Raw genomic sequence first — 57,671 nt, forward strand, 5'->3', positions numbered from 1 at the left:
AAAGCCAGCGCGCTGCTTGTAGCCCTTTGAAAGGTTGCGTATGAGCTTGCCCTCAACGTCCTTGACCTTGAGAAGCTTCATAACGCGCTCTATCTCGTCCTTTCTCTCGCCTCTGGGGACCTGTTTCAGACCTGCGCAGAAGGAGAGGTACTCCTTTACCTTCATATCGGGATACACGGGAGGTATCTCGGGGAGGTAGCCGATGTTCTTTTTGGCTTTAAGGGGCTCTTTGGTTATGTCAGCGCCGTAGATGCTGACAGTTCCGTCGGACATGGGCAGATAGCCTGCTATCATGTTCATGGTTGTCGATTTGCCCGCTCCGTTGGGACCGAGGAAACCGAGGATCTCATTATCGTTTATTGTAAAGCTTATATGATTTACAGCACGGTTGCTGCCGTAATACTTGGTAAGATTTTCAATAGTGATCATGAGGCGCTCCTTTCTGATCTTAAAAATCAAATGTTTAATATAAAATAGTATACTATAGTGCAGTATAGCATACTGCTTTATTATTGCAGAATAATATTAACGTGAGATTAACAGAATATGAATAAAATGTTAATTCCGGTGACATTGGTCAAAGACTTTGCATGGTGCGGACACATAACCGCAAGTATATATTATAGCCGAAGTGTGTGGATTTTGTGAGAGATTATTGAGTTTGAGATGAATGTTTTGACTTTAAGTTTGTGTGCGGAATTTGTTCATAAAGTGTTAATAAATCAGGAAAAGCTTGGATTTTTCGGGTGGACAAAATGTACAAAAATGGATTTGCTATTGTGTGCATTGCAACAAAAATGACTTGGGCAGATTGGTAAAACAACCTAAACTGTTGACACAAAGTTAAAGGTGGGCTATAATTATCTTGAAAATAGTTTGAGAATTGTGTGTAGTCTGCGTGAAAATACACACAGTGTACGAAGTATTTTCGTATGCGCTCCCCGAAACATAGCTTTCAGGGGGCAATTAACCATTTTTTAAACCTATACTACAGAGAGGGGTAAAAAACAATGATAAGCAAAAAGAATAAGGCTCTCGCAGCAGGCATTCTTGCTGCTGCAATGTCTGCTTCAGCAGTAATGCCCGCTATGGCATCAGCTGCTCCTACAGCAGAGGCTGCAAAGTCTAACGGCTCTTACAAAGAGATGTTCTCATCACTTTATGATGACGTTATTACAAACGGTGTTCAGAACGGATATCTCAGCTCACAGACTAACGGTTCGGGCTTCGGAATCCCTTACCATTCAGTAGAGACCTTCATCGTTGAGGCTCCTGACTACGGTCACGAGACAACTTCTGAGGCTATGTCTTACATCGTTTGGATGGCAGCTATGCATGATGTTCTCGAAGGATCAGGCACAGCAAGCGATATCAAGAAGGCTTGGAACACAATGGAGGCTATGATCCCTGGCTGGTCAAAGGCTTCAGGCAGAACAGATGTTAAGTACGATACAATCTGGAAGCAGTCAAGACTCAAGGCTGATACAGCTGAAGAGTGCGACCTCCCAAGTGAGTATCCTTCAAAGCAGCCAGGCGTTGACGCTATCAACCCAATGTTCGATACATTCAAGTCTGCATACGGCAGCGATAACGGTTACTATCTCATGAACTGGCTCGCTGACGTTGATGACTGGTATGGTTTCGGCGGAAGCGGTAAGTTCACATTTATCAACACCTTCCAGAGAGGTGAGCAGGAGTCTTGTTTCGAGACTGTTCCGGCTCCTTGCCTTGAGGAACTCAAGTACGGTATGGACAGCCCGAGCGAGAGTGCCGGCAACGGTATCAAGGCTATCTTCAACGGTATCGGCAAGGTACCAAAGCAGTACTCATTCACAAACGCTCCTGACGCTGAGGATCGTGCTATCCAGGCTATCTACTTCGCTAACCAGAACGGCGTAGACTGCGGCGAGATCTCAGGTCTTGCAGGTAAGATGGGTGACCAGTGCCGTAACGATATGTTCGATAAGTACTACAAGGCTATCGCTAAGGATACAAAGCTCACATCTGAGTCAGCAGGCATGGATTCCAAGCACTATCTCATGGCTTGGTACACAGCTTGGGGCGGAGCTCTCGGCAACTATGACTGGGCTTGGCAGATCGGCTGCTCACACTCACATCAGTTCTATCAGAATCCTCTCGCTGCTTACGCTCTTCTCTATGATGAGGGCATCAACAGCGGTATGAAGGCTAAGGATGCTGACACAGACTATAAGGAGTCTCTCAAGCGTCAGATCGAAATGTATCAGTGGCTCCAGTCTAAGGACGGTCCTTTCGCTGGTGGTTGTACAAACAGCTGGAGAGGTCGTTATGAGACATATCCTTCAGGCCACGCTACATTCTATGAGATGGCTTACGTTCCACATCCTGTATACGCAGATCCTGGTTCAAACCACTGGATCGGTAACCAGGTATGGTCAACACAGCGTCTCTGCGAGCTCTATTACTATGTAACCAAGAATGGTGACAAGAGCGGTCAGACATACGGCGGCCTCAAGCTCGACGAGGCTCTTGACAAGCTCCTTGAGAGATGGATCAATTGGTTCGAGGAAAATACTCACTTCGACTATGTAGATGCAGAGGGCAATAAGTACAGCTATTGTATCCCTTCAACTCTTGACTGGGGTTCAAGCGATACAGACTATACTTGCACACCTGATACATGGACAGGTACATACAGCGAGAGTGCTAACCAGAAGCTCACCTGCAAGATCGGCGGCTATGGTCAGGGAGACGTTGGATGCGTATCCTCACTCTGTAATACACTTATCTACTACGCAAAGGCTAAGGGCGTAGATCCTAAGTACGCTTCTGAGGAAGGCACATCTGTTGCTGAAAAGGGTCTCTACCTTGCTAACAGACTCCTCTCTGCTCAGTATAATCAGGGTCGTGACGATATCGGTCTCACATTTACAGACAGCAACCCAAGCCTCAAGAGAGTATTCCACGAGGAAGTTTATATTCCTTCAGGATACAGCGGAACAATGCCTGACGGTTCTAAGCTCGAGAGCAACGCAACATTCTCATCTATCCGTAAGAACTACGAGAAGGATGAGATGTGGCAGAAGGCTCAGAAGTACGACAAGGGCGAAGGCGAGGATAACAACGGCGACGGAACAGTTGATATCAAGGACTTCCAGTTCCAGTATCACAGATTCTGGCACGCTGGTGACGCTATCGTTGCTTACGGTACAATGGCACTTCTCTATCCTGAGGTTAAGCCACTTCCTGATTCTGATGACGTTACAACAACTACAACAACTACAACAACAAGCACAACAACTACAAGCGTAACAACAACTACAACAGTAAGCAGCCCTGACGTTCAGGCTGAGCTCTGGGGCGATGCTAACTGCGACAGCGATGTTGATATGTCAGACGTAGTTCTCATCATGCAGAACCTTGCTAACCCGAACAAGTACGGTCTCAACGGTTCTGATGACAAGCACATCACAGCTAAGGGCCTTGCTAATGCAGACGTTGCTTCACATGGTGACGGCGTAACTGCTAACGATGCTCTCCGCATTCAGGAGTACCTCCTCAAGAAGGTTTCAACTCTTGATCCTACTAAGTAATTAGTATATTGTAATATTAAAGCTGCACGGCGAAAGCTGTGCAGCTTTTTTATGTCCGCAGGGGCTGAAATGGGCAATATTTTCAGAAAAACGCTTGCATTTTAACGGGAATAATGTTATAATATTAGAATAGCATATCTATGCGAAAAAATATATACAATGAAAGCAGGCGATAAGGTGCTTAGAAGTATGACAGGCTACGGAAGAGCGCAGCAGATACTTAACGGACGGGATATTCTCGTGGAGATTCGCTCCGTGAACCATAGATATTATGAGTATTCGTCAAGAGTTCCAAGAACTTACAGTTATATAGATGAAAAGCTGAAGGCTTTGCTGAAAACGGGTATCTCCCGCGGCAAGGTCGAGGTGGCGGTCACTATCAACAACATCGAGGGTAAGGACGCTGAGATAGCTATCAACAAGGGCGCTGCTCAGGGCTATGTGGACGCTCTCAGAGGTATTGCCGACGAGCTGGGCGTTGAGGACGATATCACGCTTTCAAAGCTCATGAAGCTCCCCGATATATTCAATATACAGAAAACTCCCGACGACGAGGAACAGGTCTGGGAGGACGTTTCCGCAGTTGCTTCCGAAGCTATACAGCGCTTCGTTGAAATGAGACAGGTCGAGGGTGAACGCCTGAAAGCCGACGTCACCGAAAAGGCTGAGGGTATCCTCAATATGGTTTCCAAGGTGGAGGAGCTTTCTCCAAAGACCGTTGAAAACTACAGAAACCGCCTTTACAAGAAGCTCAGCGAAGTCCTCGAGGGCAAGGACATAGACGACCAGAGAGTCCTCACGGAAGCCGCTGTTTTCGCTGAGAAGATAGCCGTGGACGAGGAGACTGTCCGCCTGAGGAGCCATATCGCACAGCTTGAATCAATGCTGGCAAGCGACGAGGCTGTAGGCAGAAAGCTGGACTTCATCGTTCAGGAGATGAACCGCGAGGTAAACACTATCGGTTCAAAGGCTCAGGACCTCAATATCACAAAGGTAGTCGTTGATATGAAGGCTGAGATAGAGAAGATACGCGAGCAGATACAGAATATAGAGTAAGCTATGAAACTGATAAATATTGGCTACGGAAATATGGTGTCGGCAGACAGGATAGTTACTATCGTAAGTCCCGAGTCTGCTCCCATAAAGCGCCTCGTTCAGGAGGCTCGCGACGACGGCAGAGCCGTTGACGCAACTTACGGACGCAAAACAAGAGCCGTTATGATAATGGACAGCGGTCATATTATCCTGTCCTCCCTCATTACGGATACTCTTGCGGCAAGAATAAACGGTTCGGGAGGTTCGGACGAAGATGAATAAAGGCAGACTTATAGTTTTTTCTGCGCCGTCAGGCTGCGGAAAGGGCACTATGCTGGAGGAGATACTCAAGGACAAGAGCTTTGCGATATCTGTTTCGGCTACTACAAGAGCTCCCCGTGAGGGCGAAAAGGACGGTGTGAATTATCACTTCCTTACCCGTGAGGACTTCGAGCAGAGAATTGCCGACGGCAAGTTCATCGAACACGCCGAGTACTGCCAGAACCTCTACGGCACTCTTTCCAGCGAGGTGGACGGCAGACTGGAGCAGGGACTCAACGTTATCCTCGAAATAGAGCCGCAGGGCGCTATGAAGATACGCGAAAAGCGTCCCGACGCGGTATTTATATTCGTTGTTCCGCCGTCGATAAACGAGCTCCGCCGCAGACTCAAAAAGCGCGGCACCGAGACCGACGAGGTCATCGAGGAGCGCGTTTCCAAGGCAGCTTGGGAGATATCTCAGGCTGAAAAGTATGATTACGTTATCGTCAATGACGCCCTTGAGGACGCTGTAAGCGACTTCTTCGCAGTTATCCGCGGAGAACAGCTGAAAGTGGACTACTCGGGAGATATTATAAATGAGGTGTTGAAAAATGCTTAGACCAGCAGTAAACCAGATAATCACAAAGAATGAGAGCTGTTATTCTCTCGTTATCGCAGTTGCAAAGCGTGCAAGACAGATCTCTGAGGAGCTCTATGAAAAGGGCGAGACTCTTGAGGAAAAGCCTGTTAAGACAGCTGTTGAGGAGCTTGCAAGCGGCAAGTGCAAGATAGTGAACACAGCTCCGACTATCAGCGAATAATGCCCCTTACAGCGGAGGTAGCAGTCAGCGGAACAGCCTATTCATTTGATATGCTGTTCAGCTATGCTGTACCCGAAAGGCTTGCGGCAAAAACTGCCTGCGGCTGTCGGGTGCTGGTACCCTTCGGAAAAGGAAATAAGCGCAGGATAGGCGTGGTGATGAAGCTCACCGAGGGCGATACAGCCCGTCTGAAGCCCCTTGTATCCCTTGTGGACGAGGAGCCTGTTGTCTCCGAGGAGCTTCTGCGGCTCGCTTTCTATCTCAGAGAGCAGACCTTCTGTACCTACTATGACGCGGTAAAGACCATGCTCCCACCTGCGATGAGCGTAAGCACTAAGGAAACGTTCAGGCTTGTTAAGAATTTCACGGGCGCTGGATCGCTGAGTCCTGCGGCGGCGGAATTGCTTGACAGACTTGCCTGTATTACGGACAATAAGGAACTGAACGCTGTTATTGAAGAGCATATTATCGAAAACGGCAGGCGGCTCCCCGACGAGCTCTGCGACGCAGGTGCCATGGACTCGGACAATGTGTTCAGACAGGCGGTCGGCGACGCGGCAGTGAGAATGGTGCGGCTTTCCGACAAGTACATGAGCGCTCCCGAGAGCTTTGACCTTACTCCGAAGCAGAAGCAGGTAGCGGAATTTCTCAGCGAGTACGGCTCTGCGGCGGTGCGTGAGGCGGCGTATATGTGCGGCGTTACGGAGTCCGTGGTGAAGCGGCTCTGCGCAGGCGGAGCGGCTGAGGAGTACGAAGCAGAGGTGCTGAGACGAGTTGAGGGTGACGCTGAGGAGAAGAGACGTCCCGAGGACATTGTTCTTTCTCCCGAGCAGCAGAGAGCTCACGACGCGGTGCTGGCACAGCTTCATGAGCGCAAGCCTGCGGTATTCCTGCTCCACGGCGTTACGGGAAGCGGCAAGACCTCGGTCTTTGAGAAGCTCATAGATGACACGGTGAAAATGGGACGGCAGGCAATGCTGCTCATTCCCGAGATAGGTCTTACGCCCCAGATACTCAAGCGTTTCCGCTCGCTTTTCGGCGAAAGAGTTGCCGTTATCCACAGCGGTCTCTCTCTCGGTCAGAGGCTTGACGAGTACAAGCGCATAAAGCGCGGCGACGCGGACATAGTAATAGGTACGCGAAGCGCTGTTTTTGCTCCGCTCAGTAATATCGGCATTATCATAATCGACGAGGAGGGTGAGCGTTCCTACAAATCGGACAGCTCCCCAAGATATACCACCCATGACATAGCCAAGCAGCGCTGTGCTTATCATAACTGCGCACTTCTGCTGGCTTCGGCAACTCCTTCTATCGAGAGCTACTACCTTGCCGAAAGGGGAGCGTACAGACTTCTCGAAATGAAGGAAAGGTACGGCAATGCGCCCCTTCCTGAGGTGAGTATCATTGATATGAACCTTGAGCGCGAGGCAGGCAACCGCACGGAATTCAGCCGCAAACTGGCTGAGGAGATAAGCGCAAACCTTAAAAACGGCGAGCAGTCCATACTGCTGCTGAACAGGCGCGGCTATCATACCATTATAAGCTGCTGCGACTGCTATCAGCCCGTGTACTGCCCGAATTGCTCGGTACCGCTGACATACCACAAGAAAAACGACAAGCTGATGTGCCACTACTGCGGCTACGTCAGTCCGCCTGTAGACACCTGCCCGTCCTGCGGCTCGAAACACCTGAAAAATATGGGCTTCGGCACGCAGAAGCTGGAGGAGGAGCTCTCAACGTTCTTTCCGTCCGCGCGTATCCTGCGCATGGACGCGGATACTACGTTCTCGCGGTATTCCTACGAGAAGAGCTTCACGGACTTCCGCGACGGCAGATACGACATAATGATAGGCACTCAGATGATAGGCAAGGGACTGGATTTTCCCAACGTTACGCTGGTTGGAGTCCTCTCAGTCGACAAGGCTCTGTATGCGGGAGATTTCCGAAGCTATGAGCGAACCTTTTCCCTTATCACTCAGGTGGTGGGGCGAGGCGGACGCGGTGAGCGCCGCGGACGCGCTATACTACAGACATTTATCCCCGAGCACTACATCATGAACCTTGCAGCCGCTCAGGACTACAAGGGCTTCTATAAAGAGGAAATAGCTATCCGCCGCGCGATGATATTTCCGCCCCTCTGCGATATGTGCATTTTCTGCTTTTCGGGAAATGAGGACATATCAGTAAGACTGGGCGCGGAGGCGGTGCTGCGGCTGATGAACGGGAAATTAAGGGAATTGCAGCCTAAAACTCCCGTGAGAGTCCTCGGACCTGTCCGCTGCTCATACGGCAGGATAAACGGCAAGTACCGCTACAGGATAATAATGAAATGCAAGAACAGCGCCGAAATGAGAGGCTTCATAAGAGAAGTTCTTACAGAGTCGGCAAAGCTGAAGGAAATGAAAGGCGTCGCCCTTTACGCCGATATTAACGGCGATGTGGGCGTATAATAGAAAAGGATAGATAATATGGCACTTAGAAGGATTTTAACAGATAAGGACGAAATGCTCCACAAGGTTTGCAAGCCTGTGGATAAGTTTGACGAGAAGCTTGCACAGCTTCTTGACGATATGCACGAGACACTCAACAAGGCTGAGGGCGTAGGTCTTGCGGCTCCCCAGATAGGCATATGCCGCAGGATATTCATCATGCACCTTGACGAGAACGACAGCATCGAGGCTATAAACCCCGAGGTAACAAAGAAAGAGGGCAAGCAGAGAGTGCAGGAGGGCTGCCTTTCCTGCCCGAATGTATGGGGCTATGTAACAAGACCTATGAGCTGTCACTTAAAGGCTCAGGACAGGAACGGCAACTGGTTCGAGCGCGATTTCACAGAGCTTGGCGCACAGTGCACCTGCCATGAGAACGACCACCTTGACGGTCATGTTTTCACAGAGATAGTTGAAGAATTCTTCGTACCCGAGGAGACTAAGCAATGAAAATAGTATTTATGGGAACTCCCGATTTTGCCGTGCCATGCCTGCGTACTCTCGCAGAGAGCAGCCATGAGACAGCGGCAGTGTTCACACAGCCCGACAAGCCAAAGGGCAGAGGATACAAGCTTATCCCCACACCTGTAAAGGCTGCGGCTGAGGAATACGGGATACCCGTTTATCAGCCACTTTCACTGAGAAAGGGCGAGGACGCAGAGGAGTCCATGAGGATACTCCGCGGGATAGCTCCCGACCTCATAGTCGTAACGGCTTACGGACAGATACTCCCCAAGGAGATACTGGAGCTGCCGAAATACGGCTGTATCAATATCCACGCTTCGCTCCTGCCTAAGTACAGGGGAGCGGCTCCCATAAACTGGGTGCTCCTCAACGGCGAAAAGGAGACAGGCGTTACCTCTATGCAGATGAGCGAGGGACTTGACACAGGCGATATGCTCATAAAGAGAGCTACGGAAATAGGCGAGAATGAGACCTATGAGGAGCTCTATGCAAGGCTTTCCGCTATGGGCGGCGAAGTTCTTGCGGAGACTATAGAAGCTATCGGAAAGGGCTTGTTAAAGCCCGAGGTGCAGGACGACAGTCTGAGCTGTTATTCTCCTATGATACGCAAGGAGATGAGCGCTCTTGACTTCTCGAAGCCCGCGGCGGAGGTCCACAACACTATCCGCGGCGTTACGGGCTTTGCAATGCTGGAGGGCAAGCGCCTGAAAGTGTTCAGGTCGGAGATAGCACAGGGCAGCTTCGACGGTGCCGAAAACGGCGCAATTGTCGATACTGCAAGCTTTGCGGTCAAGTGCGGCGACGGAAAAGCCGTTATCTTCCGCGAGGTACAGCCCGAGGGCAAAAAGCGTATGAAAACAGAGGACTTTCTCAGAGGAAAGAAGCTCGTAAAGGGCGATATCCTCGGATAAGGAGGAATAGTTATGTATATCATGAATATGTTTATGGCACTGTCAAGATATTATCACTACTACGGAACAGGCTACGGCACACGCAGTACAAGCGACCATATCGGAATATATATCATTCTCTACGTTGCTATACTGGTAATACCGCTCATTGCGCAGATAAATGTATCTTCCACATTCAAGAAGTACAGCAAGATAGTCAATTCAAGAGGGCTTACCGCAGATCAGGTTGCAAGAATGATACTTGACGCAAACGGACTTCAGTATGTTCAGATACAGCACATCAAGGGCAAGCTCAGCGACCACTTTGATCCTAAGGCAAACGTGGTAAGACTTTCCGATTCAACATTCGGACAGCGCTCTGTAGCAGCTATCGGCGTTGCGGCTCACGAGTGCGGTCATGCCTGTCAGCACGCTGAGAGCTACGGTCCTATACTTCTCAGAAGCAAGCTGGTACCTGTTACCAATATCTGCTCACACCTCTGGTACATCGTTCTCCTGATAGGTGTCGCACTGAGCAGTCTCACTATCGGTACAGGTCTTATTTACCTTTCTATCGCTATGTTTGCGGCAGTTGTCATCTTCCAGACAGTTACTCTCCCTGTAGAGTTCGACGCAAGCAACAGAGCAATAAAGACTCTTGCAAACGACGGTATCCTTGAACCAAGCGAAGTTCCGCACGCAAGCAAGGTGCTCAAGGCAGCAGCTCTCACATATGTTGCAGGACTTCTTTCTTCGATACTCCAGCTGCTCAGACTTCTCCTTTCAGTCAGAAGAAGATAATGACAGATCCGCGATATCTTGCAGTAAAGCTTCTCGACAAGACCTTTTCAAGCGGCAGCTATTCAAACTTGCAGCTTGACAGCGGTCTCAAAGGCTCGGACCTTGACGACCGCGGCAGAAAGCTCTGCTCCGCGCTGTACTACGGAGTCATCGAGCGCAGGCTCACTCTTGACCATATGATCGGCGGTCTCAGCTCCCGCCCCATAGAGAAGCTTGACGGCATAATACTGAATATACTGCGCTGCGGCGTGTACCAGATAATGTACATGGACAGCGTTCCCGACAATGCGGCGGTAAACGAGAGCGTGGCTCTTGCAAAGAAGTTCCGCAAGACCAGCGCTTCGGGCATGGTCAATGCGGTACTCAGGAATTTTATCCGCGGCGGCAGGGAGCTGAAGCTCCCAAAGGACGGCGTAAAGGCTTTATCCGTGAAGTATTCTGCTCCTGTTGAGCTGGTAAAGAGCCTTGCGGACGACTACGGCAGAGAGGCGGCGGAGAATTTCCTTGCGGCTTCTCTTGAAAAAAATGTCACATATCTGCGTCTCAATCCGATTAGATGTACAGAGGAAGAATTTCTTTCTGCACTGGGCGGTATCAGAGCCGAAAAGCTCATGGACAACTGTTTCATGGCGGAGAGCGGCGACCTTACGGCAACAGAAGCCTTCAAAAAGGGCTGGTTCCACGTTCAGGGGCTTGCTTCGCAGCTGTGCTGCATGAGCCTTGCTCCCACGGAGCAGGACAGAGTCCTCGATATATGCGCTGCCCCCGGTGGAAAGACCTTCACTATGGCTGAGCTCATGGGCGGCAATGGCGAGATATACGCCTTTGACCTGCACGAAAAACGTGCGGAGCTCATACGCAAGGGTGCTGAGAGACTTGGTCTCACCAATATAAAGGCGGCGGCAGGGGACGCAACGAAGTTCAACCCCGAGCTGCCGAAATTCACGAAGATACTCTGTGATGTCCCGTGCTCGGGACTGGGAGTCATCGGCAGCAAGCCCGAGATAAAGTACAAGAACATCTCGGATTTTGCGGGACTCCCCGACATACAATATAAAATAGTGTGCAATGCGCTGAATTACCTTGGATCGGGCGGAACTTTAGTCTATTCCACCTGCACGGTGAGGAAAGCTGAGAACGAAGCGGTCTGCGAGAGACTTCTGCGCGACCATTCGGAGCTTGAAGCTGTGGAGCTACCCGAGCTCATGGGTGAAAAATTCGGCACTATGGCTACACTTATGCCGCCGAAATTCGGAAGCGGCTTCTTTATAGCAAAATTCAGAAAAAAGTAAGGTGATAAATTGGAAAAAGTAGATATTCTCAGTCTTGATCTGGACGAACTTACGGAAGCTCTCGTTGCTCTGGGAGAGAAGAAATTCCGCGCAAAGCAGATATTTCAGTGGCTTCACGTCAAAAGAGTCCTTGATTTCGACAAAATGTCTGATATATCTATCCAATTGCGCAGTACTTTGAAAGAAAAATTTTGTATAAATGGACTATTTATACAGAAAAAGCTTGAATCTGCTATAGATAATACGGTAAAATATCTTTATAGGCTTTCTGACGGCAATTTTGTGGAGACCGTCCTGATGGAGTACAGCTACGGATACAGTATCTGTGTGTCCACTCAGGTGGGGTGCAAAATGGGCTGTCGTTTTTGCGCGTCTGCGATAGCAGGCTACGTGAGAAGCCTTGCTCCCTCGGAGATACTCATGCAGATATATGAGGCTGAGAGGGACTCGGGCAAAAAGGTCTCGGGTGTGGTGCTCATGGGCATCGGCGAGCCCCTTGACAATTTCGACAACGTTATGAAGTTCCTCGCGCTGCTCTCCCATAAGGACGGCAACGATATGAGCCTTCGTCACGTATCGCTCTCTACCTGCGGTATAGTACCGCGTATATACGAGCTGGCTGATAAGAAGCTTCAGCTCACGCTCTGTATTTCGCTGCACTGTGCAGACAACGAGGGCAGAAGCGAGATAATGCCCGTAAATAAAAAATACAAGCTGTCAAGTCTTATGGAGGCTTGCAGATACTACATCGGCCAAACGGGACGCCGCGTCACCTTTGAGTACGCCGTCATCGACGATGTGAATAATTCCGCGGCGGACGCCGATAAGCTGGCAAAGCTGCTGCGGGGCATGAACTGCCATGTGAACCTTATTCCCGTTAATAAGGTAAGGGAACGAAATTATCGTACAGCCCGCTCGGGTGTTGCGGAATTCGCAAAGCAGCTGGGCAGGCGGGGGATAAACGCTACCGTGAGAAGAACTCTCGGCAGCGATATAGAAGCGGCGTGCGGTCAATTGCGGCGTGACGCTGCTGAGCAAAGTCAACAGAATGGGGGTGCGGATACTTGAGGTTTCGCTACGGCACGGATATCGGTCTGAAGCGCGAGGAAAACCAGGACGCGGTCAGATGCGAATACTTCGGCCATAATGTGCTCGCCGTCGTGTGCGACGGTATGGGCGGCGAACGAGCTGGAAAGGAAGCCAGCGAGCTCGCAATAGAAGAATTCTTCCAGCGTTTTTCGGCGGATTATAAGGAGAGCCTCAGCGATGAGGATATCCGCAAGCTCCTTATATCATCTGTATCGGCGGCAAATTCCGTGATATACACACGGGCGAGGTTCGATTTCAAGAACTTCGGCATGGGTACGACCTGTGTTGCTGCCTTTGTCACCAAGAAAACAGCCTTCATAGCCAATGTCGGCGACAGCAGAGCCTATCTCATCACCGACACAGGCCTCGTCAGGATAACCACTGATCATAACGTAGCCGCTGTGCTCTTTGAGCAGGGGAAGATAACCGAGGAGGAAATGGAGGTACACCCTCAGAAGCATATGCTCGTAAGAGCTGTCGGCGTGGATAAAACGGTGCTTACCGATACGTTCATGCTGGACTATGAGGATAAGATAAGTCTGCTGCTGTGCTCGGACGGCCTTTCGGGATATTGCAGTGATGATGAAATATACGACGTTATACTAAACTCTGATTTTGATGACGCCGCAGATCAACTTATAAAATTAGCTCTCACCAAGGGCGGCCGCGACAATGTAACAGTTGCGGTAATTTCTGACTAACGCAGGAGGAAAGGAAATGGACAAGAATATTGGCAAGAAGCTCGACGGAAGATATGAGATAACCGAGCTCATCGGCGTCGGAGGCATGGCTGAGGTCTACAAGGGCGTCGATGTTATCGACAACAAAACGGTTGCCATTAAGATACTCAAAAAGGAATTTGCAGAGAACGAGGAATTTCTCCGCCGCTTCCGCAATGAGTCAAAGGCTATCGCAGTTCTTTCACACCCCAATATCGTAAAGATTTACGACGTGGGCTTCTCCGAGAAGATACAGTACATCGTTATGGAGTACATCGACGGTATCACTCTCAAGGAGTATATCGAGGAGGAAAAGGTCCTCACATGGAAGGACACTGTTCACTTCGTTATACAGATACTCCGTGCTCTCCAGCACGCTCACGACAAGGGCATAGTTCACCGTGATATCAAGCCCCAGAACATCATGATGTTCACTGACGGCACTATCAAGGTCATGGACTTCGGCATTGCAAAGTTCGCCCGTGAGGAGGGCAAGACAGCTACCGATCAGGCTATCGGAAGCGTTCACTATATCAGCCCCGAGCAGGCAAGCGGCAGCGTTACCGACGCAAAGAGCGATATCTACTCCGTCGGCGCAATGATGTACGAGATGCTCACAGGCAAGAAGCCTTTCGACAGCGATAACCCCGTTGCTATCGCAGTTATGCATATGCACGATATCCCCGAGCGCCCAAGAGCTATCAATCCTTCTATCCCCGACGGTCTTGAGGAGATAGTTCTCAGAGCTATGGAAAAGGCTCCGGAGGACAGATACCAGACAACTGCCGAGATGATAAGCGATATCGAAGCTTTCAAGGCTGATCCGCATATCTCATTCGGTTATTATACTGAGGAGACCGACGAGTCCGAGGAGTTGCTTGACAGCTCCGCAGGCACAGAGGTCGAGTCCGAGAGCAGACAGGAGGTAGCCAACGCTTACGCTTCAAAGGCTAAGGCTCCTGTAGCAGCTGCTGCCGCAGCAGGCGCAGGTTCGGGCTATTCATCGGGCGGCTCTGTATCACAGAGATACAACGACGCTTATACTGACAATTACGACGAGTACGATGATGACGAGGACGATGACGAAGAGGAGGAAGAGCGTTCCTCACTGGTAGTCCCCGTACTTACGGCTGTAGTCGTAGTAGTTATCATAGTTGCCGTTATTTTCGTAGCAACTATGCTCAGCGGACTTCTCAGAAACAGCGCTAATAAAAACGGCAAGACCATGCCCGATCTCGTAGGCTGGGACTACAATCAGGCTTATGCAGCCTACAGCAGCGATATCAAGTTTGAGATAGAGAGTCAGGAATACAACGAAGCCGATGAGGGTACTATCATCAAGCAGAGCATCGAAAAGGGTGCTGTATTCAGCAAGGGCGATGTCTGCAAGGTAGTTATCAGTAAGGGTATGGAGACCGTTGAGGTTCCTCATGTACGAAATGTAAACCTTGAGCTCGTTAAGACGCAGCTACGTGAACGAGGACTTGAACCAAAGGTACAAAAGACCTCAGATGCGGAGATAAAGCCTGATTACGTTATCAAGTCCGAGCCTGAAGAGGGTACTATGGTACACAAGGGCACAACAGTTATCCTCTATGTCAGCATGGGCGCTAACGCAGAGCAGGTAACTATGGACGAGTATATCGGCAAGACAGCAGAGGACGCTGCTATCCTTGCAGGCTATAAGAACCTTAAAGTTAAGACAGAGCCTACACCTTCCTACGAGAAGGAGGGTATCGTTGTAGATCAGGAGCCTAAGAAGGGCACAAAGATCGAGGCAGGTTCAGAGATCACACTCTTTGTCAGCGACGGTACTATCCCTAACGGCAAGGTAGATATCGACCTCAGCTTCCCCGGAGAGGCTTCAGGACGCTTCAGCATCGACTTTATCCTCACAGATGAGAAGAACAAGACAAAGGCTGTATCAACAGGTACTCTTATCTGTCCTGAAATGGCAGGCTACTCACTGACTATCGAGGGCTCCGGACAGAGCGTAAGAGCTTCAGCTATCCTTACAAACCTAACAACAGGCGCTAAGGCAAACTACGGTAGCTACACCTTCAACTTCGCTAAGGGCACATATACAACCGACAGCGAGAACGCTTGGGGCGCATTCGATCAGGTAGGCGCATTCAAGAAGGAAGAGCCTTCAACAGAGGCTCCTACAGAAGCTCCTCGCACAACAGAGGCTCCTTCACAGACAGGCAGAGATCCTTCAATAGTTGAGGGCAACACCTACTACGGAAAGTACAACAATGAAGGCGCTTGGGAATGGTACGGACACTTTGACGAAAATGACAAGTGGGTCTGGGAAGGCTACTGGAACGACCAGAACGAGTTTGTTCACTATTGATGAGTAAAAACGTTATAAGCGGAATAATTATAAAATGCTTAGGGGGACTCTACAGTGTAGAGTCCCCTGACGGTATATATGAGTGCAAGGCGAGGGGAGTTTTCCGCAACAGGGGGATAAGTCCCTGCGTGGGTGACCGCGTTGACGTTGAGGACGGCGTCATCACGGAGATAGCTCCGCGAAAAAACTGTATCATCAGACCTCCGCTTGCTAATCTCGACCAGCTCATATTCATAGTGTCCACCTGTGAGCCTGCTCCGAATTACCTTATTCTGGACAAGTTCATAGCCATTGCGGAGTACAAGGGCATAACCCCCGTAGTGGTCATAACCAAGACAGACCTCGGGGACAGCCGTCCCATACATGAGATATACGGCAGTATCGGCATTGATGTTGCTGAGGTCAGCTACGATGACGAGGCTTCAATTGAGAAAGTCCGTCAGCTTCTCAGCGGTAAGATAAGTGCCTTTACGGGCAACTCGGGAGCAGGAAAGTCTACTCTGCTCAACGCTGTCGATCCTACTCTGAATATTGCCACGGGCGAGATAAGCCGAAAGCTTGGCAGAGGAAGACACACCACCCGTCACGCGGAGCTGTACAAACTCAGCGGCGGCGGTTACATAGCCGATACCCCCGGATTTTCCACCTTTGAGACCAATCGCTACGACATTATCCGCAAGGAGGAGCTGGCAGGCTGTTTCCGCGAGTTTGACGGACTTACGGATAAGTGCCGTTTCAGGGACTGCGCACACATCTGCGAAAAGGGCTGTGCGGTAGTCGAGGCAGTTGAGAGGGGAGAGATATCTCTCAGCCGCCATGAGAGCTACAAGACGATGTACGAGGAAGCAAAGCAGTTAAAGGAGTGGGAGCTCAAATGAGAAGATGCGCGATATTTGCAGGCGGAGATATGCCTGACCTGAGATGCTACAAAAAGTGGTCATACTGGGAGAAATACAGCTGCTTCATCTGTGCCGACTGCGGCTACAGACACGCTTTGCGGCTGGGGATACTTCCCGATGTTATCGTGGGAGACTTCGATTCCTACAGCGAGGAACTTCCAAAGGGCGTTGAGGAGCTGAGAAGCGTTCCCGAAAAGGACGATACCGATACCCTTATGGCTGTAAAAAAGGCTATAGAAATGGGCTACAGCAATATCGACCTCTACGGAGCCCTTGGCGGAAGACGCTTCGAGCACAGCTTTGCCAATATACAGGCTATGATATATGCATTGCAGCAGGGCTGTCACCTTGAGATAAAGGGCGAGAGCCACCTGCTTGTTCAGGAGGCGGACGAGGGAGCTGTCACATACAAGAATATAGACGGCGGCGTTTTCCTCTCGGTATTCGCACTGACGGAGAGTGTGGGAATAGAGTATCTCCGCGGCGTTAAGTATCCCCTGGAGGACTACCGCATGGTGCAGTCCTTCCCCATAGGCGTCAGCAACGAGATAGAGGGCGAAAAGGCAGTCCTGCGCATAAAGGACGGTCTTGCGCTGGTGATAATAACGCCTAAGATAGTGGTGTAACAAAAAGCTCCCTTGCGGAATATAATGTGATATATCCTGCAAAGGAGGGGGTACATATTGAAGATAGTGGTCATCAAGAGCCCGAAATTCATATCGGGGATACTGAGAGCCATTTTCGGTATTAAAAAAGAAGAACAGTAGAAAAAAGGCGTGATCTGTCACGCCTTTTTTTTGCAGCGTGACGCTGCACCCTTTCCCGAATAATAACGCTGTGTATCACGACGGGCACCGTCAAGCGCCCCTGCATACATTGAAAGCAAAAAACGCTTGCAATTCAGCAATATTTACTGTTGCATTTTCTGATTTCATGTGTTATAATAGATTGTAAGCGTGCTTTTTCGGAATATCATGCTCCGCAAGCACAAATTTTAATATTATGAAAAGAGGAAAACAAATGCCTGCAAATATTGTAGTCGGAACTCAATGGGGAGACGAAGGAAAGGGTAAGATCATTGATATCCTTGCTTCCCGCGCAGACGTTGTAGTCCGCTCACAGGGCGGCAACAACGCAGGTCACACTGTTGTAAATAACGGTGAGGTATACAAGCTTCACCTTGTACCGTCGGGTATCCTTTACCCCAACGCACTCAACCTCATCGGCGCAGGTGTAGTTCTTGATCCTAAGGACTTTATCGGCGAGCTTGACAACCTCGAATCCAGAGGTATAAAGACTCAGGGACACCTTAAAGTAGACCCTCGTGCTCAGATCGTTATGCCTTGGCATATCGCTCTCGACGGTCTTTCTGAGGCTTTCCGCGGCGGTAAGGACATCGGTACGACAAAGAGAGGCATTGGTCCTACATATATGGATAAGTACGAGCGCTGCGGCATTCGTATGTACGACCTCGTTCACCCTGAGGTGCTTGCTGAGAAGATACAGTCCACAGGCAAGCTCAAGAACGAGATAATCACCAAGGTATACGGCGGCGAAGCTTTCGACCTTGACGCTGTTACAAAGGAGTACACAGAGTACGGCAAGAGACTTCTCCCATACATGGACGACGTTTCTGTACTCACATTCGAGGCTCACAAGGCAGGCAAGACTATCATGTTCGAGGGCGCTCAGGCTACTCTCCTTGATATCGACTTCGGTACATATCCTTACGTTACATCTTCGCACCCCCTCTCAGCAGGCGTTTGCGTAGGTACAGGCGTAGGTCCTAAGGTAATCACAAATATCATCGGCGTTGCAAAGGCTTACACAACTCGTGTGGGCAAGGGACCATTCCCCACAGAGCTTGACGACGCTACAGGCGACCAGATAAGAAACGTTGGCGGCGAGTTCGGTACTACCACAGGCAGACCAAGAAGAACAGGCTGGTTCGACGCTGTTATCGTTCGTCATTCAGTAAGAGTAAACGGTCTTGACAGCCTTGCTATCAACAAGCTGGATACTCTCGCTAATATAGATACACTGAAAATGTGCGTGGCTTACAAGAAGCCCGACGGCAGCGTTATCAAGGAGTTCCCGCCGACACTGGAGGAGCTTGAGGGCTGCGAGCCTATCTATGAGGAGTTCCCCGGATTCACAGAGGATATCTCCAAGTGCACAAGCTTCGACGAGCTCCCTGCTAACTGCAAGAGCTACATCGCTCGTCTTGAAGAGCTGGTAGGCTGCCATGTAAGCATGGTAGGTATCGGTCCTGACAGAGCACAGATACTGGAAAGATAAGAACTTGTTCAGCCGCTTCGGCGGCTGTTCGCTTATACTGCTTTTTCCCCGAAAGGAGGCTTTGTATGAAATTCTCCGCAAAAAAACTGGCTGTTGTCTCGGCTTTTGCCTTGCTCAGCGCCTTTGCCCTGCCTGCAACGGCTTCTGCGGCTCAGGTCTCAGTGCCAGAGATATCGCAGAGCTGCGTTTTCAGCTCGACTGACGACGCCGCTGTGCAGATGAGAAAATACATCAAGGAGAGAACTTCCGATTTCGAGATAAATATCGACGCTTCTGTGGCTTCAAAGGAGACCGTGGGACAGCTGATGATATTCAAAGCCTTCGATGAGACGGGAGACGGCTCGGAGGGAGACTACCTCCGCTTCGCAGTAAAAAAGCTGAACTGCAAGATATACTGGAAGAATAACGAGTACAAGCTGGTCTATCACCTTGATTACTACACTACAGCCGAGGAGGAGGCAAGGCTCACCCAAAAGCTGGATAAGACTCTTGCTTCGCTGAATACAGAGGGACTTTCGGACTATAACAAGGCTCTCCTGCTGTACAGGTACGTCACCTCAAACGTGACCTATTCCACGGATATCAAGGATAAATACGCCTACACCGCCTACAGCGCCGTCGAGAACGGTCATGCGGTTTGTCAGGGCGTAGCGCAGCTGCTCTACAGGCTCTATAACGATTCGGGGATACCCTGCCGCATTATCGCTGGCATTGCCCATGATACAAGCGGAGCCCGTGAGGACAGCTATCATGTGTGGCTGATAACAAAGATAGACGGTAAGTACTACCTCTCCGATCCTACATGGGACCTCAAGGCAGAGGGCGATAACTTCCGATATTTTTTGAAGGGGAGCAACGACTTCGACAGCACCTTCAATATGAGGCATATCCCTCAGAACGATAACGGTCTGACCTTCCCCGAATATGATTCCGACGACTTCCGTAACGCATATCCTGTCTTTTCGGAGAACGCTCCCTCGCCTGTGTGCAGTCTGGGAGATATCAACGGAGATAAAAGCATAAACGCTGTGGACGCTTCTGTTATCCTCAGCGACTATTCCCGCGTTTCTACCTGCGGTACAAGCGCCTTTACCGTATCGCAGAAGAGCTGCTCCGACGTTAATAAGGACGGCAGCGTAAATGCAGTGGACGCCTCCTGCGTTCTTTCGTATTACGCCTATGTCTCCTGCGGCGGAAAAGGCTCTATAGATGATTATATTAAAAACGAGGTGTTGAATAATGTACGATGAAAATAATCTCGGCGGTGTTATGCCAGAGGAGATAGAATATAACCCCGACGCCCCAAGAAAAGAGGCTCCCACAGGAGTAAGCGCTCCCGTGCTGGACGACTTCGGATACGTTGCTCCTACAGCAAAAAAGGACGGTCCTACAGGCGTAAGCGCTCCTGTTCTTGACGATATGGCTTCATACAACTCAGGTGCCGAGAAAAAGGGCGCTCCTACAGGAGTTTCCGCACCTGTGCTTGACGACAATATCCCATATGTAAGCGAAAAGAAGGGAGCTCCCACAGGCGTTACCGCTCCCGTACTTGACGACTCCTCTGTACCCTTTACTCAGGAAAAGCTGGTCCTCTCAGATGAGGACATAATAGGCGGACTTACTCCAGAGCTGAAAGCGCGTTTTGACGCTCTCCCTGCCGATAAGCAGCAGCAGATAATCGACATGAGAAGAACTCAGCTGGGAGCAGTTGCACCTCCCGTACAGGTAACAGCTCCTGTGCTTGACGAGGACAACTACACTCCTCCTCCGAAAAAAGAAGAGCCAAAGCAGCCCGAAGCTCCCGTAGCAGCTCCTATACTGGACGCCGAGCCCGAGCCGCCCAAGTATCAGCCGAAATACGTGGACGAGGACCTTGAAAGAGCAAAGGCTGAGGCTTCAAAAAAGGCTGTTTCATCACAGCTTGTATCCGAGCAGAAGGACTCAAAGGAAAGCCTGCGCATGATGCTGGAGCTCAAAGAGGAAGCAAGACGCAGAGACGCTGAAAAGGGCTTCAAGATATGTATCGTGCTTGCTGTTGTAGGCGTTATCTCGGCTATCGCATTCTATCTGCTCTATTCGGGACAGTTAGGTCTTGGCTACAAGAACGGTCTTGAGGGCTTCGGCAAGGTAATAAAGAACTCCGCACTGTACATCGCAGGTATTGTTGGTATCTGCACACTTTCACTCATCGCAGGTATCAAGGGATTGAAATCACTTTGCTCAGTTGTGCTCCTGCTTTTCGGTATAGTGCAGATATTCCCCGGACTTCCTATGATACCGCAGCATAAGGGCAGTATGGGACTGGTAGTTGCACTGTATGCAGTTGCACTGGCAGGAACTGTAGTCACATTCTTCATGCTTTCGGGCAGTGAGCCTGTGGGCAAGTTCTTTACCAGAAACGATAATCTCAACAGACGCGAAAGAGACGATTATTGATAGCAAAACCGTAAAGAAGCTGTGCTTCTTTACGGTTTTTTAGTTATTAGTGATTAGTGCATAGTGATTAGTAGGGGCGCACAGTGTGCGCCCCTACAATTATGCATTATGAATTATGCATTAAAAAGGCGTGACACAAGTCACGCCTTTTTTCTGTAATATTCAGCCTTGTCGTTCTGCATTCTTTCCCTTGCAGTAATGAACACCTGACGGTAGTTCTCATGCTTTTCAGGTCTGTAGGTGCAGGAGCCCTTTGCTATGCCAAGAGGGTGAGCAAGCTTTTTGCCTGCGTTGAAGTCTCCCAGTTCCTTGTCAAATTCAGCAAAGAGGTCCTCCATATCGAGATTGTTCTTTTTGCGCATAAGAGCAATGAACTCATCGCCTGCAACACGATAGACATTATCGCTGCCGAATACCTTTTTCAGCAGTCTTGCGGCATGGAACATTAGCTCGTCACCGGCTTCAAAGCCGAAGTTAGCGTTGACATTTTCCAGACCGTTGAGGTCGAAGAATGCAACGGAGAATGAAGGAGAATCGGTCTTGATATCCTCGTCCAGCTGTCTGATAGCGTTCTTGTACGCCGCCTTGTTATGTGTATTGGTCAGCTCGTCCTTGTAGATGTTGGTATCCACGTACTTCATGTACTTATCAAGCTTATTGCAGAGAGAATGAAGATTTGATGTTACCTCCTCATACTCGTCACTGAAGGACTGCTTTTTTTCCTCGCCGTCGGCAAGAGTTTTAAGAAGTTCTCTCTCTGTGTCGGGGAGGAAATCCAGCTTTTTGATAGAGGTCTGCATCAGCATATCGTTCATTTTCTGTGTAGTTGTATTGAGCTGGTCTATCTCTTTCAGCATAGCCGCAAAACGCTTTCTGTTCTGCGACATGATGATGAACGCGAGGACTATACCTACGGTAAGAGCCGCCATGAGGATAACTATGGATATTACCGTATTATTGCTGAGCTTATCGTCGTACCATTCGGCGTTGAAATCAACTCCGATAATGCCGACAACCTTGTTTTCAGAATCGAAAATAGGGCTGTATGCCGAGTAGAATCGTCCCCATTTGTCGGAGTATGCCTTTTGGTCAACAGCGGCAACACCGTTTGCGGCACTCACGAGAGCGTCTGTAGTAATTATCGGCTCACCGAATTCACCAGGATCATCAATGGCAGGATCAATGGTAAATGTAAAGGTGCCGTCGGGTTCAGGATTTATACCATAGATGTAGTCAAGAGCGATATTTTCCTGAAAGGCGCGGAGCGTATCAAGAGCTCTGTTGTAGGCTTCTGTGCCCTCGTCCTCCTTGGTGATATACTTTATCTCGTCGCCGTTTATCATATAAGCCGCAGTATTGGCGATATCCAGCATACGCTGGTTTATCTGCTCACGCAGGTTCTTTTTGGCAAGCGTGGACAGTGTCATAGCCATGAGAATATTTGTAAGCAATAGTAAAGCAAGAGCTATAATGAAGTTGCGTTTGCTTGTTCTGATTTCTTTTTCCTGTTTGCTCATAGTTGTCCCCCCCTGTATCAAAACGATATATTAATCGAATAAAGCTATATGGTAATTATATCATTTTGGCAGGAGTACGTCAATAATAGATTACAAAAAGTCAAAGCCGCTTCACTGCTTTTTGTGAAATATCACAAAGACGAGCCCTTTTCTGTGTCGATTTTTATCTGACTGCCGTCACTGACAGCGGTTATCTCACCGTTGAAGCAGGTTGCATAGGTGTTTATCTTCTGCTTTTTCAGCAGGTCCTGCATCTTGCCCGAAAACTCGTTGCTGTCCGTGCAGACTACTGCGCATTTGGGCTCCACAGCTTTGAGAAAATCGCCCAGATTATCAAGCTTTCTGCCGTGATACGGGACTTTCAGCAGGGTACACTTGCCGATATCCATTATCTCGTCCAGTCTCTCCTCCATAGCGTCTCCCGTGAAAAGCAGGGTGTTGTTATGGTGGACAGCCTTTGTGACGAGGGAGAAATTGTTCTCGGCGCTGTCGCCGTCGCCGTAGAAGTCCTTTTTCGGCGCATAGACCGTATAATCCACGTCGTCAAGGGTAAAGGAGATATCCTCTTTCAGCTTCATGGGAGTAATGCCCCTGCCGTCAAGAGTCTCCGCGAATTTGTCGTATTCGCTGACATTTCCCGTGTAATCGGGTGTGAGAACGTTCTTGACATCGAATGTTTTCAGCACCTTGGGAGCTCCGCCAACGTGGTCTTTATCGAAATGGGTGATTATCAGGTAGTCGATAACGGTAGTTCCGCTCTCCTCGAGGATAGAGGATATCTTCTTGCCGTCGCCCTTTTCGCCGCAGTCGATGACCACGGTGGAGCTTTCGGACTGGAGCACAATAGCGTCAGCCTTTCCCACGTCGAGGAATGTGACTTTCAGCTCCTTGGCATTCGCCATGTCGTGGGGCTTCTTTTCGTTGCAGGCAAACAGCGATGAAACGGCAACAGCCGATGTAAGCAGCAGAGCTGCGGTTTTCTTTATATTCAGCATAATAATTTCCCCTTTCGGAAGTGAGTATACACTTTCATATGATACATCATATCACTTCTGACTTAAAATAATCTTAACTCCGAAAAACGGATTTGTCAAGTAGGGCGGCGCTCCGCCGCTTTTACAGCTGACAGCTAAAAATTTCTTGCATTATAATGTGTTGTATGTTATAATAATATATTAGGATTTTTCAAGGAAGGCGAGGTTCTGCCAATTGAAGGACAATACCGCGGAAATAAGCGAAATAAAGGCACTGCTGGGCGATAAGCCCCGAAAAGCCTACATAAGGAGCTTCGGCTGTCAGCTGAACGTGTCCGACGGCGAAAAGATAAAGGGCTTGCTGAAAAAAATGGGCTACGGCTTCACCGAGGACGAGCACGAAGCTGACCTCATCATACTCAATACCTGCGCCGTCCGCGAGAGCGCCGAGGACAGAGTTTTCGGCATAGTGGGCAGTATGAAGAAGCTCAAGGAGCTGAAGCCCTCCCTTATCATCGGCATTGCAGGCTGCATGACGGCTCAGAGCCATATTGCCGAAAAGATTAAGAAGTCCTACCCACAGGTAGACCTTGTTCTGGGCACATCCGCTATAAGCGCCCTGCCGAGGCTTCTTCTTGAAGCTCTCAGGGGAGCCAAGTTCTCGGCGGATATCAGCGAGTACGACGACTTTTCCGAGGCGGCTGAGCAGGTGCGCGAGAGCAGCTTCAAGGCTTCTGTGCCTATAATGTTCGGCTGCAACAATTTCTGCACCTACTGCATAGTGCCGTATGTCCGCGGACGTGAGCGAAGCCGCCGTCCCGAGGATATAATCGGCGAGGTCCGCGAGCTGGTATCACAGGGCTACAAGGAGATAATGCTGCTCGGTCAGAACGTCAATTCCTACGGCAATGACCTTGGCGGCGAGTGCAGCTTTCCTCAGCTTCTCCGCGAGCTGGATAAAATAGAGGGGGACTTCTGGATACGCTTCATGTCCTCACACCCCAAGGACGCCTCAAAGGAGCTTATCGACGCCATATTTGACTGCGAAAAGGTGGCAAAGCACCTGCACCTGCCCGTACAGAGCGGCAGCAGCGCTGTTCTTGACCGCATGAACCGCCGCTACACCATAGAGAAGTATCTGGGTATAGTCGATGAGATACGCCGCAGAGACGACGATTTCTCGCTGACTACGGATATAATCGTGGGCTTTCCCAACGAGACCGACGAGGAGTTCCGCGAGACTCTTGATGTGATAAAAAAGGTCAGGTACGACAATATCTACTCATTCATCTACTCCAAGCGCTCGGGAACTAAGGCTGCGGAAATGCCCGACAGTATTTCCGATGAGGAAAAGGGACATCGCATGAGAGAGCTTCTTGAAGTCCAGCGCGAGGTCTCCACGGAGCACTACAAGCGCTTTATCGGCAGGACTATGCGAGTTCTTGTTGACGGTGTATCGAAGAAAAAGGACGGCTGGCTCACAGGAAAGAGCAGCGAGTTCATAATAGCTGAGTTTGAGGGAGACAGCTCCCTTATCGGTCAGTTCGCTGACGTTGAGATAACCGACGCCATGAACTGGGCTGTAACAGGTCATATAAAGAAAGGATAAGATAAGATAAAATGAAACGAATCATCGCATTATCATGCTTTGCAGCTCTGCTTCTTGCAGGCTGCGGAAAGACAGGTCAGAGCAGCTCCTCATCTGAGAGCACCACGGCAGCCACAGCGCCGACAAGCGCTGAAACTACAACTGACGAGGCAGCTACAGAGACAGCTGTGACTACTGTTGCCGATACTACAGCAGCAGGAACAGAAGCCGAGACAACTACCCACGAGGCAAATGTTTCGGCAGGCGGACGCATGGATATGTATCCTGCTGTCTATCAGGGGGAGATACGCTATGTTTTCGAGCATACCGCAAAGGATAACGACGGACTTTCCAGCATTGAATACGCATTCCGCGACATGGACGCTGACGGCATTCCTGAGCTTATCCTGAAATACGGCACCTGCGAGGCTGATTACGCTATCCATGTATACAGATTCGATGAGAACTGCGAGCTTCAGGACTTAGGCACTTTCGGCGGCGGACATACAAGCTTCTGCTATGACGAGAACACAGGCAATTTCGTTATCCTCTGGGGACAGATGGGCTATGCGACCTTGCATTATTTCGTATGGCAGGACGGCACATTGAAGGTGGCTGACACCTACGATTTCGAGCTTAACGAGCAGAATCCGTCTTACGATGATGTTCTCAAGGAAAAGGGCATACATCGTATTGATTTCGTGTCGGCATATCAGACCGATAACAGCAGCGGCGTCAAGTCGTGGTTCTATCACGAAAACGGCACTACCGAGGAGTTTGACGGACTTTACCTCGATTACACGGGTTAAGCGATGATCCTATCCGAATGAAGTCGGCGAATTTTAAAACAGGCGTCTTTTCCGCGCCGAAGGCTGGAAAAGACAGAAAAAATCAATTATTAAGGAGAATTTTAAAATGGATATTATGGAAATGACAAGAGAGCTTGGAAAGGCACTCCAGCAGGACGACAGATACACAGCTTATATGCTTGCAAAGCAGGCTAACGACGAGGATAAGGAGCTTCAGGAGGACATCGCTCATTTTGAGGACCTCCGCATGAATCTCGGCACCGCTATGAGCGCAGAGGAGCCTGATTCCGACAACATCAAGGCTCTCGATACAGAGCTCAAGGGCGTATACAACAAGATAATGAAGAATCCGAAGATGATAGTTTTCTCGGGAGCACAGCAGGCTCTTGAAAAGCTGGTATCCAATATGCAGCAGATAATCAGTATGTGCGCTAACGGCGAGGATCCCGAGACCTGCCAGATACCCGAGGGAGGCTGCACAGGCAGCTGTGCTTCCTGCGCAGGCTGTCACTGATAAAGGAGAAAAGGGGTTATGGGGAAATTCCAGAATACTAACAACGAGCTTATGGCGAGGATATCGGCGGTGAACGACCTCATAAAGTCGAATTATATAACACCGCCGCCAGAGCGCTTTGCTCTGACGCAGCCCGAAATGAGCATAAAGCAGTGCAGGACCTCTGCTTTTCTGTCGCTGCTCAGCTGTGCAATGCTCGCTATAGGAACTCTGCTGAGTCCGAGATTCAGCATTTTCAGGATATTGCTGCCTGTTGGCTTGCTTGCAAGCAGCATTATTTCATTCATATCTATTTCGACCATGAAAAAATTCCGCATAGACGTAAACGGTCAGGAGATCACCGTTAAGGGAAAGATTTACCACAGCAGCGAGATAGACTGCATAAAGGGCACGGTCATGAACAGCATGAAGATAGTTTCGGGGGGCAAGGATATCATAACGTTCAGCAAGACTCTTGACAACTGCGGTGAGCTGATAAAATGGGCAAGGTGCAATCATGTAGAGATACACGACGACGGCGCGGACGATCCCAAAAAATCGCAGAAGATGCGGGAACTCATAATCGCTTTATCTATTCTTCTGGGCATTGTACTGGGAATACTTTTCGTGTTCCTGAGCAGAATGTAAGCTATGGGATTTGAATTTGACAATGAGCAGCAGGCGGAGCTTAGATATATAAGCGCAGACAGCGATATAAAGCGCGATAAGATAGACCGCATCATAAACGTGAAAAATGCTGCACCGCCTAAGCGGAGCTTCGATATCGAGGTGTCCTCCCAGACAAGGGCTGTCAATAAGGTCTGGCTGGGAGCGGCTTTATCGGGACTTGCAGGCGATGTGGTGATATTCTTCATGCGCCGCGGCATATCGGGAGATAACGGCGGCTTATTGGAGCTTGTGCTCGGTGTCCTTTTTATCATTGCGGCTGTGCTGTCTGTTTTCTGCGGCGGAAAAGGTCTTGTCCATGTGACGGGCGAGGAGCTGAGAGTTGACGGAAAGAGCTATTTTGCCAGTGATATCGACAGGATAAGCTGCAAGGGCTATGACGTGAATGTTCTGAGCGGCGGCAGGACTGTGCTCAGGCTCAAAAAGGCGGACAAGGGCTGCGAGGAGCTTATAAGATGGGCGAAAGTCTATGATATAGCTATCGAAAACTCAGGCGGCGAGCCCTCGGGCTCCGTGAAAGTCCTCATGGCTGTGGGAGCTGTGCTGTTCGTTGCAGCTTTTACCGTTTTATTGTTTTTTATCGTAACTAAGATGTAAAGGAGCTAAACCAATGGAAATCGACAGAAGTAAGATATCCCCCATGATGCAGCAGTACTTCGAGGTCAAGGACAAGTATACCGACTGTATCCTGTTCTTCCGCCTCGGCGACTTCTACGAGATGTTCTTCGACGACGCGGTAGTTGTCTCAAAGGCTCTGGAGCTCACCCTTACGGGCAGGGACTGCGGTCTGGAGGAACGCGCTCCCATGTGCGGAGTTCCCTATCATGCGGCGGATATGTACATAAAGAGGCTTATAGACATGGGCTTCAAGGTGGCTGTCTGCGAGCAGCTCACCGATCCTGCCGAGACCAAGGAAATAGTTGTCCGCGACGTTATCAGGGTAGTTACTCCCGGTACTCTCACCGAGAGCAGTATGCTGGACGACGGCAGCAACAACTACATTTGCAGTATCTACTACGACGAGGACAGCAAGACCTGCGGCGTGGCTTCTGCCGACCTTTCCACAGGCGAGGCGGCTCTCAGCTATTTTGAGGGCAAGGACTTGGAGGCAGGCGTTATCAACGAGCTTTCACGCTGCAAGCCTGCGGAGATAATCTTCCCTCAGAACTTCCTGTCCCTCAAAGCGGCTGCGGAGTTCGTAAAGGTGAGACTTTCCTGCGCGGTGACTCTCCGCGATACCATATGCTTTACTCCCTCTGCACGGAGGGACATGGCTGCGGCAGTATTCGGCGTTAAGTCCGTCACCGAGCTCGGCATAAGCGAGGACGGAGCAGACTGCGCGGCAGTATGCGGACTTTTTGACTACATAAACGATACCCAGAAGACCTCGGTATCGAGATTTACGAAAATAGAGCTTCTGAGCGGCGAGCAGTTCATGGGACTTGACCTCAATGCAAGGCGCAACTTAGAGCTTACGGAGACTCTCCGCAGCAAGGAGAAAAAGGGCTCTCTTATGTGGGTTCTGGACTCCACAAAGACATCTATGGGACGCCGTATGCTGAGGAACTGGATAGAGCAGCCCCTGAAAAGCCCTGCAAGGATAATCGAGCGCCTTGACGCCGTTGAAGCACTCTACCGCAAGAGCGTTGTCCTTGCCGATATGACTGACCTGCTTGACAGAGTCTACGACCTGGAGCGCCTTATGACCAAGGTCATGTACAAGAGCGCTAATCCCCGTGACCTCAAATCACTTTCGGCTACGGCAATGCAGCTGCCCCTTATCAAGCAGGAACTGGCAAAGCTCTCCGATTCAAAGCTTCTGGCGAGATATAACGACGAGATATCCACTCTTGACGAGCTGGTGAACCTTGTTGAGAACGCTATCATGGACGAGCCGCCTATCTCCGTAAAGGACGGCGGCGTAATAAAAGAGGGCTTCAACAAGGAGCTTGACGAGCTCCGCCATATTATGAACAACGGCAGGAGCATTATCGACGAGATAGAGCAGCGCGAAAAGGAAAAGACAGGCATCAAGAATCTGAAAATAGGCTTTAATCGCGTGTTCGGCTACTATCTTGAAGTTACGCGCTCATACTACGACCTTATCCCCGAGGGCTGGATACGCAAGCAGACTCTCGCCAACGCCGAGCGCTTCATCACCGAGGAGCTGAAAAACGCTGAGAACTCGATACTCGGCGCAAAGGACAAGGCTCTCTCACTTGAAGCCGATATTTTCGCAGAAGTTCGCGACTTCCTTGCGACCAAGCTTGAAGCCGTACAGAAAACAGCATCGGCAGTTGCCGCTGTGGACGTTCTCTGCTCCTTTGCGGACGTGGCTCTGCGGAATCAGTACGTAAAGCCCGATATCGCCATTGACGGCTCTATCGACATCAAGGCAGGCCGCCACCCTGTTGTGGAGCTCATGCTCACCGACGAGGTATTCGTGCCAAACGACTTGTACATAGATACAAAGGCTGACCGTATGTCCATAATCACAGGACCTAATATGTCGGGTAAATCCACATATATGAGACAGGCGGCGCTTATAGTCCTCATGGCGCAGATAGGCTGCTTCGTCCCTGCGGATTCCGCTAAGATCTCCGTGGTGGACAAGATATTCACCCGTGTGGGAGCCTCCGACGACCTTACGGCAGGACAGTCCACGTTCATGGTGGAAATGAGCGAGGTCTCGGACATACTGAAAAACGCCACCAAGGACAGCCTTGTTATCCTTGACGAGGTGGGACGTGGTACTTCTACCTTTGACGGCGTAAGCATAGCCCGTGCAGTTGCGGAGTTCATCTGCAATTCCAAGAAGCTGGGCTGTAAGACCTTATTCGCTACTCACTACCACGAGCTTATAGGTCTGGAGGACGAGCTCGAGGGCGTGAAGAACTACAGTATCGCCGTAAACAAGCACGGCGGAACAATACGATTCCTGCGAAAGATAGTCCGCGGCGGCGTGGACGAGAGCTACGGCGTTGACGTTGCGAAGCTGGCAGGACTTCCTGCAAAGGTAGTCACCCGTGCAAAGGAGCTCCTTGAAGAAATGGAGCGTCAGCACGCGTCGGAGCGCCCTGCGGCAGACCACGAGGAATCGGGACAGATAAGCTTCGGCAGTCTGGGACGGGAAGCGGCTCTGGAAATGCTTGAAAAGACCAATATAGACGAGCTTACGGACAGCGAATGCCGCGAGCTCCTCAGCGATATGCTGAAAGCTATTCAGTAGGGAACGCCGCCCTCGGCGTTCCGAGCCTTTAGCCGATTTAGAGCTAAGAGCTAAGTAGGGGCGACGTCTCGTCAACTCTCAACTCTAAACTCTCAACTTTAGAAAACGTGTAGGGACGACCAATGGTCGTCCGCAAATATACAATTATGAATTGAAACAGAGGTGCAAATCATGCCTGCTTATTTTTCTTTGATAATGGAATACAGCCGCGCAGAGCTGGATTTTGACAATATGAAGGAGCTCACTGCATATATCAAACACGCAGGGCTCGAATTCAAAAACGGCGCATACCATGCCGAAAACGATACCATTGAGGACATCATGGACTGGAACCAGAAAAAGCTTGAAGAGGACTTCGAGCTGGGCTATGATGAGGACTCTTCCAACGATTACAAGCAGATGTGCTTCAATTACGGCGGCTTTTCCGAAGTCCGCGGCTTCATCATGAACGAGGAGCCCATACGCGGAGAGTATACCTTTACCCTGCTGATTCCGCAGGAGGAAGTCCACGTTGAGGGGGATACCTACAGGAAAGAAGCCGTTGAAAAGCTGAAAGCCCTTGCGGCAAAGCTGTGGATACTGCCGAAAACCCGTACTGTCCAGACTGAGCTGGAGCTGAGCGAGGGCATAGTTCCCGAAATGGACATCAAGGAGGGCGCAGAGCCAAGTGCCTGTCCATTTGCTATCGTATCGGAAAAGCAGTTCGGACGCATGGACACAGCCGATTATACCGCAGAGCATATCGAATACGGCGGAGTTATCCTCACGCCAAATCGGGTAAAGCTGGTCTGAGCTGCTGACAGTCAGAAAGGAAGTAAACAATGCCCCCTATCAACGTCCTTAGCAAGGAAATATCAGAGCTTATCGCCGCAGGCGAGGTCATCGAGCGCCCCTCATCGGTCATCAAGGAGTTGGTTGAGAACTCCATAGACTCGGGCGCTTCTCATATCACCGTGGAGATAAAAAACGGCGGAACTACCTATATGCGCGTTACAGACGACGGCTGCGGAATGTCATTCGGCGACGTTCCCAAAGCCTTTCTTCGTCATGCCACAAGCAAGATAAGCGCAAAGGAGGACCTTGACAATATCCTCACTCTGGGCTTCCGCGGAGAAGCTCTTGCCTCTGTTGCCGCTGTAGCCCGTGTGGAGATAATGACCAAGCAGAAAGAGGGACTCTACGGCACTCTCTATACCATAGAGGGCAGCGTGGAGAAGTCCCACGAGGAGAGCGGCTGCCCCGACGGTACTACCGTCATAATCCGCGACCTTTTCTACAATGTCCCTGCAAGGCGCAAGTTCATGAAAAAGGACGTCACCGAGGGCAATGCGGTGAGCACTATCCTCCAGAAAATAGCCATGTCCCACCCCGATATCGCTTTCAGATTTATCCGCGACAACCGCACGGAGTTCAACTCCAGCGGCGACGGGGAGCTGTTTTCTGCGATATACGCAGTTTACGGACGTGATTTCGCCCGTGACCTTATGCCTGTGGACTATGAGTACGAGGGCGTAAAGGTAAGCGGCTTCGTTATAAAGCCGCTGTACTCCAAGAACAACCGCGCTTTCCAGAACTTTTTCGTAAACGGCAGATACGTCCGTTCAAGGCTCTGTTCTGCGGCTCTGGAAAACGCCTACACAAACATGATAATGACGGGAAAATTTCCTGCCTGCGTACTGCTCATTGACCTGCCGCCCAGCACTATGGACGTCAATATCCACCCCACCAAGGCGGAGGTGCGATTCACCAACGAGAAATCCGTGTCCGACGCGGTATATTTCGCTGTGAAGAATGCCATGATGAAGGACGGTCTCATCTACGAATTCGAGCTGAAGCCCCATGCGGACTGGACAAAGGCTGCTCCCGAGCAGGAGGAGATGAAGCAGCAGGAGTTCATGTTCACTCCCGTTGACAAGATAGAGGAGACCGAGCAGAAGCTTGCCGAGACAACCAAGCCTGTATATGAAGCTCCTGCCCCTGTGTACACAGCTCCAAAGCCCGCAGCTGAGGAAACTCCTATAACTGCGGATATTACGCCGAGCCCTGCCTATGACCAGCCCGTACAGGCGGCAGCTCCCGTGTATGAAAGAGAAGCTGAGACTGCTCCCGTACAGGAGAATATCCCCGAGCCCGTAAAAGCTCCCGAGCCTGTTTCTGAGCCCGAGCCGCCTAAGGCTGTTGAGGGATTCAGCTACATCACACAGCAGGCATTCGCCGCAGCACCCGTCCAGAAGCCTGCGGAGAGCGAAGCTCCCAAGGAGTCGGTATGGACGGAAAAGCCGAAGATTCGCGTTATCGGCGAGGCATTCGGGCTTTACGTTGTTGCGGAAGTTGGCGACGACACCATGATAATGATAGACAAGCACGCCGCTCATGAGCGAATTATTTTCGAGCGCTTAAAGAGCCGCAACTGCAAGCAGTACAGCCAGCAGCTCCTTACGGGAGTCCGTGTGCTCCTCACAGGTGACGAGTTCAGCGCCCTTGAAACAAATCAGGAGCTCCTTGCGGACTTGGGCTTCACCTTTGATTTCTCCGAGAAGCCATGTGTTGTTGCAACGGCTGTTCCCACCTTCATAATGGAGCTTGATATGGAGGATATCATCTCCGAAATAGCAAACAATCTCCGTATGTACAGCCATGATCCACAGTCTCATGTGCTGGACGATATGCTCCACACAGTTGCCTGCAAATCGGCAATAAAGGGCAACGACAAGAACGATATCGCGGAGCTCCAGTCCCTTGCGGAGCAGGTCTACTTCGACGAGAGGATACGCCATTGCCCTCACGGCAGACCTGTTATGTTCACCATGACCAAGAGTAATATATCCCACCAGTTCAAGAGAACGTAAGGAGAGGCTATGAAACGAGCAGTAAAAGCTCTTATCGCAGTATATTTTGCGGTGTTTATGTGCATTTTCGGCGGTATAAATGCCTTTGCATGGAACGTTGATACATCTCATCTGGATATAGACTTCGGCGAAGTACCCGAGGGTACTGCCTTTGCGGATATACTGGTAAAAGGAAAATGGGAAGAGAACAATATGGATTTCAATGTGTATAATGGTTCGGTTCTCAGAGTTGACAGCAGCTGTGAGCTTGCAAAATATAATAAGGACGGCTATACGAGCCTGTTTCTGAAGCATAAGAGCATTACATTGGAACAAGTCGATATGTCGCCCGAGTCGAAAAACAAGCACATGGAGTTTGCAGTGGAAGTGGGCACTGAAAAACTGTTCAACCATTGCCGTCACATAAAGATAGCCTACTGCGATAAGGACGGAAATATCCTCGGTACTACCAATGAAGTCAAGGTGAAAAAGGTAACATGGGGCGATCCGTACTATAAAATAGAGGCAAACGGCAGCAGTCTGACCTGCGATGTGAATCAGGGACCTGCCTATTTTATGATAGTGCTTGTGCCTGTGATGTTTATAGCCCTTGCGGTAGTTATAATCTCATTGGTCATCACAGTAAGGCTGAGCAAAAAGTTAAGGCTTAAAAAGAGCATAAAACGCATACAGTCGGGAGAACTTGATAATGAACAAAACGAATGATAAGCCCTTTGTGCTTGCAGTTGTCGGTCCGACGGCGTCGGGCAAGACATGGCTGGGCGTTGAGCTTGCGAAGATTTACGGCGGAGAAGTTATCTCCGCCGATTCCATGCAGATATACAAGGGCATGGACATAGCTTCTGCAAAGCCCACAGAAGCCGAAAAGCAGGGGATACCACATCATCTCATGGGTATCCTCGACAGGGACGTGAGCTTCAGCGCCGCAGACTATGTACAGCTTGCAAACGAGAAGATACAGGAAGTGCTCTCCCGTGGAAAGCTCCCCATAATAGTGGGCGGTACGGGGCTTTATGTGGATTCTCTCCTTGAAAATGTGAAGTTTTCAGAGGGCGGCAGCGACGAGGCTTACCGCGATGAGCTCTATGCCTTTGCCCGTGAAAACGGCAACGAGGCGCTCCACGCCCGTCTTGCGGAGATCGACTCCGAAGCCGCAGAGGGCATACACCCAAATAATCTGGTGAGAGTAGTCCGCGCTCTTGAGGTTTGTCACGTTACGGGAAGAAAATTCAGCGACCTCAAGCGCGAGAGCAAATTGGTGGAAAGTCCGTATAATTCGCTGATCATCGGGCTGAATTACGAGGACAGGCAGACTCTCTACAACAGGATAGACCTGCGTGTGGACGAAATGGTCAAAGCAGGTCTCGTCGAAGAAGCCCGTCAGCTCTGGCAGGAGAGCGGCATGAAGACCGCCGCCAACGCTATCGGCTACAAGGAGCTTATCCCATATTTCGAGGGAAAAGCGGAGCTTTCCGACTGTATCGCCATAATAAAGCAGGAAACGCGGCGTTATGCCAAGCGTCAACTGACGTGGTTTCGGAAAAACGGGCGTATAGAATGGCTTTTTTTGGACAGATTTAATAAAAATGAAGAAATATTAGAAAAATGCAAAAAAACTATAGCAAATTATTTTTAAATGTGCTATAATAAACTGTGTGTATTTCTGTGTACTGTATTTGGAAAAACATTTTACTCACAAAAATACGCAGGCAAACAAATATACCAGATAGGAGAATGTGTATGAACAAAACAATCAATTTGCAGGATGTATTTCTTAACCAGTGCAGAAAAGACAAGATAATGGTTACAATTATCCTGACCAACGGCTTCCAGTTCAAGGGAATGGTAAGAGGCTTTGACAGCTATGTTGCTATCTTCGACTGCGACGGCAAGCAGCAGCTTGTTTACAAGCACGCTATTTCCACTATTATCCCCGCAAGAGCAGTTTCTATCCTCGACGCTTCAGAAAAGAACGACTAAGGGTGATCTGAATGAGATTTTCCAAGTCGGAAGGCAGCTTCATGGTCAAGCTTCTGAGAAATGTTGTCCTTGTGCTGCTTCTGATAATCTTTGTCAGCATAGTATATAACTTCCGCAACAGAGAGAGCAATACGGTCGCGGCTCTTATGGCGACTTCGGTGTCCTCAAAGGAGTACAAGGGCGTATTTATAAGAGATGAGGAGATAATCCTCTACAGCGGAAACGGCGTGCTAAGCTATAATGTGTCCGACGGCGGAAAGGTGGGCAACGGCAGCGTTATCGCAGAAGCCTATCCCTCCGACGAGCAGCTCAGCATAAAGCGCCAGAAGGCTATGCTCCGGAAGGAACTGAATATCCTTGAAAAGATACAGAATCCGGGTACTATGGAATCTGCACAGCCTGCCAGCATCTCCGAGAATATCAACGAGAGCTACAGGAGCTTTATCTACTACAGGGATATGGGGGATTACGACAGCCTTGAAACAGTGAAGGACGATCTTCTCGTACAGCTCAGTACATATCAGATAATGACAGAAGAGGTACAGGGCTTTGACCAGAAGATATCCGATATAAAGTCAGAGATCGCCAAGCTCGACGCAAAGACGCTCTCCTCCAGCGAGACCATAAAGGCTCAGAGATCCGCTTATTTTGCCAGCTATATCGACGGCTATGAGGAGGAACTCAGCAGCAAGACGCTGGACAAGCTCACCTGCGACGAGGTGGAGAGCATAACTGACAGAAAGTCAACAGCCCCGAATGTCGTCGGAAAGCTTATCGACGGTTACGGCTGGTATCTTGCCGTGGTTGCTGACAACTCCAAGAAGGAGTACGAGATCGGCAAGGAGGTCAAGCTGAAATTTGATTCCTCAGCCGAGACTTATCCTGCTGTTATTTACGATATCCGCGATGAAAAGCCCGACAGGAGCCTTATCATCATTTCGTGCAGCAAGTTCAATTACGAGCTTGTACAGCACAGAGCCGAGATAGTCGAGGTCATCTCGCTTATCGACGGAAAGGAGAAGTACGAGGGACTTAAAGTTCCCCGTGAGGCTATCCGCTTTGCCGATGTCAAGGAGACCTATACCGACGAAAACGGCAACGAAAAGGAAAAGTTAATGACAAGCAAGGGCGTTTATATCCGTAAGGGCGAGCAGGTGCTCTTTAAAAAGATAGATGTAAGATTTGAGGGAAATGATTACGTCCTCTCAAAGGTGCATCCCGAAAGCGAGTATTTGCAGCTTTACGATGATATTATGTTAGAGGGAGTCGATAAAGATGACGAAAAAGAATGATCTCGCTTATATCGACGAGAACCTGCGCATAATAAGAGAGAGATGCGCCGAAGCCAAGGACAGGTACCGAAGCTCCGACGATAATATCCGAATAATGGCGGTCACAAAGACCGTTGCTCCCGAGGCGATAAATCACGCCGTAGAGCTTGGGATAGACCTTCTCGGAGAAAACAGAGTGCAGGAGTACCTTTCAAAGGCTGACTTCTATGACAAGTCCGCCGAGGTACAGTTTATTGGACATTTACAGACCAACAAGGTCAAATATATCATAAATTCCGTAAGCATGATACAGTCAGTTGACAGCCTGAAGCTGGGACAGGAGATAAGCCGCCTCGCCGTTAAGAACGGCAGGGTAATGGATATCCTCTGTGAGGTCAACATCGGCGGAGAGGATTCCAAGAGCGGTATCGCTCCCGACGGACTTGATGAGCTTATGGACGGGCTCTCGGAGCTCGAAGGCATACGTATAAGAGGACTTATGACTATCCCGCCGCCCTCGGACAGCGATATCTTCCTCGGCAGAATGAAGGAGCTCTACGATAAGGTCTCCTCGGAGCGAAAGGGAATGGATACGCTCTCAATGGGAATGACTCACGATTACGCAGAAGCCATAAAGTACGGCTCGACACTGGTGCGTATCGGAACAGGTCTTTTCGGCGCAAGAGACTATTCAAAGTAATTCGCAGCGGAATGCTGAGATCAACACGGGATACTCCGCATTGATCCTGTGAAGAGAAATATAAAAAACAAATAATGCGGAGAAGGAGTATTAAGATGAAACTTTTTGACGGTATTAAGGATTTTTTCTTTGCTGCAGATGATGATGATTTTGAAGCTGATGTTCCCGTTCGTCACGAGCGTGAGCGCGGCGGTTTCCAGCCTTCCGACCAGGAAGACGCTCCCGTAAATGAGGGCGCACCAAGCGGTCTTGGCGGCGGCGGCAGAAGAAACAAGGTCGTTAATATACAGACTACAGCACAGTTACAGGTAGTTCTCGTAAAGCCCTCTGCTTTCACAGACGCTAAGCAGATAGCTGACCATCTCATTGCTAAGAAAACAGTAGTTCTCAACCTCGAGACAGCTTCTCCCGAGAATAAGAGAAGAATAATCGACTTCCTCGTTGGCGTTGCTTATGCAAACGGCGGAAGCCTCAAGCCGGTAGCTAACCTTACCTACATCATTACTCCTTATAATGTAGGCTTCATCGGCGAGGACTTAGTTGGCGAGCTGGAGAATAACGGCGTATTCATCTGATGAACGAGCCGTCGGATAAGCTCTTTGCCGCAAGGCTTGCGGATATGACAGCTCTGTGCGAAAGAAACGGCGCGGCGGTGTTCTCGTCTTTTTTCGACGAGAGACAGTGCGTGGAAGCCGAGGCTTGGTGCAAAGGTCATACAGGTGAGCTCAGGTATCGGCTCTGGGGCGGATACGATGACGCAAGACGGAAAATGCTTGCGGTCTATCCCGATTACTGCGAGGACTATGTGGAGGGGGAGTACCCCTTTGTGTGCCTGACCTTCACCTACCGAAGCGAGGACAAGCTCACCCACAGGGACTTTCTCGGCAGCTTTATGGGCTTGCAGCTCAAACGTGAGATAATCGGGGATATAGTTGTCTCCGAGGGCGTCACTCAGGCGTTTGTCACTGAGGTAGCTGCAAGGAGCATAACATCTTCCATATCAAAGATAGGCAGAGTCGGCGTGAAAATTGCTGATGACAAGCCCTTTGAGCTGGAAAATGTTCAGAAGTTCCGGACTATCAGCGGTACGGTGGCTTCATTGCGCCTTGACTGCGTGGTGGGACTTGCCGCTCATCTGAGCCGTGAAAAAGCGGCGGCGCTTATCCGTTCAGATAAGGCAGAGGTCAATCATCTGCCTGTTTCATCTGTCTCCTACGAACTCAGGGGCGGAGATGTATTGTCAATTAGGGGAATCGGAAGATTTGTGCTTTCAGAAATAAACGGCTCTACTAAAAAGGGACGCATACACATTGATCTTAAAAAATATATTTAGAGGTGAATGAAATGATAACTTCAAAGGACGTCAGAAATAAGAGATTTGAAAAGGCAGCTTTCGGCTACAAGCAGGAGGAGATCGACGAGTTCCTCTCTCAGCTGGAGGCAGAGCTCGACGAAATGGAGCGCGAGCGTGCAGAGGCTAACAGCAAGATACAGGTGCTCGCTGATAAGGTAAGAGAATACATGAGAGACGAGGACGCTCTCAAGGACGCACTCCTCGGTGCTCAGAAGCAGGGACATCAGGTCCTCAACGACGCTAACGAAAAGGCTGAGCAGATAATCGCAGAGGCTAAGGAAAAGGCTGCTGCTCTCGAGGACGAGGCTGTTCGTCAGCACGCTGAGGCTATGGAAAAGAACCGCGAGGAGATCGCTAAGGAAAAGGAAGCTCTCATCGAGGCTCAGCAGCAGGTAGCAGACTTCAAGAAGAGCCTGTTCGATATGTACAAGAGCCACTTAGAGCTCATCTCATCTATGCCTGAGACATTCGACAACGAGACAGCTGAAGATGAGACAGAGGACAAGGTTGAGACAGCAGAGGAGATCGCAGCTGCTGTAGCGGCAGAGGTCGAGGAATAATCAAAAATTAAAAAGATCGAAAGGAGGATCCCTCAGTCTTTTGTAGAGGGATCGGATAGTATGGCACAGGATTATAACAGTACTCTTAATTTACCGCAGACAGAATTCCCGATGCGCGGAAATCTGCCTAAGAGAGAGCCTGAAACTCTCAAAAAATGGGAAGATGAAAGACTCTACTACAAAATGGTAGAGAAGAACAAGGGCAAGCCCTCATATGTTCTCCATGACGGACCTCCCTATGCAAACGGCGAGATACACCTCGGTCATGCTCTTAACAAGTCCCTCAAGGACTTCATCGTTAAGTATAAGAATATGAACGGTTTCTGTGCTCCCTACGTTCCCGGCTGGGACACCCACGGTCTTCCTATCGAGCTGAAGGCTATGAAGGCTATCGGCGTTGAGAACGGAGCTATCCCTGCGGTAGACCTCAGAAAGCACTGCCGTGAGTACGCTATGACTCAGGTCGCTAACCAGATGAAGGGCTTCAAGAGACTGGGCTCACTGGGCGACTATGACTATCCTTACCTGACACTTCGTCCCGAGTACGAGGCAAAGCAGGTAGAGGTATTCGGCTCAATGGTAAAGAAGGGCTATATGTACAAGGGCTTGAAGCCTGTTTACTGGTGCCCTGACTGTAACACAGCTCTCGCTGAGGCTGAGATCGAGTACTCCAACGATCCATGCTATTCTATCTATGTAAAGTTCAACGTAACTGATGACAAGGGAATCTTCACAGGACTTGGACTTGACCTTTCAAAGATATATTTCGTTATCTGGACAACTACTACATGGACTATCCCGGGCAACCTTGCTATCTGCCTCGGTCCTGAGTACAACTATACACTTGTTCACGTAGGCGACGAGTACTACGTAATGGCTGAGGAGCTCGTAAAGACAACTATGGAGACAGCAGGTATCACTGAGTATACCACTGAGCATATCTTCACAGGTGCAGAGCTCGAGGGCATGAAGACCAAGCACCCCCTCTATGACCGTCCGTCACCCATAATCGTAGGCGACCACGTTACTCTTGAAAGCGGTACAGGCTGCGTACATACAGCTCCCGGCTACGGTGTTGAGGACTTTGAGGTCTGCAAGAAGTACGACGATATCGGTATCATCGTATGCGTTGACTCAAAGGGCAAGCAGACTGCGGAAGCAGGCGAATTCGAGGGCATGGACACAGATCAGGCTAACAAGGCTATCGCTGCAAAGCTCACAGAGCTTGGCGCTATGCTGGCTACACAGAAGATCGTCCATCAGTACCCACACTGCTGGAGATGTAACAGCCCTATCATATACAGAGCTACAGAGCAGTGGTTCTGCTCCGTAAACGGCTTCAAGGACGAGGCTATCAAGGCTATCGAGTCCGTTCAGTGGATCCCTGAGTGGGGCGAGGACAGAATCAAGGGCATGGTACGCGACAGAAGCGACTGGTGTATCTCACGTCAGAGAACATGGGGCGTTCCGATACCTGTTGTTTACTGTAAGGACTGCGGCAAGCCTATCTGCAATGACGAGACTATCTCCGCTATCTCCGAGCTCTTCCGCAAGGAGGGCAGCGACGCATGGTGGATAAAGGATACAAAGGAATTTATCCCTGCAAGCGTTAAGTGCGAGTGCGGCTGCGGCGAGTTCACCAAGGAATACGACATCATGGACGTATGGTTCGACAGCGGTGTATCACATACATCTGTTATGGAGGGCAAGGACTTCCCGAGCCTTTCATGGCCTGCTGACCTCTATCTCGAGGGTGCTGACCAGTACAGAGGCTGGTTCCAGTCATCGCTCCTCACATCAGTCGTATACAAGGGACAGTCACCATATAAGGCTGTCTGCACTCACGGCTGGGTAGTTGACGGCGAGGGCAAGGCAATGCACAAGTCCCTCGGAAACGGTATTGATCCAAGCGAGATAACAGACCAGTACGGCGCTGATATACTCCGTCTGTGGGCAGCTTCTTCTGACTACCACAGCGATATCCGTATCTCAAAGCCTATCCTCGGTCAGCTTTCCGACGCTTACAAGAAGATAAGAAATACTGCTCGTTTCATTCTGGGCAACCTGGGCAACGGCGCAGGCTTCGATCCCGACAAGGACAGCGTAAGCGACGACCAGCTCACAGAGCTGGACAAATGGGCTCTCATGAAGCTCGATAACCTTATCGACACAATGAAGAAGGGCTACGACGCATTTGATTTCCATATTGCGCTCCACGCTCTCCACAACTTCTGCGTAATAGATATGTCAAACTTCTACCTTGACATAATCAAGGACAGACTTTACTGCGAGAAGGAGGATTCAGTTCTCCGCCGCGCAGCTCAGACGGCAATGTACCGCATAATCAGTGCGATGACAAGACTTGCCGCACCTATCATTTCATTCACAGCCGAGGAGATATGGCAGTTCATGCCTCACTCCGCAGGCGACGACAAGCTCAGCGTATTCCTCAACCAGATGCCTGAGAAGAGCGGTATCGAGTTCACCGACGACTTCAAGGACAAGTGGGAGTTCATCTACAATACACGTCTCGGAGCTAACAAGGCTCTTGAGGATGCTCGTAACGAAAAGACTATCGGTAAGTCCCTTGAGGCTAAGATAATCATCAAGAGCTCCGACGCTGACTACGACAGATATGCTTCACTGGCAGACCAGCTCAAGGATATCCTCATCGTTTCAGGCGTTGAGGTAGAGAAGGCAGGCACAGCCGAGACAGCATTCGCTGTAGCAAAGGCTGAGGGCGACAAGTGCGAGCGCTGCTGGTGCTTCAGCAAGTACGTTGGCACAAATCACGACCACCCCACACTCTGTGAGAGATGCGCTATAGCTGTAGAAGCTTAAAATATCATTCTTTGCCTGTCGGCTTTTTGGTCGACAGGCAGTCTTATTGAAAGGATACACACTTGTTGATAATACTTGCTTTGCTGGTGGCTGTCCTTGTAGGAGCTGACCAGCTCGTGAAATACTGGGCTGTACATGAGCTCAAACCCGTAGGTACTATGGACTTTATCCGTATCGGAGACTTCAAGATATTCGACCTTACCTACCTTGAAAACGACGGCGCTATCTTTGGAAGTATGTCGGGACAGAGGTGGTTCCTCATCGGCTTTACGAGCCTTGTTGTGCTGGCAGGCATAGTGGTGCTTTTTAAGGTATACCGCCGCTCGAAGTTCCTCAGCACAGCCATCGCGCTGTTTATCGCAGGAGGTATCGGCAATCTTATCGACCGTTTCCGCTTTGCTTACGTGGTGGATATGTTCGAGTTCAAGCCATTCAGATTTGCTATCTTCAACGTGGCTGACATCTGCGTCACCTTTGCTTTCATCATGCTTATCTGGTACGCACTTTTCATCGATCCCAAGATAGAAAAGGCTAAGAAGGCTGCGGAAGCAGAGTCCGAAAAGGCGGAAGAAAATGAGTGAGCAGGTGATACTCACAGCTTCTCCCGAGGATAAGGGGAGCCGTATAGATAAGTACATTTCTGATAATATTGCGGAGCTTACGCGCTCTGCGGTACAGGGGCTCATTGAAAAGGGACTTGTTCTCGCGGAGGGCAAGGCTGTCAGCAAGAACTACAAGCTCAGAGGCGGCGAGGAGATATCCGTGGAGATACCCGAGCCCGAGCCTATGGACGCTGTACCCGAGGATATACCCCTTGATATCGTCTATGAGGACGACGACCTGCTGGTTGTAAACAAGCCCAAGGGCATGGTGGTACACCCTGCACACGGCAATTATACGGGAACACTGGTAAATGCTCTGCTTCATCACTGCGGAGACAGCCTGTCGGGGATAAACGGCGTTATCCGTCCGGGTATCGTGCACCGTATCGACAAAAACACCAGCGGACTTCTCATAGTTGCCAAGAACGACGCTTCTCATCTGAAGCTTGCTGAGCAGATAAAGGAGCACAGCTTCACCCGTGAGTACGAGGCAGTCGCCTGCGGCTATTTCAAGGAAACCGAGGGAACTGTGGACGCTCCTATAGGGCGTCACAAGACAGACCGCAAGAAGATGTGCGTTACCACGGAAAATTCCCGAAACGCTGTTACTCATTACAGCGTAATAAAGCAGTACGGCGGCTACGCTCATGTGAGACTGCGGCTCGAAACGGGACGTACTCATCAGATACGTGTTCACCTCAGCTATATCGGACACCCCGTACTTGGGGACGACGTTTACGGAAAGCCCTACAAGGGCATAGAGGGACAATGCCTTCACGCCCGTAAAATAGGCTTTATCCATCCCACAACAGGGGAGTATATGGAGTTCGTCAGCGACCTGCCCGATTACTTTGTATCCATACTTGCAAAGCTGGAAAAAATGTAGGAGTGATACCTTGTTTGAAGATATATCGAAAGTTGTCCTGCTCAGCGACATGGACGGAACTCTCCTCAACTCAAAAAAGGAGATAACCGACACCGACAGAGCCGCTATTGAGCGCTTTACGGCAATGGGCGGACGCTTTACCGTTGCGACGGGACGCACTATCCAGTCCTTTGACCAGTTCCGTTCTGTTCTGGGGCTGAAATATCCTATAATCATGTACAACGGAGCAGCTATCCATGACTATATCATGGGCGAAACGCTGTTCACACACTCTCTTCCCCCTGAAGCTAAGGCTTACACGGCGGAGCTCCTTGAGCTAATGCCGCAGGCAGGAGGAGAGGTGCTGAAAACCGAGGGCACTTACGTTTTCAGCAATACAGATTACCAGCAGCTCCATACAAAGCTGTGCGGTATAGTGCCGAATTACGCGGAGCTCTCCGACATAGAGGACGGCGGCTGGCTGAAAGTCCTGTTCTCATTGTCTCCCGAGGACGTTGACCATATGGAGCTCCTTGTAAAACAGCTGCGCTATGAGGGCGTGGATTTTGTGAAGTCCTCGGAAATATTCCTTGAAATGCTCCCAAAGGGAGTAAGCAAGGGCTCGGCTCTTGCACAGTATCGCAGGCTCGGCGGCATGGAGGGCTGTACCTTCGTGTCTATCGGCGACTTCGACAACGATATAGAGATGATAGTCGAAGCCGATGTGGGAGCTTGTCCCGCCAATGCGGAGGAATCAGTAAAGGCAAAGGCGGATATCGTACTCTCACGCACCAACGACGAGGGCGCTGTAGCAGAGCTTATCGACTACATTATCGAAAGGTGCAAACAGTAGAACAATGAAGAAGAAGGCAGCAATAATCGTATACATAGTCGCAGTAATAATCGTGCTGGGACTTATCGGGCTGCTGGTTTACAGCAGCATGAACGGCAGGAGCTCTGACTCCGCCGCAAGCTTTACACTCAGCGATGTGGCAACGCTGGCGCTGGCGGTATTTGCAGTACCGATGTGGATAGCGTCGCTTTGCCTGATGAAGGCGCTGAGACTCAGGGGAACTCTCCACGAAAGGCAGAACAAGATGCTCATATCCGTTCCTGCCGTGGCGTGTACAGGCTTTTCAATATTTTATATAATTGTCATTGTAATGATGATTTTCAGGTGAAAGACATAATATGTTTACATTTACAGCAAAAAATGTCTTGCATTTACCCATTTTTTGCGGTATAATATGTGTGTAGCTATAATTGCAGGGGCGGGCGGCTGTCTGAATAATAATTATTAGGGGGCGACCGAGTCACCCGCCTACTGCTGTCAAACTTTATTAAACTTGTATAAAGCGGCGTTAAGCCGTTAAATTTTTGGAGGTCACTATGGACGCAAAGCTTAAAAAAGAATTGCAGAAAACAGCCTGCAAGGTAAGAATGGGCGTTATCGAAGGCACCTACAATGCCAAGTCGGGACACCCCGGCGGATCCCTCTCGATAAGCGATACTCTCACTTACCTCTACTTCAACAAGATGAACAACGATCCTAAGAATCCCGACGCTCCCGACAGAGACAGATTCGTTCTTTCAAAGGGACATACAGCTCCTGCTCTTTACTCGGTACTGGCTCAGAAGGGCTATTTCTCAGTAGAGGAGCTCAAGTCTCTCCGTCACATCGGCGCTCTCTTACAGGGACACCCATGTATCCATATCCCAGGAGTTGATATGTCAAGCGGTTCTCTCGGACAGGGCATCTCCGCAGCCTGCGGCATGGCTCTGGCTGGCAAGATAGACGGCAAGTCATACAAGGTATACACTATCCTCGGCGACGGCGAGATCGAAGAGGGACAGGTATGGGAGGCTGCTATGTTCGCAGCTCACAAGAAGCTCACTAACCTCGTTGCTATCGTAGATAACAACGGTCTCCAGATAGATGGTCCTATCAGTGAGGTATGCTCACCTGAGCCTATCACAGATAAGTTCGCAGCATTCGGCTGGCACGTTATCACTATGGACGCTCACGACTTCGACGATATCGACAGAGCCTTCACAGAGGCTGATTCCGTAAAGGACAAGCCTGTGGCTATCATTCAGAAGTCCACAAAGGGCAAGGGCGTTTCATTTATGGAAAATCAGGTAGGCTGGCACGGTACAGCTCCTAACAAGGAACAGTACGACCAGGCTATGTCAGAGCTTAACGCGCAGTTAAAGGAATTGGAGGACTGATCATCATGGCAGATATTATCAAAAAGGCTACCAGAGAAAGCTACGGCGAGGCTCTTAAGGAGCTTGCCGATGAATATAAGGACTTAGTAGTTCTCGACGCAGACCTTGCTGCTGCTACAAAGACAGGTATCTTCAAGAAGGCTTACCCAGACCGTTTCTTTGACTGCGGTATCGCAGAGGCTAACATGATGGGTGTTGCAGCAGGTCTTGCAGCTTGCGGAAAGATCCCTTTCGCAAGTACATTCGCAATGTTCGCAGCAGGCAGAGCTTTTGAAATAGTAAGAAACTCTATCGGCTACCCGCACCTCAACGTAAAGATAGGCGCTACACACGCAGGTATCTCCGTTGGTGAGGACGGCGCTACACATCAGTGCAACGAGGATATCGCTCTTATGAGAACTATCCCCGGCATGACTATCATCAACCCATGCGACGATGTTGAGGCAAAGGCTGCTGTAAAGGCTGCTCTCGACTTCAACGGTCCTGTTTATATGCGTTTCGGCAGACTTGCTGTTCCTGTTATCAACGACGCTGCAAGCTACAAGTTCGAGCTCGGCAAGGGCGTTGTAATGAAGGACGGTAAGGACGTTACAATCGTTGCTACAGGTCTTATGGTAAACGAGGCTGTAGAGGCTGCAAAGACTCTCGAGGCTGATGGTATCTCCGCAAGAGTAGTCAATATCCACACTATCAAGCCTCTCGATAAGGAGCTCATCTGCAAGTGCGCTAAGGAGACAGGTCTCATCGTTACTGCTGAGGAGCACAGCATCATCGGCGGTCTCGGTTCTGCTGTTGCAGAGGCAGTTACAGAGTGCTGTCCTGTTCCTGTTATCAAGATAGGTGTAAACGACGAGTTCGGACATTCAGGTCCTGCTGTTGACCTCCTCAAGGAGTTCGGTCTTTCAGCTGAGAACATAGTTAAGACAGTCAAGGCTACTCTCAGTAAGTAATATATAGGAAGCGTACTGCTTGTACAGAAGCTTTGCCCCTGAGTGTTTCATGACGCTCAGGGGCATTTTGATCAGGATCAGAAACATCTATATGAGCAGTCGCTCTGTCTGTGCTTTTTGTACAAAAAATATAATAGTTATTGACAAACGGCGGTAATTGATGTATTATATTAATATGTTTACGGTGCGATCCAAATAATCTTATTTTTTCAAGGGGGAAACTGTTATGAAAAAAATGTCTATCGGCATACCGATCTTTGTGGGCTTCCTGCTGATACTGCTGCTGCCCGCAACGCTCATTTTTGTCGCAAAAGACGCCATGACACCGCCTGACGGCGGAGTGCTCACGGACTGCGTTGTTACGGACTACGTCAAGGCAGGAAAGCACGTCAGTGCAAATGTTGATTATGTCAACAGCGAGGGCAAGACCATAAACGCCAGTATCTCAAATGGAGTAGGAAGCCGCAATACATTTGTGGGTGCACATTATCAGTGCTATGTTTATGAAAGCAACCCCTTCGAGGTGTACAGAAAGCCCGACAAGATAGGTCTCATAGCTCTGTACGTCGGTGCGGCTGCATCGGCACTGGTGGGACTTGTTGTAGTTATCATGCTTCTGAAAAAGAGAAACGTTCAGGGATTCCTGATAAAGAACGGTCAGCATGGACAGGCTACCATAACCAATGTGGTCGTAAGGGAGGACAGTTCGGGCTTCACCAATTATATATGCGACTATAACTTCACGGACAGCCGCGGGCAGCTGCATTACGGCAAGCATACCTTCATGAACAAAAGAGTGTCCGTAGGCAATTATTTTCCTGTGCTATATGCCGAAAAAGGCGGCAAAATGATATCGGATATAGTTGATAACTGAGCAGAAATGTCTTAGTCTGTTCGCCTTAACAAAAAAAGAATTACCGTGCCTGAAATAGCAGGCTCGGTAATTTTTGTATTGTCACTACAGCAAGGCGCTCTCCTACGGCTACTGTTTGCAGTAAATGGCATTGCGACAGATTGATTCCGAATGGCCGCAAAAACATTTTCGCAAAAAACAGAAAAAATGCTTGACAAAGCCAAAATAATATGCTATAATAATCAAGCTGTGAAAAAACAGTATCGTATTCTAAAGACAGCTGGCAGAGCTAACGCTCAGTAAGTCCCGCCGAGGAATAGCAATTGATAGAATTATCATTGTCCATTCCGCGCTGTCGGAATGGGCTTTTTTATTGCTCTCTGAATACGATGAAAATTCATTCGGAGGTGAATACACACTATGCCAAGCAATGCTGTACTCGAAGCAAAGAAGGCTAAGGTCGAGAAGCTCACCGAGATCATCAAGAATTCCGTTTCAGGCGTTCTCGTTGACTACAAGGGTATCACTGTTGAAGAGGATACCAAGCTCAGAAAGGAGCTTCGTGAGGCTGGCGTTCACTACTTTGTAGAGAAGAACACAATGCTTCTCCGCGCTTTCAAGGAATGCGGTATCGAGGGCTTTGAAGAGGCTCTCAACGGCACAACTGCTCTCGCTGTTTCTAACGACGATCAGACTGCCCCTGCAAGAATCCTCGGTAAGTTCGCTGAGAAGGCAGGCGACGAGAAGTTCAATCTCAAGGCTGGTTACGTTGAGGGTGAAGTTTACGATCAGGCTGGAGTTGTTGCTCTTTCCAAGATCCCTTCAAAGGACACTCTTCTCGCTCAGCTCGTTGGCTCTCTCCAGGGCCCGCTGCAGAAGCTTGCTGCTACACTCAATGCTGTTGCAGACAAGAAGAAGGAGGAAGAAGCTGCTTAATTGCCGCTTGAACTTCCATTACACATTTGCGGAGACAAGCTCCGCAGCTTAATTTAAAACCATAGCCCATAAGGGCAAATACTATTAAAAAGGAGATTATTATCATGGCTTCTGAGAAGATCACAAAATTTGTTGAAGATATCAAGACTCTTTCCGTTCTTGAGCTTTCTGAGCTCGTAGACGCTATCCAGGAGGAATTCGGCGTAACAGCTGCTATCGCTGCTGCTCCTGCTGCTGGCGGTGCTGCTGGCGGCGCTGCTGCTGCTAAGACAGAGTTCGACGTAATCCTTGCTTCCTTCGGTGACGCTAAGATGGGCGTTATCAAGGTTGCTAAGGAAGTTCTCGGTCTCGGCCTCAAGGAGGCTAAGGAGATCGTTGAGGCTGCTCCTAAGGCTATCAAGGAAGGCGTTTCTGAGGCTGAGGCTAACGAGCTCAAGGCTAAGTTTGAAGAGGCTGGCGCTACAATCGAGATCAAGTAATTTATTACGGATCGTATACTATACAGGGAGTTGTACTATATGGTACAACTCCCTTTGTCTATTGTGCTGTATAGGAAGTTCTTCTCACTGTGTAATATGCGAATTTTCGTCATCCCTGTTGACTTGTCGGACAACCTGTGATATAATAAACTTAGACAGCTGGTAAACATTATGTATAATATTTATCGGCTTCGCAGTTTTTTACAGCTTTAAAATATAAGAAGTGAAATGCATGGTTTTGGGGGAAATATGCAGAAACGGAGTGATTTTTTATGAAAAAGCTTTTGGCGTCTGTAATTTCAATAGCTCTGACTATATCGGCTGTGCTGCCGATGATGAGTTTTGCTGCCCCTGATACTGCATTTGTGCTCGGCGACAACATAGTAGAGGCTTCTTCGGCAAATGCCGACGCTTATGCTGAGCAGGTAGTAAAGCTTGTGAACAGCGAGAGATCAAAGAGAGGTCTCCAGCCTGTCAAGGCTCTTATATCCATGAACAAAGCGGCTTCTGCCCGCGCAAAGGAAATAGCAGGTAAGTTCGACCATACACGCCCCGACGGCAGACGCGGCTTTACCGCTGTTGAAGACGCAGGGCTCAACTGGAGCTGGGTAGGCGAGAATATCGCCGCAGGATATCCTACTCCCGAAGATGTTATGAGCGGCTGGATGAATTCAAACGGTCACAGAGATAATATCCTTAATTCCAGATGCAAGTACATCGGTGTGGGCTACTATAATGACGGCGGCTGTGCTAACTGGGTACAGCTGTTTATGGACTCTCCTATGGAGTACACAGACTTCCCGACTATAAAGGTACAGAGCGGCGACAAGACTAACCTTTCAAAGGGCGATGTGAACGGTGATAATGCAATAAACGCTATCGACGCTTCTGAGGTCTTGACGGAGTACGCAAGCGTTTCCTCGGGACGAGGCTCACGTTTTTCAGCAGCTCAGAAAACTGCTGCTGATATGAACACAAACGGCACAGTAGACGCAGTGGACGCGTCAATAATACTTGGAATATACGCGACTAATGCCACTAAATAAAACGAAATAGGCTGTGCCTGTGAAAAGACACTGATATAGAAGTTTTAAGCCATAGTATTTCTGATGAAAGTCAGAAGTGCTATGGCTTTTTTATTGACATTTCAGCTGTATCATGCTATAATGTGTACTATTATAAATCGGAAGATGCGGAGCTGATAAACTGTGACGATAGAATATAGAAAAGCAGTATCAGAAGATGCGGAAATACTGGTAAATATCTACGATGCTGCTTTTTACAGCGATTACATGAGATATGGTGCGTGTCCCGGATACGGCAGAACGGTAGAAATGATGAAAGAATCAATAAGAGAGTATCCGAAATATATCATACTGTGCGATAATAAGCCTGTTGGCTGTGTTTCTTGTAAAATGCAGGAAATGGGAGTATATGAGATAACTTGCCTGTGCATTATCCCTGAGTATCAGGGCAAAGGATTAGGTACTAAGGCAGTTAAGTTTGTAAAGGAGCTTTATGATGATTGGGAGAAGCTAACTTTAGTAACGCCTTTGGATAAGAAGGAAAATGTTAAGTTCTACACCGAAAAATGCGGATTTCATATAGTATCCATTGAAACAGACGGCAATATTGAGCTTGCCCGATTCGTTACAGAAAGATAAATACAATGCCCCTGAGCGTTTCCAAATACGCTCAGGGGCAAAACTTTATATGTTGCAGCTTTTTATCAGAGACTTGAGTGGAATGTTCTTGAAATAACGTCGTCCTGCTGCTCTTTTGTGAGCTTTACGAAGTTTACTGCGTAGCCCGAAACTCTTACGGTGAGCTGTGGGTACTTCTCAGGGTGAGCCTGAGCGTCAAGGAGAGTTTCACGGGTGAAAACGTTTACGTTGAGGTGGTGTCCGCCTTTTTCAACGTAGCCGTCAAGCAATTCGATGAGGTTGTCTACCTGTTTCTGATTATCCATATTTATCCTCCCTGCAGCGTGACGCTGCACCCTATCCACGTTGCCGCTTGCTTCGCTCGCTCACTTTTATTAAGCTGCTGCCCGTACATCGCTTACGGCAGTTTGATAGGAAAATGCGATTTATGCGTATGACAATTATAATTCGTCGTCCTCGGGCTCAAGCTCCGTGGGCTGACAGCAGGCGCCCTTTGTGCCGCAGATATCCGTGCTTTTCACGGTATCGACTTTCAGCTCTGAGCCGTTTCCGACTATATTTACATGACCGCTTCCCTGCGCCATGAGCTGGTCTATCAGGTCTGCAAGCTCCTCAGGGGAGCTTTTATTTTCGGGTGCGCACATATTATTCGCCTCTGAGCTTGTCAAGGTCGAGGTCTCCTGCGAATACCTCCATGTCCTTGCCCAGTGCGTTAGGAACTATTGAGAATGTGTTGGAGATACCGTCCTGTGCGTGTCTGAAAGGCAGTTTAGCTACAGACGAGAGCGAAGCTACAGCGCCGTGAGTGTCTCTGCCGTGCATCGGGTTAGCTCCCGGAGCCAGCGGAACTCCCTGCTTTCTGCCGTCAGGAGTGTTTCCTGTTTTCTTGCCGTATACAACGTTGGAAGTAATTGTAAGAATTGACATTGTTGGCACGCCGTCGCGGTAGGTGTGGTGCTTTCTTACGCAGTCCATAAAGCGGCGGACAACTTCAACAGCAAGCTGGTCAACGCGGTCATCGTTGTTGCCGTATTTCGGGAAGTCTCCCTCAATTTCGTAGTCAACGACAACGTTCTTGGCAACGCTTGTGACATTGCCTGCCTTGTCCTTTATTTCGATATCCTTGCGGATAGGCTTTACCTTTGCGTACTTGATAGCAGAGAGCGAATCGGCAACGACTGAAAGTCCTGCGATACCTGTTGCGAAATAGCGCTTTACATCTCTGTCATGGAGAGCCATTTGCAGTCTCTCATAGCTGTACTTGTCGTGCATATAGTGGATAACGTTGAGGGTGTTGACATAAAGTCCTGCCAGCCACTCCATCATATCCATGTACTTCTCCCAAACATCGTCGAAGTCGAGATACTCGCTGTCTACAGGTCTGTACTTAGGACCTACCTGAAGTCCGAGACGCTCGTCCACACCGCCGTTTATAGCGTAGAGCAGGCACTTTGCAAGATTGGCTCTTGCGCCGAAGAACTGCATTTCCTTGCCCACACGCATTGAGGATACACAGCAGGCGATAGCGTAGTCATCGCCGTGAACCACTCTCATCATGTCATCGTTCTCGTACTGGATAGACGAGGTCTTGATAGACATCTTAGCGCAGTATTCCTTGAACTTTCTCGGGAGCTTCGTTGACCAGAGAATAGTCATATTCGGCTCGGGAGCTGTTCCAAGGTTCTCCAGTGTGTGGAGGTATCTGAAACTGTTCTTTGTAACGAGGTGATGACCGTCAACGTCAACGCCGCCGATAGACTCTGTTATCCATGTGGGATCGCCGGAGAAGAGCTCGTTGTACTCGGGAGTACGTGCGAACTTTACGATACGGAGCTTCATGATGAAGTGGTCAATGAGCTCCTGAGCCTGTTCCTCGGTGAGTATGCCCTTATCAAGGTCACGCTGAATGAATATATCAAGGAATGTGGAAGTACGTCCTAATGACATAGCCGCGCCGTTCTGCTCCTTGACAGCAGCAAGATAGCCGAAGTAGAGCCACTGAACCGCTTCCTTAGCGTTTGCGGCAGGCTTTGAGATATCAAAGCCGTATATCTCGCCCAGCTTCTTGAGATCCTGCAATGCGCGGACCTGCTCTGCAAGTTCCTCGCGGAGACGGATGTTCTTGGAAGTCATTCTTACCAGTGAAGTATCTATCTGGTGCTTCTTGTCCTCGATAAGGAGATCAACACCGTAGAGTGCTACACGTCTGTAGTCGCCGATGATACGGCCTCTGCCGTAAGCGTCAGGAAGTCCTGTCAGGATAGCCGAATGACGTGCAAGTCTCATTTCGGGAGTGTATGCGTCGAAAACGCCCTGATTGTGAGTTTTTCTGTACTTTGTGAATATCTCGACTACAGAGGGATCGACCTCATAGCCATATTCCTTGCAAGCCTGCTGAGCCATTCTGATACCGCCGAAGGGCTGTAATGCACGCTTGAAAGGCTTGTCCGTCTGGAGACCTACTATCTGCTCCAGATCCTTTTCAATGTAGCCTGCGCCGTGTGAAGTTATTGTTGATATGATCTTGGTGTCCATGTCAAGGACTCCGCCTGCTTCGCGCTCCTGTCGGGAGAGATCCATGACCTTGTCCCATAGCTTTTTTGTTGCCTCGGTAGGAGGTGCGAGGAAGCTTTCGTCGCCCTCATAAGGAGTGTAATTCTTTTTGATGAAGTCTCTGACGTTTACAGAAGTATGACTCCAGCGCCCCTCTGTAAAGCCGTCCCATTCCTTTTGCCATGTATTGATCATAACACATTACTCCTTTACAATGATCTAAGATAATATTACCACATTGTTTAAATTTTGTCAATCTCCCTATTAACGTCGGTTAACGGAAAAATACCGTTTTTCGTTTTATCAGATTACAAAATGTCAGCTGTCCCCTGAGGCAGCTTATGTCTCCCTGCGGAGAATTGGAGCATTCGGCTCATGCCGAATTGATCGGTATCAAAAATGTGTGAACTTGTTTGGCTTATTTGTGCATTAGATAGAACTTAGAACTAAGAGCTAAGAGCTAAGAACTAAGAGCTAAGAACTAAGAGCTAAGAACTAAGAGCTAAGTAGGGGACGGCGTCCTCGACGTCCCACAAGTAATTAGCAATTAGAAAGCGGCTTCGCCGCTGATGACGGTTTCCTTAACGACTCTTGCTCCCGTGTCGAATACCCACACTCTGTTTTTTACGGTTCTGCCGTCATCAAGGGTGAATTTGTCAAAGGTCTCGCCGCGGCAGTCAGGACTTTCGTGTATAAGCCTTGACGCAGACGGAATCGGCTCGGAGATATACCACTTGCCGAGCATATGATAAATGCAGCTTATCTTTCCGCTGTTGTAAAGCTGGTCTATCTCTGTTATCGTTTTGCCGAAGAGCTTTTCAAGTTCTTCTTCGGTGATATTTTTGTATCCTTCCATGTTGTTTCCTTTTTTCGGGCGGTAATTTGGAGTGAATCTGGCGTTTGCGGACTTGTTTGGCTTATTTGTGCATTAGATAGAATTAGTTATTAGCTGTTAGTGATTAGAAAGCGGACTATTCTTCCTCGCTGTATATTATATCGTAGTCGTCGCCTAATTCCTCTTGCAGGCGACGATGTCCCTCATGGGCTTTTTGATAAAAGTTCTCTTTCTCCTCGTCCGACCATAACAGCGGAGCCAGCGGCTCGTCCCAGTTCAATGCCTTATCGTATTCTTTGCTAAGATCGTATAAAAACTGTTTCAGCTCAGAGGATAAGGGGAGCTTTTCAAGACTGACGATACCTTTATTATCCCATAGGGGAGAACCGCTGCACCAATCAAAAAAATATTTGAGTGTATATTTTGCCATGTTCTGAACCTCTTTCAGCGGACTGCCAAAGGCAGCCCCTACAAACTAATCACTAATTACTACTTTCTGCTTGCTTTTTTAGGCTTCTGGGGTTTCTTGGCTTTTTCGGGCTTCTTGGGCTTTTTGTCCTCGGGAGGAGCTATGCCCTGTTCGGCTTCTTTCTTTTCAAGGACGTTGAAGCTGAGTTTATACAGCGTAGCCGCCAGCGGTACGCCAAGTATCATGCCAAAAATACCGAAAAGTCCGCCGCCGATAGTTACCGCCGCAAGAGTCCATATACTCGGCAGTCCCACAGAGCCGCCTACTACCTTGGGGTAGATGATATTGCCCTCGAACTGCTGGAGCAGAACTAAGAATATGAGGAAAATCAGCGCCTGCATGGGACTTTCTGTCAGGATAATGAACGCGCTTATGCCTGCACCGATGAATGCACCAACGATAGGGATAAATGCGGTAACTCCTACAAGAGTTCCCGACATTGCGGCGTAAGGGAGTTTCAGTATCTTCATGCCGATGAAGCACAGCGAGCCGAGGATAATAGCCTCAACGAACTGTCCCACAAAGAAGCTCTGGAATGTCTCGTTTGCGGTGTGGAAGATCCGTGAGAATCTCGCGTTGGATTCCTCGCTGAAATACGCCCGTCTGATACGGTTTCCGTCGCGGAAGAGCTTATCCTTGCGGAGAAGAAGATAAATTGCGAATATCAGTCCCAGCACAAGGTTCGCCACCGCTGAGGTAAGTCCGCCGATAATGCCCATTGCGGAGCTGAGTATGCCTGCAAGCCCCGATGTGAGAAGCTTCGAGCCCTTTTCGGCAATGGAAGTCCAGTCGAATTCAAGGGAGCTTATCTGCTCCTGTATCTCGGGGTACTCGTCAAGCTTTCCGAGAGCGAAGTCACGGGCTTGGGTGAACGCAGGCGGTATCTCGGCGTAGAGAACTCCGAAAGCCTTGGCTATCTCGGGAATGATGATATACATCACGAGGATTATCATTGCTATGGCAATGGCAAACGAGCACACCAGACACACAGGTCGCCGAGTAACTGCGGCGGCTTTTGAGGTGCTTTTGGGAAAGTAGTGCTTCTCAAAGAAGTTCATGAGGATATTGAAGATATAGCCTATCATAAATCCCATGACAAGGGGCTTCATAGCGCCCAGCACCAATGATACGAAGTTTGCCAGTACGCGGAAATTCTGGCTTATGACGCATACTGCTATTGCCAGTGCCGCGATAAAGATGTATTTTTTTATGTCGTTTTTGTTCATATTGAGCCGAAAAAACGGCAAGCCCTCCAATCATATATCATGTTTTTATTATACCACATAAGCGGAGCGCTGTGGTATAATTGCCCGATATGCAGTGAGCAGATCTTTGATCTGCGTATCTGCAATGGCTTTAATATAAATAAAGTATAGTATCATCTTTAATGATATTATACATTATATATGTGATTATGTCACGATATTAAATGTTAAATTTGTGTGAACAATTGCGGCGGGGAGAATACAAACTCTGATTTTTACGGGCGCACACTGTGCGCCCTGCACGTTAACGGCTAAAGGCTAAGGGCTCGGGCGGATAATATCCGCCCCTACAGGCTTAATAGGTCCTGCCCTGTCTGCGCTTTTATGCTATAAGCACGGAGCCTTTTTCACCCTGAAAAATAAAAAATTGAAATTTTTAGCCGCGTGTGTTGCTATTTTCGTATTTTTATGATATAATACTTTTAGCTTATTATAAATTACAGGACGGAGGTATATACCATGCCAGGTTTAGACGATTACGCTCCTGCTGTCAGAAAGGTCATGACGCTTTTCTATGTCATCGACACTTCGGGAAGTATGCAGGGCAGCAAAATAGGACAAGTAGAATCAGCTCTTGAAGAAGTTATGCAGACATTACAGGAAATAAGCGACGAAAGCGACGACGCTGAGATAAAGATCGCCGTTCTGGAATTCTCCACAGGCGCTTCATGGGTTACTCCCGAGCCTGTTTCTCCCGAGGGATACCGCTTCAAGACCTTTGAAGCCTGCGGCGTTACCGATCTGGGCGCTGCCTGCAAGGAGCTGGACAAGAAGCTCTCACGAAATGAATTCCTACAGACTGCCGCAGGTGCATATCCGCCTGTAATTCTCCTTTTCAGTGACGGCGGTCCTACAGATAACTGGGAGAGCGGTCTTGACGTTCTCAAGAAGAATAACTGGTACAAGCGCTCTATCAAGATAGCATTCGCTATCGGCGACGACGCTGACAGGGACGTTCTTGCACGTTTCTCGGGAAGCTCCGAGACAGTTCTTGACGTCAAGAACAAGGATCAGCTCCGCCTTATGATAGAAAAGGCAAGCGTTATCACCAGCGTATTCGCAAGCCATTCAAGCACAATTGACAGTGACACGGATCCTGTTGAAATATCCAAGAAGCTGGCTGAGGACGTTCAGACTCAGACTTCAGAGGCTCTCAGCGACGCCAATACCGCCGATTGGGACGAATCGGACTGGTAAGGTGAGGCTATGGAAAAAATTCTTTCCTTTGCTCAGACCACTGTAGGCGCTTCACATCTCAGCAGAGACATCATTTGTCAGGACAGCTCCCTTGCCGCAGACCATGAGAAGTACTCATTCGCGGCGGCGGCTGACGGTCACGGCAGTCCATGCTATCTGCGTACTGAAAGAGGCTCGAAATTTGCCGTTGAATGTGCGGCGGAGTGCGTGGCGGAGTTCCTTGACGGTATCGAGAATGCCGCAGAGGTGCTTGCCGATGTGAGACAGCGCGAGGAGCTCTTTAATCAGCTATGGCGCAGTATCATAGCTCGCTGGCACGACAAGACAGAGCAGGACTTCATAAACGAGCCCTTTACCGAGGAGGAGTACAGCCGTATCCCCGAGAAGTTCGCGTCCTATATAACGCGATATGAGAGCGGCGAGTATATCGGCGCTTACGGAACGACGCTCCTGTTTGCGGTAGTCACCGAGGACTATGCCTTCGGCGCTCAGATAGGCGACG

The 57,671-nt window shown here is 49.4% G+C and carries 58 protein-coding genes (2 of these 58 running past the window's edge); 49 read left to right on the forward strand and 9 right to left on the reverse strand.

What is annotated here, in order from left to right; all coding sequences use genetic code 11:
• On the reverse strand, window positions 1-429 hold the beginning of the coding sequence (locus T497_RS0113565; RefSeq protein ID WP_028516083.1) for an ABC transporter ATP-binding protein. Its footprint begins 612 nt before the window's first position; only the first 429 of its 1,041 coding nucleotides appear in the window; the start codon lies at window positions 427-429; its stop codon lies beyond the left edge, outside the window.
• 581 nt (window positions 430-1,010) lie between these two features.
• Between T497_RS0113565 and T497_RS16960 the strand changes: the two genes are divergently transcribed.
• From T497_RS16960 to T497_RS0113660, 19 genes are all read left to right on the forward strand, one after another.
• The gene (locus T497_RS16960; RefSeq protein ID WP_051530684.1) at window positions 1,011-3,572 is read left to right on the forward strand and encodes a glycoside hydrolase family 48 protein; all 2,562 of its coding nucleotides are present in this window, start codon (window positions 1,011-1,013) and stop codon (window positions 3,570-3,572) included.
• Between the two features lie 177 nt (window positions 3,573-3,749).
• The gene (locus T497_RS0113575) at window positions 3,750-4,628 is read left to right on the forward strand and encodes a YicC/YloC family endoribonuclease (protein ID WP_028516084.1); all 879 of its coding nucleotides are present in this window, start codon (window positions 3,750-3,752) and stop codon (window positions 4,626-4,628) included.
• Between the two features lie 3 nt (window positions 4,629-4,631).
• Window positions 4,632-4,889: a DUF370 domain-containing protein gene (locus T497_RS0113580; protein ID WP_024861623.1), complete on the forward strand. Its 258-nt coding sequence runs from the start codon at window positions 4,632-4,634 to the stop codon at window positions 4,887-4,889.
• Window positions 4,882-5,487 carry a guanylate kinase gene (gene gmk / locus T497_RS0113585; protein ID WP_028516085.1) on the forward strand — a complete coding sequence of 202 codons (606 nt, stop codon included), beginning with the start codon at window positions 4,882-4,884 and terminating at the stop codon, window positions 5,485-5,487. The genes T497_RS0113580 and gmk overlap by 8 nt, the downstream gene beginning before the upstream one ends.
• Entirely contained in the window at window positions 5,480-5,689 is a 210-nt protein-coding gene (gene rpoZ, locus T497_RS0113590) for a DNA-directed RNA polymerase subunit omega (RefSeq protein WP_028516086.1), read from the forward strand. Before gmk ends, rpoZ begins: the two co-directional genes overlap by 8 nt.
• Window positions 5,650-8,139 carry a replication restart helicase PriA gene (gene priA / locus T497_RS0113595; RefSeq protein WP_242840021.1) on the forward strand — a complete coding sequence of 830 codons (2,490 nt, stop codon included), beginning with the start codon at window positions 5,650-5,652 and terminating at the stop codon, window positions 8,137-8,139. Before rpoZ ends, priA begins: the two co-directional genes overlap by 40 nt.
• An 18-nt stretch (window positions 8,140-8,157) precedes the next feature.
• Window positions 8,158-8,628: a peptide deformylase gene (gene def / locus T497_RS0113600; protein ID WP_028516088.1), complete on the forward strand. Its 471-nt coding sequence runs from the start codon at window positions 8,158-8,160 to the stop codon at window positions 8,626-8,628.
• Complete coding sequence (fmt, locus tag T497_RS0113605) at window positions 8,625-9,554, forward strand: methionyl-tRNA formyltransferase (RefSeq protein ID WP_028516089.1); 930 nt, start codon at window positions 8,625-8,627, stop codon at window positions 9,552-9,554. Before def ends, fmt begins: the two co-directional genes overlap by 4 nt.
• A gap of 12 nt (window positions 9,555-9,566) precedes the next feature.
• Window positions 9,567-10,334 (forward strand): zinc metallopeptidase, encoded by a 768-nt coding sequence (locus T497_RS0113610; protein ID WP_080693388.1) that lies wholly within the window; start codon window positions 9,567-9,569, stop codon window positions 10,332-10,334.
• Entirely contained in the window at window positions 10,334-11,626 is a 1,293-nt protein-coding gene (gene rsmB / locus T497_RS0113615; RefSeq protein WP_028516091.1) for a 16S rRNA (cytosine(967)-C(5))-methyltransferase RsmB, read from the forward strand. Before T497_RS0113610 ends, rsmB begins: the two co-directional genes overlap by 1 nt.
• A gap of 9 nt (window positions 11,627-11,635) precedes the next feature.
• Window positions 11,636-12,694 (forward strand): 23S rRNA (adenine(2503)-C(2))-methyltransferase RlmN, encoded by a 1,059-nt coding sequence (rlmN, locus tag T497_RS16965; RefSeq protein WP_037325220.1) that lies wholly within the window; start codon window positions 11,636-11,638, stop codon window positions 12,692-12,694.
• A complete protein-coding gene (locus T497_RS0113625; protein ID WP_028516092.1) occupies window positions 12,691-13,416 on the forward strand; it encodes a Stp1/IreP family PP2C-type Ser/Thr phosphatase in 726 nt (241 codons plus the stop codon). The genes rlmN and T497_RS0113625 overlap by 4 nt, the downstream gene beginning before the upstream one ends.
• Before the next feature lie 16 nt (window positions 13,417-13,432).
• Window positions 13,433-15,787 carry a Stk1 family PASTA domain-containing Ser/Thr kinase gene (gene pknB / locus T497_RS16970; protein WP_051530685.1) on the forward strand — a complete coding sequence of 785 codons (2,355 nt, stop codon included), beginning with the start codon at window positions 13,433-13,435 and terminating at the stop codon, window positions 15,785-15,787.
• Window positions 15,787-16,665, forward strand: coding sequence for a ribosome small subunit-dependent GTPase A (gene rsgA, locus T497_RS0113635; protein WP_028516093.1), 879 nt, complete (start codon window positions 15,787-15,789; stop codon window positions 16,663-16,665). Before pknB ends, rsgA begins: the two co-directional genes overlap by 1 nt.
• A complete protein-coding gene (locus T497_RS0113640) occupies window positions 16,662-17,312 on the forward strand; it encodes a thiamine diphosphokinase (RefSeq protein ID WP_028516094.1) in 651 nt (216 codons plus the stop codon). Before rsgA ends, T497_RS0113640 begins: the two co-directional genes overlap by 4 nt.
• Before the next feature lie 66 nt (window positions 17,313-17,378).
• The gene (gene spoVM / locus T497_RS19050) at window positions 17,379-17,453 is read left to right on the forward strand and encodes a stage V sporulation protein SpoVM (RefSeq protein ID WP_366208667.1); all 75 of its coding nucleotides are present in this window, start codon (window positions 17,379-17,381) and stop codon (window positions 17,451-17,453) included.
• A 253-nt stretch (window positions 17,454-17,706) separates the two neighbouring features.
• Window positions 17,707-18,984 (forward strand): adenylosuccinate synthase, encoded by a 1,278-nt coding sequence (locus T497_RS0113650; protein WP_028516095.1) that lies wholly within the window; start codon window positions 17,707-17,709, stop codon window positions 18,982-18,984.
• 65 nt (window positions 18,985-19,049) lie between these two features.
• Window positions 19,050-20,234, forward strand: coding sequence for a transglutaminase domain-containing protein (locus T497_RS0113655; protein ID WP_028516096.1), 1,185 nt, complete (start codon window positions 19,050-19,052; stop codon window positions 20,232-20,234).
• Window positions 20,224-21,420, forward strand: coding sequence for a hypothetical protein (locus T497_RS0113660; protein ID WP_028516097.1), 1,197 nt, complete (start codon window positions 20,224-20,226; stop codon window positions 21,418-21,420). Before T497_RS0113655 ends, T497_RS0113660 begins: the two co-directional genes overlap by 11 nt.
• A gap of 140 nt (window positions 21,421-21,560) precedes the next feature.
• On the opposite strand, the gene T497_RS0113665 is transcribed toward T497_RS0113660, so the two are convergent.
• Both T497_RS0113665 and T497_RS16975 read right to left on the reverse strand, forming a co-directional pair.
• Window positions 21,561-22,937 (reverse strand): GGDEF domain-containing protein, encoded by a 1,377-nt coding sequence (locus T497_RS0113665; protein WP_028516098.1) that lies wholly within the window; start codon window positions 22,935-22,937, stop codon window positions 21,561-21,563.
• Between the two features lie 131 nt (window positions 22,938-23,068).
• Window positions 23,069-23,932 carry a ComEC/Rec2 family competence protein gene (locus T497_RS16975; RefSeq protein WP_051530686.1) on the reverse strand — a complete coding sequence of 288 codons (864 nt, stop codon included), beginning with the start codon at window positions 23,930-23,932 and terminating at the stop codon, window positions 23,069-23,071.
• A gap of 214 nt (window positions 23,933-24,146) precedes the next feature.
• Between T497_RS16975 and miaB the strand changes: the two genes are divergently transcribed.
• The 28 genes from miaB (at window position 24,147) to T497_RS0113815 (ending at window position 50,850) form a co-directional block, all read left to right on the forward strand.
• On the forward strand, window positions 24,147-25,520 hold the full coding sequence (miaB, locus tag T497_RS0113675) for a tRNA (N6-isopentenyl adenosine(37)-C2)-methylthiotransferase MiaB (RefSeq protein WP_028516099.1): 1,374 nt from the start codon (window positions 24,147-24,149) through the stop codon (window positions 25,518-25,520).
• Between the two features lie 11 nt (window positions 25,521-25,531).
• Window positions 25,532-26,308, forward strand: coding sequence for a hypothetical protein (locus T497_RS0113680; protein ID WP_028516100.1), 777 nt, complete (start codon window positions 25,532-25,534; stop codon window positions 26,306-26,308).
• A 106-nt stretch (window positions 26,309-26,414) separates the two neighbouring features.
• Window positions 26,415-26,822: a YlbF family regulator gene (locus T497_RS0113685; protein ID WP_028516101.1), complete on the forward strand. Its 408-nt coding sequence runs from the start codon at window positions 26,415-26,417 to the stop codon at window positions 26,820-26,822.
• Window positions 26,823-26,840: 18 nt separating this feature from the next.
• Complete coding sequence (locus T497_RS18390) at window positions 26,841-27,449, forward strand: hypothetical protein (protein ID WP_155266921.1); 609 nt, start codon at window positions 26,841-26,843, stop codon at window positions 27,447-27,449.
• Between the two features lie 3 nt (window positions 27,450-27,452).
• The gene (locus T497_RS0113700) at window positions 27,453-28,085 is read left to right on the forward strand and encodes a hypothetical protein (RefSeq protein ID WP_028516104.1); all 633 of its coding nucleotides are present in this window, start codon (window positions 27,453-27,455) and stop codon (window positions 28,083-28,085) included.
• Between the two features lie 13 nt (window positions 28,086-28,098).
• Window positions 28,099-30,717, forward strand: a complete 2,619-nt coding sequence (gene mutS / locus T497_RS0113705; RefSeq protein ID WP_028516105.1) for a DNA mismatch repair protein MutS — start codon at window positions 28,099-28,101, stop codon at window positions 30,715-30,717.
• Window positions 30,718-30,888: 171 nt separating this feature from the next.
• Window positions 30,889-31,509, forward strand: a complete 621-nt coding sequence (locus tag T497_RS0113710; protein ID WP_028516106.1) for a hypothetical protein — start codon at window positions 30,889-30,891, stop codon at window positions 31,507-31,509.
• Between the two features lie 29 nt (window positions 31,510-31,538).
• Window positions 31,539-33,566 (forward strand): DNA mismatch repair endonuclease MutL, encoded by a 2,028-nt coding sequence (gene mutL, locus T497_RS0113715; RefSeq protein WP_028516107.1) that lies wholly within the window; start codon window positions 31,539-31,541, stop codon window positions 33,564-33,566.
• Between the two features lie 9 nt (window positions 33,567-33,575).
• Window positions 33,576-34,271, forward strand: a complete 696-nt coding sequence (locus tag T497_RS0113720; protein WP_028516108.1) for a hypothetical protein — start codon at window positions 33,576-33,578, stop codon at window positions 34,269-34,271.
• A complete protein-coding gene (miaA, locus tag T497_RS0113725) occupies window positions 34,255-35,202 on the forward strand; it encodes a tRNA (adenosine(37)-N6)-dimethylallyltransferase MiaA (RefSeq protein WP_028516109.1) in 948 nt (315 codons plus the stop codon). The genes T497_RS0113720 and miaA overlap by 17 nt, the downstream gene beginning before the upstream one ends.
• Before the next feature lie 104 nt (window positions 35,203-35,306).
• Window positions 35,307-35,546: an RNA chaperone Hfq gene (gene hfq / locus T497_RS0113730; protein WP_019679069.1), complete on the forward strand. Its 240-nt coding sequence runs from the start codon at window positions 35,307-35,309 to the stop codon at window positions 35,544-35,546.
• An 11-nt stretch (window positions 35,547-35,557) separates the two neighbouring features.
• Window positions 35,558-36,838: an HlyD family efflux transporter periplasmic adaptor subunit gene (locus T497_RS0113735; protein WP_028516110.1), complete on the forward strand. Its 1,281-nt coding sequence runs from the start codon at window positions 35,558-35,560 to the stop codon at window positions 36,836-36,838.
• On the forward strand, window positions 36,822-37,517 hold the full coding sequence (locus T497_RS0113740; RefSeq protein WP_028516111.1) for a YggS family pyridoxal phosphate-dependent enzyme: 696 nt from the start codon (window positions 36,822-36,824) through the stop codon (window positions 37,515-37,517). The genes T497_RS0113735 and T497_RS0113740 overlap by 17 nt, the downstream gene beginning before the upstream one ends.
• 95 nt (window positions 37,518-37,612) lie before the next feature.
• Complete coding sequence (locus tag T497_RS0113745; protein WP_028516112.1) at window positions 37,613-38,092, forward strand: cell division protein SepF; 480 nt, start codon at window positions 37,613-37,615, stop codon at window positions 38,090-38,092.
• Window positions 38,092-38,850 (forward strand): RNA-binding protein, encoded by a 759-nt coding sequence (locus tag T497_RS0113750; protein ID WP_028516113.1) that lies wholly within the window; start codon window positions 38,092-38,094, stop codon window positions 38,848-38,850. The genes T497_RS0113745 and T497_RS0113750 overlap by 1 nt, the downstream gene beginning before the upstream one ends.
• A gap of 11 nt (window positions 38,851-38,861) precedes the next feature.
• A complete protein-coding gene (locus T497_RS0113755; protein ID WP_028516114.1) occupies window positions 38,862-39,431 on the forward strand; it encodes a DivIVA domain-containing protein in 570 nt (189 codons plus the stop codon).
• A 60-nt stretch (window positions 39,432-39,491) separates the two neighbouring features.
• Window positions 39,492-42,272 carry an isoleucine--tRNA ligase gene (gene ileS / locus T497_RS0113760; RefSeq protein ID WP_028516115.1) on the forward strand — a complete coding sequence of 927 codons (2,781 nt, stop codon included), beginning with the start codon at window positions 39,492-39,494 and terminating at the stop codon, window positions 42,270-42,272.
• Window positions 42,273-42,337: 65 nt separating this feature from the next.
• Entirely contained in the window at window positions 42,338-42,853 is a 516-nt protein-coding gene (gene lspA, locus T497_RS0113765; RefSeq protein WP_242840022.1) for a signal peptidase II, read from the forward strand.
• On the forward strand, window positions 42,846-43,760 hold the full coding sequence (locus T497_RS0113770; RefSeq protein WP_028516117.1) for an RluA family pseudouridine synthase: 915 nt from the start codon (window positions 42,846-42,848) through the stop codon (window positions 43,758-43,760). The genes lspA and T497_RS0113770 overlap by 8 nt, the downstream gene beginning before the upstream one ends.
• Window positions 43,761-43,770: 10 nt before the next feature.
• Window positions 43,771-44,592 carry a Cof-type HAD-IIB family hydrolase gene (locus T497_RS0113775; RefSeq protein WP_028516118.1) on the forward strand — a complete coding sequence of 274 codons (822 nt, stop codon included), beginning with the start codon at window positions 43,771-43,773 and terminating at the stop codon, window positions 44,590-44,592.
• Window positions 44,593-44,596: 4 nt separating this feature from the next.
• The gene (locus tag T497_RS0113780; protein WP_028516119.1) at window positions 44,597-44,920 is read left to right on the forward strand and encodes a hypothetical protein; all 324 of its coding nucleotides are present in this window, start codon (window positions 44,597-44,599) and stop codon (window positions 44,918-44,920) included.
• A gap of 208 nt (window positions 44,921-45,128) precedes the next feature.
• Window positions 45,129-45,968 (forward strand): transketolase, encoded by an 840-nt coding sequence (locus T497_RS0113785; protein WP_028516120.1) that lies wholly within the window; start codon window positions 45,129-45,131, stop codon window positions 45,966-45,968.
• Window positions 45,969-45,973: 5 nt separating this feature from the next.
• The gene (locus T497_RS0113790; protein ID WP_028516121.1) at window positions 45,974-46,918 is read left to right on the forward strand and encodes a transketolase family protein; all 945 of its coding nucleotides are present in this window, start codon (window positions 45,974-45,976) and stop codon (window positions 46,916-46,918) included.
• Window positions 46,919-47,144: 226 nt separating this feature from the next.
• Window positions 47,145-47,792, forward strand: a complete 648-nt coding sequence (locus T497_RS0113795; RefSeq protein WP_028516122.1) for a hypothetical protein — start codon at window positions 47,145-47,147, stop codon at window positions 47,790-47,792.
• 399 nt (window positions 47,793-48,191) lie between these two features.
• Window positions 48,192-48,707, forward strand: a complete 516-nt coding sequence (gene rplJ, locus T497_RS0113800) for a 50S ribosomal protein L10 (RefSeq protein ID WP_024861667.1) — start codon at window positions 48,192-48,194, stop codon at window positions 48,705-48,707.
• Between the two features lie 104 nt (window positions 48,708-48,811).
• On the forward strand, window positions 48,812-49,186 hold the full coding sequence (rplL, locus tag T497_RS0113805) for a 50S ribosomal protein L7/L12 (RefSeq protein ID WP_028516123.1): 375 nt from the start codon (window positions 48,812-48,814) through the stop codon (window positions 49,184-49,186).
• 272 nt (window positions 49,187-49,458) lie between these two features.
• Window positions 49,459-50,232, forward strand: a complete 774-nt coding sequence (locus tag T497_RS17770) for a CAP domain-containing protein (RefSeq protein WP_051530687.1) — start codon at window positions 49,459-49,461, stop codon at window positions 50,230-50,232.
• Between the two features lie 162 nt (window positions 50,233-50,394).
• Window positions 50,395-50,850, forward strand: a complete 456-nt coding sequence (locus T497_RS0113815; RefSeq protein ID WP_028516124.1) for a GNAT family N-acetyltransferase — start codon at window positions 50,395-50,397, stop codon at window positions 50,848-50,850.
• A 65-nt stretch (window positions 50,851-50,915) separates the two neighbouring features.
• Here the strand turns inward: T497_RS0113815 and grcA3 are convergent, their stop codons facing one another.
• The 6 genes from grcA3 to T497_RS16985 form a co-directional block, all read right to left on the reverse strand.
• On the reverse strand, window positions 50,916-51,161 hold the full coding sequence (gene grcA3, locus T497_RS0113820; protein WP_347491806.1) for an autonomous glycyl radical cofactor GrcA3: 246 nt from the start codon (window positions 51,159-51,161) through the stop codon (window positions 50,916-50,918).
• Between the two features lie 129 nt (window positions 51,162-51,290).
• Window positions 51,291-51,494, reverse strand: a complete 204-nt coding sequence (locus T497_RS0113825; protein WP_028516125.1) for a hypothetical protein — start codon at window positions 51,492-51,494, stop codon at window positions 51,291-51,293.
• A 1-nt stretch (window position 51,495) separates the two neighbouring features.
• Window positions 51,496-53,598, reverse strand: coding sequence for a formate C-acetyltransferase (gene pflB, locus T497_RS0113830; RefSeq protein WP_028516126.1), 2,103 nt, complete (start codon window positions 53,596-53,598; stop codon window positions 51,496-51,498).
• A 352-nt stretch (window positions 53,599-53,950) separates the two neighbouring features.
• A complete protein-coding gene (locus tag T497_RS0113835; RefSeq protein ID WP_028516127.1) occupies window positions 53,951-54,259 on the reverse strand; it encodes a hypothetical protein in 309 nt (102 codons plus the stop codon).
• Between the two features lie 115 nt (window positions 54,260-54,374).
• Window positions 54,375-54,668: a hypothetical protein gene (locus T497_RS0113840; RefSeq protein WP_028516128.1), complete on the reverse strand. Its 294-nt coding sequence runs from the start codon at window positions 54,666-54,668 to the stop codon at window positions 54,375-54,377.
• 59 nt (window positions 54,669-54,727) lie between these two features.
• Window positions 54,728-55,933, reverse strand: a complete 1,206-nt coding sequence (locus tag T497_RS16985) for an AI-2E family transporter (RefSeq protein ID WP_051530688.1) — start codon at window positions 55,931-55,933, stop codon at window positions 54,728-54,730.
• 498 nt (window positions 55,934-56,431) lie between these two features.
• On the opposite strand from T497_RS16985, the gene T497_RS0113850 reads away from it, so the two are divergent.
• Window positions 56,432-57,169 carry a vWA domain-containing protein gene (locus T497_RS0113850; protein ID WP_028516129.1) on the forward strand — a complete coding sequence of 246 codons (738 nt, stop codon included), beginning with the start codon at window positions 56,432-56,434 and terminating at the stop codon, window positions 57,167-57,169.
• 9 nt (window positions 57,170-57,178) lie between these two features.
• A protein-coding gene (locus tag T497_RS0113855) for a PP2C family serine/threonine-protein phosphatase (RefSeq protein WP_028516130.1) crosses the window boundary here: on the forward strand, window positions 57,179-57,671 show its start. The gene runs 554 nt beyond the window's last position; only the first 493 of its 1,047 coding nucleotides appear in the window; its start codon is at window positions 57,179-57,181; its stop codon lies off the right edge, out of view.

Origin of the sequence: Ruminococcus flavefaciens MA2007, from assembly GCF_000621845.1 — a bacterium.
Lineage (GTDB): Bacteria > Bacillota > Clostridia > Oscillospirales > Ruminococcaceae > Ruminococcus > Ruminococcus flavefaciens_E.

Excerpts from the sequence above, each read along its gene's own strand:
- T497_RS16960 (WP_051530684.1), top strand. The coding sequence starts at position 1,011 with ATGATAAGCAAAAAGAATAAGGCTCTCGCAGCAGGCATTCTTGCTGCT.
- T497_RS0113580 (WP_024861623.1), top strand. The coding sequence starts at position 4,632 with ATGAAACTGATAAATATTGGCTACGGAAATATGGTGTCGGCAGACAGG.
- gmk (WP_028516085.1), top strand. The coding sequence starts at position 4,882 with ATGAATAAAGGCAGACTTATAGTTTTTTCTGCGCCGTCAGGCTGCGGA.
- rpoZ (WP_028516086.1), top strand. The coding sequence starts at position 5,480 with ATGCTTAGACCAGCAGTAAACCAGATAATCACAAAGAATGAGAGCTGT.
- def (WP_028516088.1), top strand. The coding sequence starts at position 8,158 with ATGGCACTTAGAAGGATTTTAACAGATAAGGACGAAATGCTCCACAAG.
- fmt (WP_028516089.1), top strand. The coding sequence starts at position 8,625 with ATGAAAATAGTATTTATGGGAACTCCCGATTTTGCCGTGCCATGCCTG.
- T497_RS0113610 (WP_080693388.1), top strand. The coding sequence starts at position 9,567 with ATGTATATCATGAATATGTTTATGGCACTGTCAAGATATTATCACTAC.
- rsmB (WP_028516091.1), top strand. The coding sequence starts at position 10,334 with ATGACAGATCCGCGATATCTTGCAGTAAAGCTTCTCGACAAGACCTTT.
- pknB (WP_051530685.1), top strand. The coding sequence starts at position 13,433 with ATGGACAAGAATATTGGCAAGAAGCTCGACGGAAGATATGAGATAACC.
- rsgA (WP_028516093.1), top strand. The coding sequence starts at position 15,787 with ATGAGTAAAAACGTTATAAGCGGAATAATTATAAAATGCTTAGGGGGA.
- T497_RS0113640 (WP_028516094.1), top strand. The coding sequence starts at position 16,662 with ATGAGAAGATGCGCGATATTTGCAGGCGGAGATATGCCTGACCTGAGA.
- T497_RS0113650 (WP_028516095.1), top strand. The coding sequence starts at position 17,707 with ATGCCTGCAAATATTGTAGTCGGAACTCAATGGGGAGACGAAGGAAAG.
- T497_RS0113655 (WP_028516096.1), top strand. The coding sequence starts at position 19,050 with ATGAAATTCTCCGCAAAAAAACTGGCTGTTGTCTCGGCTTTTGCCTTG.
- T497_RS0113660 (WP_028516097.1), top strand. The coding sequence starts at position 20,224 with ATGTACGATGAAAATAATCTCGGCGGTGTTATGCCAGAGGAGATAGAA.
- T497_RS0113665 (WP_028516098.1), bottom strand. The coding sequence starts at position 22,937 with ATGAGCAAACAGGAAAAAGAAATCAGAACAAGCAAACGCAACTTCATT.
- T497_RS16975 (WP_051530686.1), bottom strand. The coding sequence starts at position 23,932 with ATGCTGAATATAAAGAAAACCGCAGCTCTGCTGCTTACATCGGCTGTT.
- T497_RS0113680 (WP_028516100.1), top strand. The coding sequence starts at position 25,532 with ATGAAACGAATCATCGCATTATCATGCTTTGCAGCTCTGCTTCTTGCA.
- T497_RS0113685 (WP_028516101.1), top strand. The coding sequence starts at position 26,415 with ATGGATATTATGGAAATGACAAGAGAGCTTGGAAAGGCACTCCAGCAG.
- T497_RS18390 (WP_155266921.1), top strand. The coding sequence starts at position 26,841 with ATGGGGAAATTCCAGAATACTAACAACGAGCTTATGGCGAGGATATCG.
- T497_RS0113700 (WP_028516104.1), top strand. The coding sequence starts at position 27,453 with ATGGGATTTGAATTTGACAATGAGCAGCAGGCGGAGCTTAGATATATA.
- mutS (WP_028516105.1), top strand. The coding sequence starts at position 28,099 with ATGGAAATCGACAGAAGTAAGATATCCCCCATGATGCAGCAGTACTTC.
- T497_RS0113710 (WP_028516106.1), top strand. The coding sequence starts at position 30,889 with ATGCCTGCTTATTTTTCTTTGATAATGGAATACAGCCGCGCAGAGCTG.
- mutL (WP_028516107.1), top strand. The coding sequence starts at position 31,539 with ATGCCCCCTATCAACGTCCTTAGCAAGGAAATATCAGAGCTTATCGCC.
- T497_RS0113720 (WP_028516108.1), top strand. The coding sequence starts at position 33,576 with ATGAAACGAGCAGTAAAAGCTCTTATCGCAGTATATTTTGCGGTGTTT.
- miaA (WP_028516109.1), top strand. The coding sequence starts at position 34,255 with ATGAACAAAACGAATGATAAGCCCTTTGTGCTTGCAGTTGTCGGTCCG.
- hfq (WP_019679069.1), top strand. The coding sequence starts at position 35,307 with ATGAACAAAACAATCAATTTGCAGGATGTATTTCTTAACCAGTGCAGA.
- T497_RS0113735 (WP_028516110.1), top strand. The coding sequence starts at position 35,558 with ATGAGATTTTCCAAGTCGGAAGGCAGCTTCATGGTCAAGCTTCTGAGA.
- T497_RS0113740 (WP_028516111.1), top strand. The coding sequence starts at position 36,822 with ATGACGAAAAAGAATGATCTCGCTTATATCGACGAGAACCTGCGCATA.
- T497_RS0113745 (WP_028516112.1), top strand. The coding sequence starts at position 37,613 with ATGAAACTTTTTGACGGTATTAAGGATTTTTTCTTTGCTGCAGATGAT.
- T497_RS0113750 (WP_028516113.1), top strand. The coding sequence starts at position 38,092 with ATGAACGAGCCGTCGGATAAGCTCTTTGCCGCAAGGCTTGCGGATATG.
- T497_RS0113755 (WP_028516114.1), top strand. The coding sequence starts at position 38,862 with ATGATAACTTCAAAGGACGTCAGAAATAAGAGATTTGAAAAGGCAGCT.
- ileS (WP_028516115.1), top strand. The coding sequence starts at position 39,492 with ATGGCACAGGATTATAACAGTACTCTTAATTTACCGCAGACAGAATTC.
- T497_RS0113770 (WP_028516117.1), top strand. The coding sequence starts at position 42,846 with ATGAGTGAGCAGGTGATACTCACAGCTTCTCCCGAGGATAAGGGGAGC.
- T497_RS0113780 (WP_028516119.1), top strand. The coding sequence starts at position 44,597 with ATGAAGAAGAAGGCAGCAATAATCGTATACATAGTCGCAGTAATAATC.
- T497_RS0113785 (WP_028516120.1), top strand. The coding sequence starts at position 45,129 with ATGGACGCAAAGCTTAAAAAAGAATTGCAGAAAACAGCCTGCAAGGTA.
- T497_RS0113790 (WP_028516121.1), top strand. The coding sequence starts at position 45,974 with ATGGCAGATATTATCAAAAAGGCTACCAGAGAAAGCTACGGCGAGGCT.
- T497_RS0113795 (WP_028516122.1), top strand. The coding sequence starts at position 47,145 with ATGAAAAAAATGTCTATCGGCATACCGATCTTTGTGGGCTTCCTGCTG.
- rplJ (WP_024861667.1), top strand. The coding sequence starts at position 48,192 with ATGCCAAGCAATGCTGTACTCGAAGCAAAGAAGGCTAAGGTCGAGAAG.
- rplL (WP_028516123.1), top strand. The coding sequence starts at position 48,812 with ATGGCTTCTGAGAAGATCACAAAATTTGTTGAAGATATCAAGACTCTT.
- T497_RS17770 (WP_051530687.1), top strand. The coding sequence starts at position 49,459 with ATGAAAAAGCTTTTGGCGTCTGTAATTTCAATAGCTCTGACTATATCG.
- T497_RS0113825 (WP_028516125.1), bottom strand. The coding sequence starts at position 51,494 with ATGTGCGCACCCGAAAATAAAAGCTCCCCTGAGGAGCTTGCAGACCTG.
- pflB (WP_028516126.1), bottom strand. The coding sequence starts at position 53,598 with ATGATCAATACATGGCAAAAGGAATGGGACGGCTTTACAGAGGGGCGC.
- T497_RS0113835 (WP_028516127.1), bottom strand. The coding sequence starts at position 54,259 with ATGGAAGGATACAAAAATATCACCGAAGAAGAACTTGAAAAGCTCTTC.
- T497_RS0113840 (WP_028516128.1), bottom strand. The coding sequence starts at position 54,668 with ATGGCAAAATATACACTCAAATATTTTTTTGATTGGTGCAGCGGTTCT.
- T497_RS16985 (WP_051530688.1), bottom strand. The coding sequence starts at position 55,933 with ATGAACAAAAACGACATAAAAAAATACATCTTTATCGCGGCACTGGCA.
- T497_RS0113850 (WP_028516129.1), top strand. The coding sequence starts at position 56,432 with ATGCCAGGTTTAGACGATTACGCTCCTGCTGTCAGAAAGGTCATGACG.